Origin of the sequence: Limnohabitans sp. 2KL-17 (assembly GCF_003063415.1) — a bacterium.
In the GTDB taxonomy this organism is placed as follows: Bacteria; Pseudomonadota; Gammaproteobacteria; order Burkholderiales; family Burkholderiaceae_C; genus Limnohabitans_A.
Genome location: NZ_NESK01000009.1, coordinates 55,879 through 113,549, shown reverse-complemented (window position 1 = coordinate 113,549; position 57,671 = coordinate 55,879). Strand labels below are relative to the sequence as shown.

The 57,671-nt window shown below is 59.2% G+C and carries 50 protein-coding genes (2 of these 50 only partly in view); 18 read left to right on the top strand and 32 right to left on the bottom strand.

Features of this window, described 5'->3' with window-relative positions; genetic code table 11:
- The 3 genes from B9Z45_RS06135 to B9Z45_RS06125 all read left to right on the top strand — a co-directional run.
- A protein-coding gene (locus B9Z45_RS06135) for an NYN domain-containing protein (protein WP_108406363.1) crosses the window boundary here: on the top strand, positions 1-35 show its 3' portion. The gene continues 655 nt to the left of window position 1, outside the view; the window shows 35 of its 690 coding nt (coding positions 656-690); the start codon falls outside the window, past its left edge; the stop codon is at positions 33-35.
- A 163-nt stretch (positions 36-198) separates the two neighbouring features.
- The gene (gene dapD / locus B9Z45_RS06130) at positions 199-1,176 is read left to right on the top strand and encodes a 2,3,4,5-tetrahydropyridine-2,6-dicarboxylate N-succinyltransferase (protein ID WP_108406339.1); all 978 of its coding nucleotides are present in this window, start codon (positions 199-201) and stop codon (positions 1,174-1,176) included.
- Positions 1,177-1,180: 4 nt separating this feature from the next.
- Positions 1,181-1,525 carry a hypothetical protein gene (locus B9Z45_RS06125; protein WP_108406338.1) on the top strand — a complete coding sequence of 115 codons (345 nt, stop codon included), beginning with the start codon at positions 1,181-1,183 and terminating at the stop codon, positions 1,523-1,525.
- Between the two features lie 17 nt (positions 1,526-1,542).
- Here B9Z45_RS06125 and B9Z45_RS06120 read toward each other — a convergent pair whose 3' ends face one another.
- The 3 genes from B9Z45_RS06120 to B9Z45_RS06110 form a co-directional block, all read right to left on the bottom strand.
- Complete coding sequence (locus B9Z45_RS06120) at positions 1,543-3,639, bottom strand: acetoacetate--CoA ligase (RefSeq protein ID WP_108406337.1); 2,097 nt, start codon at positions 3,637-3,639, stop codon at positions 1,543-1,545.
- Between the two features lie 74 nt (positions 3,640-3,713).
- Complete coding sequence (locus B9Z45_RS06115; protein WP_108406336.1) at positions 3,714-4,043, bottom strand: hypothetical protein; 330 nt, start codon at positions 4,041-4,043, stop codon at positions 3,714-3,716.
- Positions 4,040-4,609 (bottom strand): cob(I)yrinic acid a,c-diamide adenosyltransferase, encoded by a 570-nt coding sequence (locus B9Z45_RS06110; protein ID WP_108406362.1) that lies wholly within the window; start codon positions 4,607-4,609, stop codon positions 4,040-4,042. Before B9Z45_RS06110 ends, B9Z45_RS06115 begins: the two co-directional genes overlap by 4 nt.
- Positions 4,610-4,764: 155 nt before the next feature.
- On the opposite strand from B9Z45_RS06110, the gene B9Z45_RS06105 reads away from it, so the two are divergent.
- Positions 4,765-6,192, top strand: a complete 1,428-nt coding sequence (locus B9Z45_RS06105) for an FAD-binding oxidoreductase (protein ID WP_108406361.1) — start codon at positions 4,765-4,767, stop codon at positions 6,190-6,192.
- A gap of 24 nt (positions 6,193-6,216) precedes the next feature.
- On the opposite strand, the gene B9Z45_RS06100 is transcribed toward B9Z45_RS06105, so the two are convergent.
- From B9Z45_RS06100 to mnmG, 9 genes are all read right to left on the bottom strand, one after another.
- A complete protein-coding gene (locus B9Z45_RS06100) occupies positions 6,217-7,959 on the bottom strand; it encodes an ATP-binding protein (protein ID WP_108406335.1) in 1,743 nt (580 codons plus the stop codon).
- Positions 7,956-9,710: an ATP-binding protein gene (locus B9Z45_RS06095; RefSeq protein ID WP_158270385.1), complete on the bottom strand. Its 1,755-nt coding sequence runs from the start codon at positions 9,708-9,710 to the stop codon at positions 7,956-7,958. Before B9Z45_RS06095 ends, B9Z45_RS06100 begins: the two co-directional genes overlap by 4 nt.
- 100 nt (positions 9,711-9,810) lie before the next feature.
- A complete protein-coding gene (locus B9Z45_RS06090) occupies positions 9,811-11,559 on the bottom strand; it encodes an ATP-binding protein (protein WP_108406333.1) in 1,749 nt (582 codons plus the stop codon).
- Between the two features lie 35 nt (positions 11,560-11,594).
- On the bottom strand, positions 11,595-12,512 hold the full coding sequence (locus B9Z45_RS06085) for a ParB/RepB/Spo0J family partition protein (protein WP_108406332.1): 918 nt from the start codon (positions 12,510-12,512) through the stop codon (positions 11,595-11,597).
- 2 nt (positions 12,513-12,514) lie between these two features.
- The gene (locus B9Z45_RS06080; RefSeq protein WP_108406360.1) at positions 12,515-13,060 is read right to left on the bottom strand and encodes an alpha/beta hydrolase; all 546 of its coding nucleotides are present in this window, start codon (positions 13,058-13,060) and stop codon (positions 12,515-12,517) included.
- A gap of 22 nt (positions 13,061-13,082) precedes the next feature.
- A complete protein-coding gene (locus B9Z45_RS06075) occupies positions 13,083-13,853 on the bottom strand; it encodes a ParA family protein (RefSeq protein WP_108406331.1) in 771 nt (256 codons plus the stop codon).
- 17 nt (positions 13,854-13,870) lie between these two features.
- Positions 13,871-14,485, bottom strand: a complete 615-nt coding sequence (locus tag B9Z45_RS06070) for a LysE family transporter (RefSeq protein WP_108406330.1) — start codon at positions 14,483-14,485, stop codon at positions 13,871-13,873.
- A gap of 204 nt (positions 14,486-14,689) precedes the next feature.
- Positions 14,690-15,349 (bottom strand): 16S rRNA (guanine(527)-N(7))-methyltransferase RsmG, encoded by a 660-nt coding sequence (rsmG, locus tag B9Z45_RS06065; protein ID WP_108406329.1) that lies wholly within the window; start codon positions 15,347-15,349, stop codon positions 14,690-14,692.
- Complete coding sequence (gene mnmG / locus B9Z45_RS06060) at positions 15,346-17,319, bottom strand: tRNA uridine-5-carboxymethylaminomethyl(34) synthesis enzyme MnmG (protein WP_108406328.1); 1,974 nt, start codon at positions 17,317-17,319, stop codon at positions 15,346-15,348. The genes rsmG and mnmG overlap by 4 nt, the downstream gene beginning before the upstream one ends.
- Positions 17,320-17,602: 283 nt before the next feature.
- Between mnmG and B9Z45_RS06055 the strand changes: the two genes are divergently transcribed.
- The gene (locus B9Z45_RS06055; protein ID WP_108406327.1) at positions 17,603-18,925 is read left to right on the top strand and encodes a Glu/Leu/Phe/Val dehydrogenase; all 1,323 of its coding nucleotides are present in this window, start codon (positions 17,603-17,605) and stop codon (positions 18,923-18,925) included.
- Positions 18,926-18,967: 42 nt separating this feature from the next.
- On the opposite strand, the gene B9Z45_RS06050 is transcribed toward B9Z45_RS06055, so the two are convergent.
- Entirely contained in the window at positions 18,968-19,435 is a 468-nt protein-coding gene (locus B9Z45_RS06050) for an Lrp/AsnC family transcriptional regulator (protein WP_108406326.1), read from the bottom strand.
- A 119-nt stretch (positions 19,436-19,554) separates the two neighbouring features.
- Here B9Z45_RS06050 and B9Z45_RS06045 point away from each other — a divergent pair, with 119 nt between their 5' ends.
- A complete protein-coding gene (locus tag B9Z45_RS06045) occupies positions 19,555-23,094 on the top strand; it encodes an indolepyruvate ferredoxin oxidoreductase family protein (RefSeq protein ID WP_108406325.1) in 3,540 nt (1,179 codons plus the stop codon).
- Positions 23,095-23,165: 71 nt separating this feature from the next.
- Here B9Z45_RS06045 and minE read toward each other — a convergent pair whose 3' ends face one another.
- From minE to B9Z45_RS06015, 6 genes are all read right to left on the bottom strand, one after another.
- Complete coding sequence (gene minE / locus B9Z45_RS06040) at positions 23,166-23,426, bottom strand: cell division topological specificity factor MinE (RefSeq protein WP_108406324.1); 261 nt, start codon at positions 23,424-23,426, stop codon at positions 23,166-23,168.
- 3 nt (positions 23,427-23,429) lie between these two features.
- The gene (gene minD / locus B9Z45_RS06035) at positions 23,430-24,245 is read right to left on the bottom strand and encodes a septum site-determining protein MinD (protein WP_108406323.1); all 816 of its coding nucleotides are present in this window, start codon (positions 24,243-24,245) and stop codon (positions 23,430-23,432) included.
- A gap of 43 nt (positions 24,246-24,288) precedes the next feature.
- Positions 24,289-25,059, bottom strand: coding sequence for a septum site-determining protein MinC (gene minC, locus B9Z45_RS06030; protein ID WP_108406322.1), 771 nt, complete (start codon positions 25,057-25,059; stop codon positions 24,289-24,291).
- Positions 25,060-25,345: 286 nt separating this feature from the next.
- A complete protein-coding gene (locus B9Z45_RS06025; protein ID WP_108406321.1) occupies positions 25,346-25,558 on the bottom strand; it encodes a DUF2788 domain-containing protein in 213 nt (70 codons plus the stop codon).
- Complete coding sequence (locus tag B9Z45_RS06020) at positions 25,555-26,316, bottom strand: DUF2189 domain-containing protein (protein WP_233252094.1); 762 nt, start codon at positions 26,314-26,316, stop codon at positions 25,555-25,557. Before B9Z45_RS06020 ends, B9Z45_RS06025 begins: the two co-directional genes overlap by 4 nt.
- 293 nt (positions 26,317-26,609) lie before the next feature.
- Positions 26,610-26,807 (bottom strand): heavy-metal-associated domain-containing protein, encoded by a 198-nt coding sequence (locus B9Z45_RS06015; protein ID WP_108406359.1) that lies wholly within the window; start codon positions 26,805-26,807, stop codon positions 26,610-26,612.
- Between the two features lie 65 nt (positions 26,808-26,872).
- Here B9Z45_RS06015 and B9Z45_RS06010 point away from each other — a divergent pair, with 65 nt between their 5' ends.
- Both B9Z45_RS06010 and B9Z45_RS06005 read left to right on the top strand, forming a co-directional pair.
- Positions 26,873-29,098: a cation-translocating P-type ATPase gene (locus B9Z45_RS06010; RefSeq protein ID WP_108406319.1), complete on the top strand. Its 2,226-nt coding sequence runs from the start codon at positions 26,873-26,875 to the stop codon at positions 29,096-29,098.
- A gap of 89 nt (positions 29,099-29,187) precedes the next feature.
- A complete protein-coding gene (locus B9Z45_RS06005) occupies positions 29,188-29,769 on the top strand; it encodes a hemerythrin domain-containing protein (protein ID WP_108406318.1) in 582 nt (193 codons plus the stop codon).
- Between the two features lie 16 nt (positions 29,770-29,785).
- Here B9Z45_RS06005 and B9Z45_RS06000 read toward each other — a convergent pair whose 3' ends face one another.
- From B9Z45_RS06000 to B9Z45_RS05980, 5 genes are all read right to left on the bottom strand, one after another.
- Positions 29,786-30,439, bottom strand: a complete 654-nt coding sequence (locus B9Z45_RS06000; protein WP_108406317.1) for a hypothetical protein — start codon at positions 30,437-30,439, stop codon at positions 29,786-29,788.
- A gap of 16 nt (positions 30,440-30,455) precedes the next feature.
- A complete protein-coding gene (locus tag B9Z45_RS05995) occupies positions 30,456-31,574 on the bottom strand; it encodes an alkene reductase (RefSeq protein WP_108406316.1) in 1,119 nt (372 codons plus the stop codon).
- A 34-nt stretch (positions 31,575-31,608) separates the two neighbouring features.
- Entirely contained in the window at positions 31,609-32,394 is a 786-nt protein-coding gene (locus B9Z45_RS05990; protein WP_108406315.1) for a class II aldolase/adducin family protein, read from the bottom strand.
- Between the two features lie 93 nt (positions 32,395-32,487).
- Positions 32,488-32,778, bottom strand: a complete 291-nt coding sequence (locus B9Z45_RS05985; protein ID WP_108406314.1) for a YkgJ family cysteine cluster protein — start codon at positions 32,776-32,778, stop codon at positions 32,488-32,490.
- Positions 32,775-33,911 (bottom strand): murein transglycosylase A, encoded by a 1,137-nt coding sequence (locus B9Z45_RS05980; protein ID WP_370445813.1) that lies wholly within the window; start codon positions 33,909-33,911, stop codon positions 32,775-32,777. The genes B9Z45_RS05985 and B9Z45_RS05980 overlap by 4 nt, the downstream gene beginning before the upstream one ends.
- Between B9Z45_RS05980 and B9Z45_RS17595 the strand changes: the two genes are divergently transcribed.
- Positions 33,865-34,098, top strand: coding sequence for a hypothetical protein (locus B9Z45_RS17595; protein ID WP_370445814.1), 234 nt, complete (start codon positions 33,865-33,867; stop codon positions 34,096-34,098). The genes B9Z45_RS05980 and B9Z45_RS17595 overlap by 47 nt on opposite strands.
- A 20-nt stretch (positions 34,099-34,118) precedes the next feature.
- On the opposite strand, the gene B9Z45_RS05975 is transcribed toward B9Z45_RS17595, so the two are convergent.
- From B9Z45_RS05975 to B9Z45_RS05960, 4 genes are read right to left on the bottom strand one after another with little or no spacing between them, the layout of a single operon-like run.
- Complete coding sequence (locus B9Z45_RS05975; RefSeq protein WP_108406313.1) at positions 34,119-34,691, bottom strand: C40 family peptidase; 573 nt, start codon at positions 34,689-34,691, stop codon at positions 34,119-34,121.
- Positions 34,688-35,326, bottom strand: coding sequence for a response regulator transcription factor (locus tag B9Z45_RS05970; protein ID WP_108406312.1), 639 nt, complete (start codon positions 35,324-35,326; stop codon positions 34,688-34,690). The genes B9Z45_RS05975 and B9Z45_RS05970 overlap by 4 nt, the downstream gene beginning before the upstream one ends.
- 9 nt (positions 35,327-35,335) lie before the next feature.
- Complete coding sequence (locus tag B9Z45_RS05965; RefSeq protein ID WP_108406311.1) at positions 35,336-37,438, bottom strand: sensor histidine kinase; 2,103 nt, start codon at positions 37,436-37,438, stop codon at positions 35,336-35,338.
- A 4-nt stretch (positions 37,439-37,442) separates the two neighbouring features.
- Positions 37,443-41,399 carry a YhdP family protein gene (locus B9Z45_RS05960; protein ID WP_233252092.1) on the bottom strand — a complete coding sequence of 1,319 codons (3,957 nt, stop codon included), beginning with the start codon at positions 41,397-41,399 and terminating at the stop codon, positions 37,443-37,445.
- Positions 41,400-41,616: 217 nt separating this feature from the next.
- Between B9Z45_RS05960 and glnE the strand changes: the two genes are divergently transcribed.
- From glnE to B9Z45_RS05940, 4 genes are all read left to right on the top strand, one after another.
- Positions 41,617-44,337, top strand: coding sequence for a bifunctional [glutamate--ammonia ligase]-adenylyl-L-tyrosine phosphorylase/[glutamate--ammonia-ligase] adenylyltransferase (gene glnE / locus B9Z45_RS05955; protein ID WP_233252091.1), 2,721 nt, complete (start codon positions 41,617-41,619; stop codon positions 44,335-44,337).
- Between the two features lie 151 nt (positions 44,338-44,488).
- On the top strand, positions 44,489-45,598 hold the full coding sequence (locus tag B9Z45_RS05950) for an efflux RND transporter periplasmic adaptor subunit (protein WP_108406308.1): 1,110 nt from the start codon (positions 44,489-44,491) through the stop codon (positions 45,596-45,598).
- A gap of 10 nt (positions 45,599-45,608) precedes the next feature.
- Positions 45,609-48,728: an efflux RND transporter permease subunit gene (locus B9Z45_RS05945; RefSeq protein WP_108406357.1), complete on the top strand. Its 3,120-nt coding sequence runs from the start codon at positions 45,609-45,611 to the stop codon at positions 48,726-48,728.
- A gap of 74 nt (positions 48,729-48,802) precedes the next feature.
- Entirely contained in the window at positions 48,803-49,504 is a 702-nt protein-coding gene (locus B9Z45_RS05940) for an SDR family oxidoreductase (RefSeq protein WP_108406356.1), read from the top strand.
- Between the two features lie 31 nt (positions 49,505-49,535).
- Here the strand turns inward: B9Z45_RS05940 and B9Z45_RS05935 are convergent, their stop codons facing one another.
- Entirely contained in the window at positions 49,536-50,393 is an 858-nt protein-coding gene (locus B9Z45_RS05935) for a DUF6671 family protein (protein ID WP_108406307.1), read from the bottom strand.
- A 7-nt stretch (positions 50,394-50,400) separates the two neighbouring features.
- Positions 50,401-51,420, bottom strand: a complete 1,020-nt coding sequence (locus tag B9Z45_RS05930; RefSeq protein ID WP_108406306.1) for a sodium-dependent bicarbonate transport family permease — start codon at positions 51,418-51,420, stop codon at positions 50,401-50,403.
- Positions 51,421-51,506: 86 nt separating this feature from the next.
- On the opposite strand from B9Z45_RS05930, the gene B9Z45_RS05925 reads away from it, so the two are divergent.
- Positions 51,507-52,403, top strand: a complete 897-nt coding sequence (locus B9Z45_RS05925) for a LysR family transcriptional regulator (protein ID WP_108406305.1) — start codon at positions 51,507-51,509, stop codon at positions 52,401-52,403.
- 11 nt (positions 52,404-52,414) lie between these two features.
- Here the strand turns inward: B9Z45_RS05925 and B9Z45_RS05920 are convergent, their stop codons facing one another.
- Positions 52,415-54,007 carry a cryptochrome/photolyase family protein gene (locus B9Z45_RS05920; protein ID WP_108406304.1) on the bottom strand — a complete coding sequence of 531 codons (1,593 nt, stop codon included), beginning with the start codon at positions 54,005-54,007 and terminating at the stop codon, positions 52,415-52,417.
- Positions 54,008-54,015: 8 nt separating this feature from the next.
- A complete protein-coding gene (locus tag B9Z45_RS05915; RefSeq protein ID WP_108406303.1) occupies positions 54,016-54,204 on the bottom strand; it encodes a DUF2256 domain-containing protein in 189 nt (62 codons plus the stop codon).
- A gap of 87 nt (positions 54,205-54,291) precedes the next feature.
- Between B9Z45_RS05915 and B9Z45_RS05910 the strand changes: the two genes are divergently transcribed.
- The 4 genes in view from B9Z45_RS05910 to B9Z45_RS05895 are tightly spaced (at most 20 nt apart) and all read left to right on the top strand, a layout consistent with a single transcriptional unit that may run on beyond the window.
- Positions 54,292-54,891, top strand: a complete 600-nt coding sequence (locus B9Z45_RS05910) for a glutathione peroxidase (RefSeq protein WP_108406302.1) — start codon at positions 54,292-54,294, stop codon at positions 54,889-54,891.
- Positions 54,892-54,911: 20 nt separating this feature from the next.
- Entirely contained in the window at positions 54,912-56,231 is a 1,320-nt protein-coding gene (locus tag B9Z45_RS05905; protein ID WP_108406355.1) for an NAD(P)/FAD-dependent oxidoreductase, read from the top strand.
- The gene (locus tag B9Z45_RS05900; protein ID WP_108406301.1) at positions 56,228-57,004 is read left to right on the top strand and encodes a DUF1365 domain-containing protein; all 777 of its coding nucleotides are present in this window, start codon (positions 56,228-56,230) and stop codon (positions 57,002-57,004) included. Before B9Z45_RS05905 ends, B9Z45_RS05900 begins: the two co-directional genes overlap by 4 nt.
- Positions 57,005-57,021: 17 nt before the next feature.
- Positions 57,022-57,671: the 5' portion of a cyclopropane-fatty-acyl-phospholipid synthase family protein gene (locus tag B9Z45_RS05895; RefSeq protein WP_108406300.1), read on the top strand. Its footprint extends 610 nt past the window's final position; 650 of the gene's 1,260 nt are visible here — the first part of the coding sequence; its start codon is at positions 57,022-57,024; the stop codon falls past the right edge of the window.

Here is a 57,671-nt window from a genome sequence, read left to right as displayed (position 1 = left end):
AGAGAAAGCCAGCCAGCAAGCCTGCACATTGGTGATCAAACTCCGGATGCCAGCCGTAGTGCCCACACATTCCGTCTTTTTCGATGAACTCATGGCATTCATTGAACCAGGTCGTGCCGACCCTCGCCATCCCCGATAATCTCGCCATCAGATTTACCAGCCCTCATTCCCTGAGGGCTTTCATTTTCGGAGCACCCCATGAGCACCTACCAAACCACCGGCGCACGCGCCACCGGCCTCGCGACCCTCGCCGCTGACGGCACCGTGCTGGACACCTGGTTCCCCGCCCCTGAACTGGCGGGCGACGTGGCCGCCAGCGGCAGCACCCGCCTGACCGAAGCCGAGGCTGTGGCCGCTCTGGGCGCTGATGCCGCCAAAGCACTGACCGCCTGCAGCGTGCGCGGCACCACCGTGGTGGCCGTGCGCACCGAGATCAAAAGCCTGGCCGACGCGCCCGCTGACACACACGACGCTTACCTGCGCCTGCACCTGCTGAGCCACCGTCTGGTGTTGCCGCATGGCGCCAACATGACCGGTATTTTTGGCCTGCTGGCCAACGTGGCCTGGACCAACTTTGGCCCCTGCGCCGTGAGCGAAGTGCCTGCCGCCCGCATGAAGGCGCGTGCCACCGGTCGCCTGCTGGAGATCAAAGGCGTGGACAAGTTCCCGCAGATGACCGACTACGTTGTGCCGTCGGGCGTGCGCATCGCCAACGCCGACCGCGTGCGCCTGGGCGCGCACCTGGCCAGCGGCACCACGGTCATGCACGAAGGTTTTTGCAACTTCAACGCCGGCACCCTGGGTGCCAGCATGGTCGAAGGCCGCATCAGTGCCGGTGTGGTGGTGGACGACGCCAGCGACATCGGCGGCAGCGCGTCCATCATGGGCACCCTGTCTGGGGGTGGCAAAGAAGTGATCCAAGTGGGCAAGCGTTGCCTGCTGGGTGCGAACGCCGGCATCGGCATCTCGCTGGGCGACGACTGCATCGTCGAGGCCGGTTGCTACATCACCGGCGGCAGCCGCGTGCAACTGCCCGACGGCAGCGTGATCAAGGCCAAAGAGCTGTCCGGCAAAAACGGCATCTTGTTCCGCCGCGATTCACAGTCTGGCGCTTTGCACGCCATCCCGCGCAACAAGAGCTGGGGCGAGTTGAACGCCGAGTTGCACAAGAACTGAAGCCATGGCAAAGCGTCCAGCACTCAACTTGAAGTGGGCCGTCATCGCCGTTTTGGGCCTGCCCTTGGTGATGGCGCTTTTGCGCCTGCTGTGGCCGGACATTTCCTGGGGTTTCCTGTTTCTGTTTGGCCTGCAGGTGATGTTGTTGTTAGCCACGCTGCAATTGGTGGCGACCAGCATTTGGCAACCCACAAGCCGCTGGAAGTTGCCCGGCAAGGGGGCTGATGCACCCCGCCGCATCTTTGTCAAAAAAGGGGCGTTGGTGAGGGCTTTGAGCGCTGTGCCGCAACGTGTCAAAGCGGTGGTTCAAGCCCCCGTTTTGCGGCTGTTGAAACGCAAAGCGCCCTGAGTTGTTGACCGGGGCCTTCAGGCCCTGGCCAAATGCCGTTGGGCCAAATCCACATACCAATCCAGACACCCCGGATTGGCCATCGCGTCCTTATTGACCACTTTTTCGAGCGGTTGGCCGAGCATGAGTTTCTTGATCGGCAACTCCTGCTTTTTGCCGGACAAGGTGCGTGGAATCTCGGCCACCAAAAAGATTTCATTGGGAATAAAGCGCGGGCTGAGCGCCACTTTGATGGCATTGTTCAGTCGGGCCTTGAGGGCGTCGTCAAACACCGTGCCGGGGCGCAGCACCACAAACAGCGGCATGTAGCTTTCGCGGCCCAAGTACTCCAGATCGACCACCATCGAGTCCATGACTTCGGGCAGCGCTTCAACGGCGCTGTACAGCTCGCTGGTGCCCATGCGCAAGCCATGGCGGTTGATGGTGGCGTCACTGCGCCCAAAGATCACGCAGCCTTCGCCTTGGCCTTGTTCGTTGCCAATGCGCAGCCAGTCACCATGTCGCCAGACGCCGCCCATGCTGGCCGGGCCATCGCCGCCGCCAGGCTTTCGGCCGTGGCCTGCCGGGTACATCTCGAAATAGCTGCTGAGGTAACGGGCGTTGCCCTGGTCGCCCCAAAAGAACAAGGGCATGGACGGAATCGGTTGTGTGCAGACCAGCTCACCCACCTCGCCCTGGACGGGCTCGCCCGCTTCGTTCCATGACTCGACAGCGGCGCCCAACATGCGGCACTGCATGACGCCCGCCTCTTGCGGCAGCTCGCGGTGTCCGCCCACAAAGGCGCCCGCAAAGTCGGTGCCGCCCGAAAGATTGCACCACCAGATGTCGGTGCCGATGTTTTTGAATTGTTCAGTGCCCCAGATTTGCGTTTCGGGTGACAAGGGCGAGCCGGTGGTGCCCAGTGCACGCACCCCCGACAGGTCGCCGCAGCGGGCAATGTCCAGTCCGGCTTTTTGGCAATTGGCGAAAAAGGCGGCGCCAGCACCAAAAAAGGTGACCTTTTCTTCGGCCGCCATGCGCCACAGGATGCCCCAGTCGGGGTTGTCTTTGCTGCCGCCGGGGTTGCCGTCGTAGATCACGCAGGTCACGCCATTGAGCAGGCCCGCCACCTGCGCGTTCCACATGACCCAGCCGGTGGAGCTGTACCAATGAAAGCGTTCGCCCCAGCTGTTGGGCTGGTAGCTGCAGCCCACGTCGTTGTGCAGGATCTTGTTGGCCAGGGCCACGATGACGGTGCCGCCATGGCCGTGCACGATGGGCTTGGGCAGGCCGGTGGTGCCGCTGGAATAAACGATCCACAAAGGGTGGTCAAACGGCAACCACATGGGCTCGAAGGCCTCTACGTCTGCATCGTTGCGTGCCGTGATGGTGGCCATTTGCACGCTGGCTGCCACGTCGCAGTTGGCCAGGTCGAGTGTCCCCAGGTTCTCGTGGACGATGACGTGTTGCACGGTGGGCAGCGCGTCTTTCAGTTCCTGCACCACGCTCATGCGGTCGAAGTCACGGCCACCATAGCTCACGCCGTCGACTGCAATCAGCACCTTGGGCTCGATCTGCCTGAACCGGTCGAGCACGGCATGCGTGCCCATATCGGGCGCGCAAATGCTCCAGACGCCACCAATGCTGACCGTGGCCAGAAAAGCCACCATGGCTTCAGGAATGTTGGGCAAATAGGCCGCTACGCGGTCACCGGGCTGCACGCCCTGGGCTTGCAAGTGCAAGGCCATGGCAGCGACTTGGCGGCGCAACTCGGGCCAGCTCATTTCTCGGCGCAGGCCTTTTTCATTCAGGCTGATGACCGCTAAAAACCCGGCCTCGTGCGCGGGTTTGGCGTGGCGCAGCACCTGGTGCGCGTAATTGGTCTTGGCACCCGGAAACCACTTGGCACCCGGCATGACGTTGTTGGCCAGCACGGCGGTGTAAGGCGTGATGGACTCGAACTGGAAATAATCCCAAATGCTTTGCCAAAATGCGTCCAGGTCGGTCACCGACCATCGCCACAGCTCGTCGTAGGTGGCGAAACTCAGGCCACGCTGGTCACGCAGCCAGTTTTGGTACAGCCGGATTTGCGGCACGTAGGGGGCGGTCGTACGGGTCAAGGTTTCGGTGTTCATCTGGGACAGCGTAGCAGTGGGCGCACACCGGTGTCACGCCGAAAACCCTCAAAACATGCACCTACGCGACAGCCTCAGGGTGCAACGACTTCACAGCGCCCCTGGCCAGAAGCCAGCCCACGAAAGTCGCTGGTCCACTGCGCCTGGCGCAGGTCAATCTGGATGCGTTCGTTGTCCAGCGCCGTGGAAACGCCCAGGGGGTTGACGGAAAAGCTGTATGGCGACACGCCATCAATGCGCAGAGCACGAATGGTTTTTCGATCCCAGTCCACCTGCACCTCACGCACCCATGTGCTGCGTGCGGGCATGTAGGACACGGCGCACGACAAAGTCACCGTCTGGGTGGCTGCATGTGTCTGGCCAACCCACAAAGCCGCCATCGCGATGAGGCGCAGGCAGCTCATGCTGGCTTGGGGTCTTTGTTCATGCGCGCGCTCTTCCAGTACACGTCGTCGCCGCCATTCATGCGGTTGAGCACGCGGGCCAGCACGAACATCAGGTCGGACAGGCGGTTGAGGTATTGGCGCGGTGTTTCGTTGATGGCTTCTTCATTGCCCAAGGCGACGCAAGCGCGCTCGGCACGGCGTGCCACGGTACGGCACACGTGGGCTTGCGATGCGCCGCGTGTGCCGGCGGGCAAGATGAATTCTTCGAGTTTGGGCAGCTGCTCGTTGTAGGTGGCCAGGGCGGCATCCAGTGCCACTACGGCTTCATTTTTGAGCAACTCAAAGCCGGGAATGGACAGCTCACCGCCCAGGTTGAACAACTGGTGCTGCACTTCAACCAGCACATCGCGGACGCCCTGCGGCATGTCTTCGCAAAGCAGCAGGCCAATGTGCGAGTTCAGTTCGTCCACTTCGCCCATGGCGTGCACGCGCAAGCTGTTTTTCGACACGCGCTGGTTGTTGCCCAGGCCGGTGGTGCCGTTGTCACCGGTGCGGGTGGCGATTTGTGTGAGTCGGTTGCCCATGGAGATGTCCTTGTTTTGCAGCGCACATTGTGTCTTCAGATTGTCGGCCAAGTCCCGCTGACTTGTCTGACACCGGACAGCAAGCCCCGGATTTGGGGCGTAAACTGCGATTTCTAATGCTTGGCGGGCTCGACCTGTCACCACCGGAGACACCCATGAACGCCCCCACCGCCGCCGCCCACCTGGCCCCCGCCGTCGCTCAGCGCGAAGTGCCCGAGGCCTTTTTGGCCGCCCTCAAGGCCCGCTTCAAAGACAACTGCTCCACCGCCCTGGTCGTGCGCGAGCAACATGGCCGCGACGAATCGGCCTTCACGCATGTGCCACCACCCGCTGCCGTGGTGTTTGCAGAATCCACACAAGATGTGGCCGATGCGGTCAAGTTGTGCGCCCAATACAAAGTGCCTGTGATTCCCTTTGGCGTGGGCTCATCGCTTGAAGGCCATCTGCTGGCCGTGCAAGGCGGTATCAGCATCGACCTGATGCGCATGAACAAGGTCGTGTCCATCAACGCCGAAGACCTGACCGTGACTGTGCAGCCCGGCGTGACACGCAAACAACTGAACGAAGAGATCAAGTCGACCGGCCTGTTCTTTCCGATCGACCCGGGTGCCGATGCCACGATCGGCGGCATGAGCGCCACCCGCGCCAGTGGCACCAACGCCGTGCGCTACGGCACCATGCGAGAAAACGTGCTGGCCATGGAGGTGGTGACCGCCGCTGGCGAAATCATCCGCACCGGCACCCGTGCCAAAAAATCCAGCGCCGGCTACGACCTGACGCGCCTGATGGTGGGCAGCGAGGGCACCCTGGGGGTGATCACAGAAATCACGGTCCGCCTGTACCCCTTGCCCGAGGCCGTTTCTGCCGCCATCTGCTCCTTTCCGAGCATCGAAGCGGCGGTGCGCAGCGTCATCCAGACCATTCAGCTGGGCGTGCCAATCGCGCGTGTCGAGTTGATCGACCACAACGCCGTTCGCATGGTCAACGCCTACGCCAAGCTGGGCCTGCGCGAAGAACCCTTGCTGTTGATGGAGTTTCACGGCTCGCCTGCGGGCGTGAAAGAGCAAGCCGAAACGGTACAAGAGATCGCCAGCGACATGGGTGGCAACGCTTTCGAGTGGGCCACGACCCCGGAAGAACGCACGCGCCTGTGGACTGCACGGCACAACGCCTACTTTGCCGCCATTCAAAGCAAGCCTGGCTGCCGCGCCATCAGCACCGACACCTGCGTGCCCATCAGCAAGTTGGCCGACTGCCTGCTCGACTCGATCACCGAGACCGATGCCAGTGGCTTGCCCTACTTTTTAGTGGGCCATGTGGGAGATGGCAATTTCCACTTCGGCTACCTGATCGACCCGAACAACCCCGAAGAGATTGCCAAGGCAGAAGGACTGAACCACAAGCTGGTGTCTCGCGCCCTGCGTCTGGGCGGCACCTGCACTGGCGAGCACGGCATTGGCCTGCACAAGATGGACTTTTTGCGCACCGAAACGGGCGAAGGCGCCATTGACATGATGCGCACCATCAAGCGCGCACTGGACCCGGACAACATCATGAACCCGGGCAAAATCTTCGCGATGTGAGTGACGATTTGCGTGGCGATGTGCTCAGGTCGGCAGGACCAACAGCCGCCGTACCTCGCTGTGCAGCTGCGCCAGATCGAAGGGCTTGAGCAATAGCCCATTCAAGCCTGATTGTTTGAATCGTGCCAAGTCTTGCGCATTGACGTTGGCCGTCAAACCCAACACCGGCGTTGCGCGGACCCCAGGCAGGTGGCTTTGCCGGATAAGGCGTGTGGCCTCGATCCCGTCCATCACCGGCATCACCATGTCCATCAGCACCAGGTCATAACGCGTCCCTGCCTGCAGGGCTTGCACAGCTTTTGAGCCGTCATCGCATTCGTCCACCACACTGCCAGGCCATTGCCGCATCAACACCTGACTGGCCAGCAGCCTGTTGACCCGATGGTCATCCACCACCAAGAACTTCAGCGCCCGTTCGGTCAGCTGCTGCGCCAGGCCTGGCGGAGACATCGCTGGTGTCGGGGCCTGTTCACCCTGCATGGGCAACCAGAACCAAAACCGCGAACCCGCACCCTCGTCGCTTTCCAGCTGCAACTGCCCGCCCAGCATCTGCACCAGCCGCTGACTGATCGTCAGGCCCAGTCCACTGCCCCCGTACCGGCTTTGTATGCTCGCATCCGCCTGGCTGAAACGCTCAAAAATCTTTTGCTGCTGGTCACTCGCAATGCCAATGCCCGTGTCCTGGATCGCAAACTCCACCCCCCCGTTCAGCGCCCGCACCTGCAGCGTCACCCCGCCCTGGTGTGTGAACTTGATCGCGTTGCCCAGCAAGTTCACCAGCACCTGCATCAGCCGGTGCCGGTCCGTGCTTACCCACTCGGGCACATCCGCCCCGATCTCACACGTGTAGCGCAAGGTCGTGTTTTCTATCTTGGGCTGAAACAGCTCGAACGCCGATCGCACCGTCTGCCGCAACGCAAACCTCTCCACACGCGCACTGATCTGACCCGTGTTGAACTGCGAGTAATCGAGCACGTCGTTGATCACCGTCATCAGGTGATCCGCCGACTGGCGCGTGTAGGCCAGCACCTTGCTCGCCTGCGGTTTGTCTTTGACACGCTCGAGCAAAACGCTGTTCAGGCCCAAAATCGCATTCATGGGCGTTCGCAACTCATGGCTCACCGAAGCGATGAAATGCTCTTGCATCTGCTGTGCATGTTCGAGTTGCACTTGCTTGGCTTGCAGGCTGACTGTCTTTTGGTGTTTGAGCCTCAACTGCTGTGCGCTCATCAGTTCGTACAACCAGGGCACCATCATCAAGATGACTGTGGCCAGCGCATAACTCAAAACAGATGCTGTGGCATAGCTTTGTGCAAAAACAAATGGGGCATTAAAAATATGCGAGATGGTCCAAACGGCCATGGCACACACCGCCAGCAGTGTCACGGCCAGCCAATACAAGGCTACTTTCAGACCAAAATTGTAAAAAACGGCAATGGGCAACAAGGACAGCCAGACCATTCTGGGCGAGTAGATACCGCCCGAAGCCATGCTGACAATCACAATGTGTGCAACCGCAACAGTTGCACCCACACTCAGGCCCAGAAAAACAGACATCCCCAGATAAATGCAGGTCAGCATCGCCAGGGAAACAGCGCCAAAGACCATCAGACTGTTGATGGAGTGCTGATAAGGGTTCGCGATGGCAATGGTAAAAATCACACCCAGCGTGATCAAGCCAAGCAGCAAAACAAACATCGGCTTTCCCTGCTGGTGCCGCTGACTCATCCGCTCCTGGATGCCTGTAATGAGCTTGTGCAGCTTCATGTCTGGCCTCGTGGCTTTATCGGTAAATGCGCCACCAGGGCCTGGACATTTTGGTACAAACGCGCCACTTCGAAGGGTTTGAGCAGCAGTCCGTTCAGTCCGGCTTGCTCAAATCGCACCAAGTCGCCCGCGTTCACATTGGCCGTGAGGCCCAGCACCGGGGTCTGGCGAGTGCGCGCATCAGCGCTTGCCCGCATCGCCGCTGTGGCCTCGATCCCGTCCATTACCGGCATCACCATGTCCATCAGCACCAGGTCAAAGCCTTGTCGCGCCAAGCACGCCAGCGCCTGCTGCCCGTCTCCCGCCTCCTGTATGTCCGCCATGGGCCAATGCTGTTGCAGTAACTGCCGAGCCAGCAAGCGGTTGACCGGGTGGTCGTCCACCACCAACATGCTCAGCGCCCGGTCCTGATGCTGGCGGTCAACGCCAGCATCCACAACCACCCGTTCCGGCTCAGGCTCTGAGCCCAGCGGCAACCAGAACCAAAACCGCGAACCAGCCCCCTCATGGCTTTCCAGCTGCAACTGCCCGCCCAGCATCTGCACCAGCCGCTGACTGATCGTCAGGCCCAGTCCACTGCCCCCGTACCGGCTTTGTATGCTCGCATCCGCCTGGCTGAAACGCTCAAAAATCTTTTGCTGCTGGTCACTCGCAATGCCAATGCCCGTGTCCTGGATCGCAAACTCCACCCCCCCGTTCAGCGCCCGCACCTGCAGCGTCACCCCGCCCTGGTGTGTGAACTTGATCGCGTTGCCCAGCAAGTTCACCAGCACCTGCATCAGCCGGTGCCGGTCCGTGCTTACCCACTCGGGCACATCCGCCCCGATCTCACACGTGTAGCGCAAGGTCGTGTTTTCTATCTTGGGCTGAAACAGCTCGAACGCCGATCGCACCGTCTGCCGCAACGCAAACCTCTCCACACGCGCACTGATCTGACCCGTGTTGAACTGCGAGTAATCGAGCACGTCGTTGATCACCGTCATCAGGTGATCCGCCGACTGGCGCGTGTAGGCCAGCACCTTGCTCGCCTGCGGTTTGTCCTTGACCCGGTCCAGCAACAAGTTGTTCAAGCCCAAAATGGCGTTCATAGGCGTGCGCAACTCGTGGCTGACCGAGGCAATGAAGTGCTCCTGCCCCTGCTGCGCGTGCTCCAGCTCCACCTGCTTGGCTTGCAAATCGAGCTGGTGCTGCCGGCTCTGGGTCAGGGCCTCTTCGTAGCTCTTGCTGTAAATCCAGGGCACCACAGTGATGCCGATTGCAGCGAGAAAATATTCCGACAACGAGGTGGGTGCCTGCAAAACGCCGAATGCTCTGAATGCCTCTGCACCTTGCCCCGCGCTAAAAAGCACCACAACCCCCATGCTGGCGACCGCAACCAGTGTCCAACGCAGTGCTGCAGCGCGGCCATGGATATGAAATTGCGACAATGGCATGAGCGCCAACCAAGCCAGTGAACTGGCGTAAATATGATTGCTCAGAAAGGCCCCCCCCGTCAAATGGACCAGCGCCAACATACAGCCTATGCGCACGGTCTGTTCTGCGGACGCCCCCTTTAGGAAGCGCCAAAAAAGCACCAGCAGAACCAGTGTCGTGACCAGGCATTGCACACGTACGCTCTGATGCGGGCTTGAGATAGAGGAGGCCACTGTGGCCATACCACACAATACGATCACCCCGCCCAGATAAAGGCGCCGGTCATCCTGCAGGTGTACTGGTAGCAAGGCTTGTAGCCTTTTGAAGGTCATGTCCATTGGGACGTCCTTGCGTTTGCCCGATAGGCCATCTTGCCCCGAGGCCGTACTAGGCGGCGCCCGCTCACTGTCCATCCGCCATTCAGGTGTGTGGCCATGTTCAACCCCTTGGGTTTTGGCCGGTGTGCGGGATCAGTCGGTCCACGGTTTCCTTGACCGTCTTGCTGTCGATGGGTTTGGCCAGCACCTCGTTCATGCCCGCATGCAGGCACCGCTCACGGTCACGCGCGTTTGTGTTGGCCGTCAGGCCAATCACCGGCAGGCTGGCCACCTCGGCCCGCGCATGCGCACGCAAACGGCGCGTGGCCTCCATGCCGTCCAGCTCCGGCATGATCATGTCCATCAGCACCAGGTCAAAGCTCTGGCTGTCGAGCAAGGCCAAGGCTTCTTCTCCCCCGGCGGCGCTGGTCACACTGGCGTCAGGCCAGCATTTGTTGAGCACCAGACGCGCCACCATGAGGTTAACGGCGTTGTCATCCACCAGCAAGAAGCGCAAAGCGGCGTTCGACGTGCGCGTGGAAATACTCTCGTTGGCTAGCTTGGGCGCATCGCTTGTCTTAAGGGGCAGCTCAAACCAGAAAAGCGCGCCTTGACCTGGCGTACTGTTAACGCCAATTCGGCCCCCCTGCAAAAACGCCAGCTGTTCGCAAATGGCCAGGCCCAGGCCGGTGCCTCCATACGCACGCTTGGTCTGAATATCGGCATGCTCGAAGCGCTTGAACACCTGCTCTTGGCGTTCAAGCGGGATACCGCGCCCCGTGTCCTCTACCTCAAAGCGAACCCAGCCTTCCTGATGTTTTGCCCGAACATGAATCTGTCCCTGGTGGGTGAACTTGACCGCATTGTCAAGCAGGTTGCTCAGCATTTGCCTCAGTCGCTGCCCGTCTGCCATCACCCAGTCGGGCAACGCCGGATCGACATTCCAGTGGAGCACCACGGATTTTTCCTGTGCTTTTTGTGCAAAGGGTTCGATCACATGGTGCAGGGCTTCCTTAAGGTGCACAGGCTGCTCAAGCAATTTCAGTTGTCCCGCCTCGAGTTGCGAAAAATCCAAGATGTCGCTGACGAGGCGAAGCAATTGCTCGGTGGACTCGCGGATGTGCTCTGCAATTTCCAAGTTTTCCGGCTGATCCGCCAACTCGGCCTGCAGCACGCCGTTCAAGCCAAGGATGGCGTTCATGGGTGTTCTCAATTCATGGCCCACGGAGGCAATGAATTCGTCTTTGTGGGACTGGGCCAGGATGAGGGCCTTTTGCGTGGCCTCCAAGTCGGCGTTGCCCTGCTCAACCTCGTCCATCTGGCGCTGGTGCATGCGGTCATAGAAGTTCACGATCAGCATCAGGCTCACGATCACCAACACCTTGTCCAGCAAGGCCCACAGAATGGTGTCGGGCGATTGGTCGACCTCGCCACTGATCCAGCCCTGCATGACGGCCACGAACTGCAGCAAAATGACCAGCAAAACAACGCCCACCCACCCCAGGGCCCAGCGGCGACCCAGCAGCAGCAAGGCTGGCACGGCCAGAATGGTCATCCAGACCATGGCGGGAGAATTGATACCCCCCGTATTGGCGGCGATGTAGCTCATCAGGAGGACCGCAGTGAGCAGCGCCAGATTGCTCAGCAGCGTATAGGCCCTGTGATATGGCACAAAAAGGCCTAGAGCAAAATAAAAACCCGCGGCCACCAGGTTGGCCATGTGGTTGTACCCCGGCTGAGGTACGAAGTAAAACAACAGTGAGTTGGCACCAGCCCCCAGCAGGCAACACAGCAAAAGCCAATGACGTTGGGAGTAAACCGAAACGACGGCAAAATTCAAAAAGGACAATGGCCCGCGGCTTGTATTCATACACTGCTTTCTCCCGAGTTAGCACCCGGGCGGGTTCAGGACCGCAATTTTTCGATCAGGCCATTGAGTTCTTCTAAAGAACCAAACTGTATGCTGATTTCACCCATTTCTTCTACTCTTCCGTTTCTTTTGACACGTTTTTTTATTCTTACTTCGACTTCGGCGGTCAACAAATCGGACAGCTCTTCTTCCACCCGCCGGATGTCCCGCGACTTGTCTTTTTTGGTTTTTTGGGTGACCAGGTTGAACTCTGCACCCAGCTTTTTGGCCAGGCTTTCGGCCTCTCGCACCGACAGCTTTTTGGCCGCTATCTGGTTGGCCGCGGTGATTTGCGCCGCCTTGTCCAAAGACAGCAAGGCCCGGGCATGGCCCATGTCCAGATCGCCCGCCATCAACATGGTTTGCACCGGCTCGGCCAGGTTCAGCAAGCGCAACAGGTTGCTGGCCGCACTGCGCGAACGGCCCACGGCCTGTGCTGCGGTTTCATGCGTGAGGCCGAACTCGCGAATCAGGCGTTGCAAGCCCTGGGCTTCTTCGAGGGGATTGAGGTCTTCGCGCTGAATGTTCTCAATCAAGGCCATGGCTGCGGCCGCTTCGTTGGGCACGTCGCGCACCAGTACAGGCACGCTTTCCAGACCCGCCAACCTGGAGGCCCGGAACCGGCGTTCGCCCGCAATGATCTCGTATTTGCCAGCGTTTTCTCCCTCGTTCAGGCGGCGCACCAAGATGGGCTGCATGATGCCCTGCGCCTTGATGGACTCGGCCAGCTCGTACAAAGCGCCTTCGTCCATGCGGGTGCGTGGCTGGTACACGCCTGGCACCATCTGGTCGAGCCGAAGCTGAGTGGGCACCCCTGTTTCAGCCACCACAACTGCGGCGGGTGCGTCTTGCACTTTGGGGCCCAGCAGGGCTTCGAGTCCGCGGCCAAGGCCTTTGGGTTTTTTGGTGACCATGGTCAATCCTTCCAGAGAGTTTGCAAAAGCGCATGGCCTGCAGGCCAGCCGCCCAGAGATGATTGCGCGTTGATGTGCCCGGCAGCGCCCAAATCAACCCACTGGGCGCCCCAGTCTTTGGCCAAATCATGGGCCACCTTGGCCGAGCAATACGGGTCATTTTGGCTGCCCACCAGAATGCTTTTAAACGGCAAGGCTTGGCGCACGATGGGTGACCAGCCAGGCAGTCGGTCATTCAGCTCGAGGTCTTCGGTGTTGCCTGGCGCGACCAGCAAAGCCCCGCGCACCCGGGCGGTGTGCCGAGATACCGCGGCCCAGGCCGCCACCAGCACACAACCCAAGCTGTGTGCGGCCAAAACCACCGGGCCAGGCGCATCGATGATGGCTTCGTCCAGGCGCGCCAGCCAGTCGCCCCGCAACGGTCGCATCCAGTCGCTTTGCTCGACCACGGCATGGCCATGCAACCGGGCCCAATGCCATTGCCAATGGCCCGGGCCGCTGCCTTGCCAGCCCGGCAAAATCAGCACAGTGGGCTCAGGGTGACGCATCAGTTGAATGTCCTTGAGGGGCTCAAAGTGTGGGTGCACGCAGCACCAGTTCTCGCGCAAACTCGACATAGGCCTGGCTGCCCTTGGCCGAGGCGTCGAACACCACGCCGGGCAAGCCATAGCTGGGGGCCTCGGCCAAACGAACGTTGCGCGGGATCACGGTGTCGAACACTTTGTCGCCAAAGTGGGCCTTGAGCTGGTCGCTGACCTGCATCTGCAGGGTGATGCGGGGGTCAAACATGACACGCAGCAAGCCAATGATCTTGAGGTCTTTGTTCAGGTTGGCGTGCACCTGTTTGATGGTGTTGACCAGATCGGTCAGGCCTTCGAGCGCGAAGTATTCGCACTGCATGGGCACGATCACGCCATGGGCCGAGCACAGTCCGTTCAGGGTCAGCATCGACAAGGACGGCGGGCAATCGATCAGGACAAAGTCATAATCGGCGTCGACCACCGCCAAGGCATTTTTCAGGCGCTGATCGCGGTGTTCGAGTTGCACCAACTCGACCTCGGCGCCCGCCAGTTCGCGGTTGGCGCTCAGCACGTCATACCCGCACGCGTCGGCCTTGACCAGGGCTTCGGCGATGGTAGCGGACTCCAGCAAGACGTCGTACACGCTCAGCTCCACGTTGCGTTTGTCGATGCCCGAACCCATGGTGGCGTTGCCTTGGGGGTCCAGGTCCACCAGCAGTACGCGCTGCCCGACTTTGGCCAAACCTGCCGCCAGGTTCACGCTGGTGGTGGTTTTACCCACCCCGCCCTTTTGGTTTGCAATGCAGAAAATTTTGGCCATGGTGCGGACTCGGAGGGTTATTTGGACAAGGCCATCTTGAGGCCGAAACCGATCAGGCACAGACCCGCCAGTTTTTGCAGAAAGCCTGAAAACCGGGGGTTGGCGCGGATGCGCTCGGCCATGGTGTGGGTGATCAAGACCACGCCAAAACAGTAGGTGAAGCCCAGCACAGCAATCGTCAAGGCCATCACCGCAAAAGTGATCCAGCCCTGGTGGTTCACCGGGTCAATGAATTGCGGAAAGAACGCAAAGTAAAACATGATCGCCTTGGGGTTCAGCAAGGTGATGAACATGGTTTCGCGAAAATAGTGTCCGGGCGTGATCTCGATGCTGGGGCCCTCGCCCGGCTTGGCCATGACCATCTTGTAACCCAGCCAGGCCAAGTAGGCGGCGCCCAGCCACTGCAAACCCATGAACAATGGCGGATAGGTTTTGAGCAAGGCAGCCACACCGGCCACCGTGAGCCACAACAAAATCTGGTCCCCTAAAAGCAAGCCCAGCACCGAAGCCAAGCCGCCAGCCAGCCCCCCTTTGCTGGCAGAACTGATCAAGGCCAAGTTGCCGGGCCCTGGCAAAAACAACAACAGGACAAAGGCCGCAGCGAATGCGCCGTAATCCGAGATTCCAAACATGTGTGCCCTTTCTGGGGAATGGGGCGAGTGTACGTGAAGGGCTTTGCCTTGAGCGCTCGCGACGCCCCATGTTTCACGTGAAACAGCTTCGCGATGCTGGCATTTCACCCGTCACCGAGCAATACAAACACACCCTTCAGGCTGCAGACTGTTGGGTGTCGGGCTTGAAAAGCACCCTGCGTTCGCACCAACCCTGCAGGTGACTCAAGACTGGGCGGCGCTGTCAGTGGGCTTCATCCAGACCATGCAACGCTCCACATCCAGCCCCGGCACCGTCAATGGTTCCACGTGAAACACGTTCACATCGGCAGGCAAGGCGTCGATTTCATCTTGAGGGTACTTGCCCTTCATGGCCATCCAGACCCCGTCATCTGCCAAGGCCGACCGTGACCAGGTCACAAAATCCGGCAGCGAGGCAAAGGCCCGCGAACAAATCACCGCATAAGGATCGGTCAAGGACTCGACCCGGGCGTGAAGCCCTCGCAAGTTGGGCAACTTGAGGCTGACCGCAACCTGCTGCACGAACGCGGCTTTTTTGGCCACGGTGTCCACGCAGGTCACATCCAACTCGGGCATACAGATGGCCAACACCACACCCGGCAAGCCCCCACCCGACCCGACATCCAGCAGCCTAACAGCACGTCCTTGGGTGTGACGGGTTAATGGCGCCACCGCCGTCAAGCTGTCCAGCAAGTGGTGCGTCAGCATGTCTGCCGGGTCGCGCAAAGCTGTCAGGTTGTAGACCTTGTTCCATTTTTGAATCAAGGCCACGTAGTCAAGCAGGCGCTTTTGTTGATCCGGTCCCAAGCCCAGACCCAAAGCACGAATGCCCGCATCCAAGCCGTCAGCAAGATTCACACTCATGCAGACTGGCTTTCCTGGGCAACGGCCCCCATAAACCCTTTGAAGCCACCCTTTTTCAGGTGGATCAAGAGCAAGGAAACGCTGGCCGGCGTGATGCCCGAAATCCGCGATGCCTGACCCAGCGTTTCGGGGCGGTGTTTGGACAACTTTTGGCGCGCTTCAATCGATAAAGCCGAGACTTGCATGTAATCCAGCTGTTCGGGTAAGCGCAGGTGCTCATAAAAAGCAGCACGCTCAACCTCACCTTTTTGGCGATCAATGTAGCCAGAATACTTGGCGGCAATCTCCACCTGCTCAATGACCGATGCGCTCAGCTCGCCCAGCGTTTCACGTGAAACATTGGCGCTGGCCATACGCCCACCATCCAGAGACATCAAGTCGCCATAAGACACATTGGGTCGTCGCAGCAAATCAAAGAGCTTGTGCTCGTGCTCAATGGCCTTGCCCAGCACCCGCTCGGATTCTGCTGCGGACAAGTTTTTCGGATTCACCCAGGTGGACTTCAGCCGCTCTGTTTCACGTGAAACAGCATCGCGCTTGCGGCTGAAAGCATCCCAGCGCGCATCGTCCACCAGGCCCATCTGGCGCCCCACTTCGGTCAAACGGGCATCGGCGTTGTCTTCACGCAGTTGCAGCCGAAACTCGGCCCGGCTGGTGAACATGCGGTAAGGCTCGGTCACGCCCTGGGTTACCAGGTCATCAACCAGCACACCCAGATAAGCTTGGTCGCGTGCGGGCGTCCAAGAGGCTTCGCCCCGGCATTGCAACGCAGCATTGATGCCAGCGAACAAGCCTTGGGCCGCGGCCTCTTCGTAACCGGTGGTACCGTTGATCTGCCCGGCAAAAAACAGACCGTTGATCTGGCGTGTTTCAAAGCTGTTCTTCAAGGAGCGCGGGTCAAAGAAGTCGTATTCGATGGCGTAGCCGGGCCGCAGAATATGGCAGTTTTCCAAGCCTTTCATCGAGCGGACCAAGTCGTACTGGATGTCGAATGGCAAGCTGGTCGAGATGCCGTTGGGGTAATACTCGTTCGTGGTCAGGCCTTCGGGCTCCAAAAAAATCTGGTGGCTGTCCTTGTCGGCAAAACGGTTGACCTTGTCCTCCACGCTCGGGCAATAGCGTGGCCCCACGCCTTCAATCTTGCCGGTGAACATCGGGCTGCGGTCAAAGCCGGAGCGGATGATTTCGTGGGTGCGTTCGTTGGTGTGGGTGATCCAGCACGGCACTTGCTGCGGGTGCATCGCAGCACGGCCCATGAAGCTGAACACCGGCACACCGGCGTCCGGGTTCATGCCGCCGGGAACGCCATCGCCGGGTTGTTCGGCGCATTGGCTGAAGTCAATGGTGCGGCCATCCAGTCGCGGCGGCGTGCCTGTTTTCAGGCGCCCTTGTGGCAGTTTGAGTTCTTTCAGACGTGCCGACAAGCTCACGGCTGGCGGGTCGCCTGCCCTGCCGGCAGCATAGTTTTGCAAGCCCACATGGATCTTGCCATCGAGAAAAGTACCCGCCGTCAACACCACGGTGCGCGCCTTGAAACGAATGCCCACCTGTGTCACGGCGCCCACCACCCGGTCACCTTCAACCATCAAATCGTCCACGGCTTGTTGGAACAGCCACAAGTTCGGCTGGTTTTCGAGCATGCGGCGAATCGCCGCTTTGTACAAAATCCGGTCTGCCTGCGCCCGCGTGGCACGCACGGCCGGGCCTTTGGAACTGTTCAAGATGCGGAACTGGATGCCGCCTTCGTCGGTGGCCAAAGCCATGGCACCGCCCAGGGCGTCGACTTCTTTGACCAAGTGGCCTTTGCCAATGCCGCCAATGGAAGGGTTGCAGCTCATCTGGCCCAGGGTCTCGATGTTGTGCGAGAGCAGCAAGGTTTTGCAACCCATGCGCGCAGCCGCCAGCGCAGCTTCTGTTCCGGCATGGCCGCCGCCAACCACGATCACATCGAATTCTTGAGGGTAAAGCATGAAGAGTCCGCCTCGAATGAAGGCCAAAAATGGGCGCAACGTGCACCACAGCGCCGCCCTGCCACGGGGTCGGCTGAAGCTGCTTATTTTACAGGCAGGGTGTGCTGCCTGCTCCCCGCACTAAATTAGTCCTCGCTATAGGCGATGCATCACCAGCTCCAGCACGATGTGGTTATGCGTAAAACGCATGGATTTCAAGCCAAGCGGCCTTGGACGAAGCAATACGGAGGTATTACCATCGACACCGCTGACAATTCGTCAGTTACAAGAAAGGAGACACACAATGTCCAATGCAACCGCCAGTGCACCCGCCAAAAGCAGCAACGCACTGCCCTCTTATTTGAACGCCGATCACCTCGGGCCCTGGGGCATTTACCTGCAACAGGTCGACCGAGTCACCCCCTATCTGGGCGGACTGTCACGCTGGGTCGAGACCCTCAAACGACCCAAGCGCGCCTTGATCGTAGACGTGCCCATCGAGTTGGACAACGGCACCATGGGGCACTTTGAGGGCTACCGCGTACAACACAACACCAGCCGCGGCCCCGGCAAAGGCGGCGTTCGCTTTCACCAGGACGTCACGCTGTCAGAGGTCATGGCCCTGTCGGCTTGGATGTCGGTCAAAAATGCCGCAGTCAACCTGCCCTTTGGCGGCGCCAAGGGCGGCATCCGGGTCGACCCCAAGACCTTGTCGCGCGGCGAGCTGGAGCGGCTGACACGCCGCTACACCAGCGAAATCGGCATCATCATCGGGCCCAATAAAGATATTCCAGCGCCTGACGTGAACACCAACGAGCAAATCATGGCCTGGATGATGGACACGTACTCCATGAACGAAGGCGCCACCGCCTCGGGCGTGGTCACCGGCAAACCCCTGGCTTTGGGCGGCTCATTGGGCCGGCGCGAAGCCACCGGGCGAGGCGTCTTCACCGTTGGCCAAGAAGCCGCGCAGCACATTGGTCTGGACATTGGCAAGGCCAAAGTGGCCGTACAAGGCTTTGGAAACGTGGGCGGCATTGCGGCCAAACTGTTTGCGCAAGCCGGCGCAACGGTGGTCGCCGTGCAAGACCACGGAGACACGATTTACAAAGCCTCTGGCCTCGATGTGCCAGCCCTGCTGCTACATGTCAGTGAACATGGCAGCGTGAAGGGGTTTGAACAGGCCGATGGCCAAGTTGAAACCTTGCCCGATGCCGCATTTTGGGCGGTGGATTGCGACATCCTCATCCCAGCGGCCCTGGAGCAACAGATCACCACCGCCAACGCCGACGAGATCAGGGCGCGCATGGTGATCGAAGGTGCCAACGGCCCTACCACACCCGAAGCCGATGACATCCTGCACGAGAAGGGCATCCTGGTCGTACCCGATGTGATTGCCAACGCAGGCGGTGTCACGGTCAGCTACTTTGAATGGGTGCAGGATTTCTCCAGCTTCTTCTGGACCGAAGACGACATCAACACCCGCTTGGTGCGGATTCTGCGCGAGGCATTTGCCGGCATCTGGCAAGTGGCCGCCGAGCACCAGGTGAGCTTGCGCACAGCCACGTTCATCGTGGCGTGCTCGCGCATTTTGCAAGCGCGTGAGTTGCGGGGTCTCTACCCCTGATCAGCGTGTAAGGCACCCGAAAAGGCACCAGAAAACGCAACGTCAAGGCCGCAGCGGCAAAGCCCCTGCGGCCTTGACCTCACCCAAAGAAAAACTGGTGTGCAGGTCTTTCACATTCGGCAGGTTGATCAAGACGTCACGCGCAAATTGGCTGAAGGTGTTCAAGTCTTTGCTGACCACCTGCAACTCAAACGTGCCGGTGCCACTGATGTAATGGCATGAAACCACCTCGGGGATTTTGAGGATGGCCTCTTCGAGTTGGCGCGTCACATCACCCCGGTTGCGTTCGGCATCCAGCCGGACAAAAGCAAACACATCCAGGCCCACTTTCTGGCGATCGATTTCAGCGCGGTAGCCTTTGATGACACCCGACTCTTCCAGCGCCCGCACGCGGCGCCAACAAGGAGCCGCCGACAAGCCCACACGCTGCGCCAACTCGGCATTGGTCAATCGGCCGTCTTTTTGCAGTTCATTCAGTATTGCCCAGTCAAATTTATCAAGTGTTTCCAAAACGGGCCCCTTTGAGCAAGATTCTTTCAAATCATAGGGCAAATCCTGTCACCGAAAGCAAGCACCTGTCGGCCTGGGCGTCCTACACTGTCCATTCCATTTCAGCAGCAGGACAGACCATGAACGCCCCCTTGCCCGAATCGATTCGCCAGGCCTTAGAAACCGTGACACTGGACGACAAATACAGCCTGGATGTCGGTCGCGCCTTCATGAGTGGCGTGCAGGCCTTGGTGAAGCTGCCCATGCTGCAGCGCCAACGCGATGCCCTGCAAGGCAAAAACACCGCGGGCTTCATCAGTGGCTACCGGGGTTCTCCGCTGGGCAGTTACGACCAGTCACTGTGGAAAGCCAAAGACCACCTGAAGGCACAGCACATCGTCTTTCAGCCCGGCGTCAACGAGGAGTTGGCTGCCACGGCTTTGTGGGGCACGCAGCAACTCGGGTTTGCACCACCCGGCACCAACAAGTACGACGGGGTGTTCGGCATCTGGTATGGCAAGGGGCCCGGGGTTGACCGTTGCTCGGACGTGTTCAAGCACGCCAACATGGCGGGCACCACGCCCTGGGGCGGCGTGCTGGCGATCGCAGGCGATGACCACGTGGCCAAAAGCTCGACAGCGGCACACCAGAGCGACCACATTTTCAAGGCTTGCGGGTTGCCCGTCTTTTTCCCGGCCAGTGTGCAAGACATTCTCGACCAGGGCCTGCACGCCTTGGCCATGAGCCGTTTTGCCGGCATCTGGTCGGGCATGAAAACGATCCAGGAAATCGTCGAATCCAGTGCCACGGCGCACATCGACCCCGAGCGCGTGCAAATCGTTTTGCCCGAATTCGTCATGCCCCCTGGCGGCTTGCACATCCGCTGGCCCGATACCGCGCTGGAGCAAGAAGCCCGTTTGTTCGATTACAAATGGTACGCAGCTCTGGCCTACATCCGCGCCAACAAACTCAACCACAACGTGATTGAAGGCCCGAACGACCGCTTTGGCCTGATCGCCAGCGGCAAAGCCTACAACGACACGCGCCAGGCCTTGATCGATTTGGGGCTGGATGATGCACGCTGCCGTCAATTGGGCATCCGTTTGCACAAAGTGGCCGTGGTCTGGCCGCTCGAAGCGCAGTCGACACGCGAATTCGCCACCGGTTTGCGTGAAATTTTGGTCATCGAAGAAAAGCGGCAGATTATCGAATACCAACTCAAAGAAGCGCTGTACAACTGGCGCGACGATGTGCGCCCCAACATCTTGGGCAAGTTCGACGAAGCCGATGGCGATCTGTCCGGCGGCGAATGGTCCATCCCCAACCCTACCGAGCGCACATTGCTGCGGGCCAATGCCGATTTGTCACCCGCCATCATTGCACGGGCCATTGCCAAGCGCCTGAAAAAACTCGGCGTCGATGCCGATACGGCGGCACAGATGGACGCGCATCTGGCCATGCTCGATGCCAAAGAAAAGGCGATGCAAACCCTGACCTTGGGCACAGCGTCCGAACGCCAACCCTGGTTTTGCTCGGGCTGTCCGCACAACACCTCCACCAAGGTGCCCGAAGGCTCGCGCGCCATGGCCGGCATTGGCTGCCACTTCATGACCATCTGGATGGACCGCAGCACCATCGGCTTCACCCAAATGGGGGGCGAGGGTGTACCTTGGACAGGGCAACAACCGTTCAGCCACGAACAGCACATGTTTGCCAACCTGGGTGATGGGACTTATTTCCACAGCGGGATTTTGGCCATTCGCCAAAGCGTGGTGTCGGGCGTGAACATCACCTACAAGATTTTGTACAACGATGCCGTGGCCATGACCGGTGGCCAGCCAGTGGGCGAACGCCCCGAGGGCCACAGTGTGGTGCAAATCGCGCAAAGCATGCGCGCGGAAGGGGCGCAACGCATTGATGTGGTGACCGACGAGCCCGAAAAATACGAAGGCGTGGCTCTGGCTGAAGGCGTGCGCGTTTTCCACCGCGACGAGCTCGACCGCATTCAGCGCGAAATGCGCGAGATCAAAGGCACCACGGTCATCATTTACGACCAGACCTGCGCGACCGAAAAGCGCCGCCGTCGCAAGCGGGGCACCATGGTTGACCCAGCTGTGCGCGTGATGATCAACGAAGAAGTCTGCGAAGGCTGTGGTGACTGCGGCGTTCAATCGAATTGTCTTTCTGTCGAGCCGCTGGAAACGCCGCTGGGCCGCAAACGCACCATCAACCAAAGCACTTGCAACAAGGACACCAGCTGTCTCAAAGGCTTTTGCCCGAGCTTTGTCACCGTAGAAGGTGGCACCTTCAAGAAAAAATCAAAGACCGCATCGGTCAACACTTTGAGCCCTGCCAGCCTGGGCGCATTGCCTGAACCCGAACTGCCTTTGATCACCCGGCCCTGGGGCATGGTGGTGGCAGGCGTTGGCGGCACCGGGGTCATCACCATCGGGCAGTTGCTGGGCATGGCCGCACACATGGAAGGCAAGGGCATCGTCACGCAAGACTCGGCGGGGCTGGCGCAAAAAGGCGGCGCCACCTGGAGCCACGTGTTGGTGGCCAACACGCAAGACGAGATCCGGACTACTCGCGTCAGCATGGCCGCAGCGGATCTCATCATGGGCTGTGACCCGATTGTCAGCGCATCCAAAGAAACCACGTTGCGCATGCGTGCGGGCCGCACCCATGTGGCCCTGAACAGCAACAGCACACCAACCGCAGCCTTTGTGAAAAACGGCAACTGGCAAAACCCGGCCGAACAGTGTGTGGCCGACATCACGGCACAGGTGCGTGCCGACTCGGTGGGCTGCTTCGACGCCGACGCCTTGGCTAAACAGCTCATGGGTGACACGATTTACGTGAATCCCATGATCCTCGGCTATGCCTGGCAAAAAGGCTGGGTGCCCCTGCGCCATGAGTCTTTGGTGCGTGCGATCGAGCTCAACGATGTGCAAGTCAAGAACAATCTGACCGCCTTTGAGTGGGGTCGGCATGCGGCGCACCAGCCGGAAGTGCTGTCGCAAAAAATCCAGCCCGCACAAACCATCCAGTTCAAAAAGCGCGAAAGCGTGGCTGACCTGATCGCTGACCGCGTGAGCCGTTTGACCGATTACCAAAATGCTGCCTATGCCGAGCGCTACCAGGCGTTCGTACAGCGTGTGCAGCTGGCCGAAGCCCCTTTGGGTAAAACCTTGCTCACCGAGACAGTGGCGCGTTATTTGTACAAGCTGATGGCCTACAAGGACGAGTACGAGGTCGCCCGGTTACACTCACAGTCAGCTTTCCTGGACCGCATCCGTGACAGCTTTGAAGGCGACTTCAAAGTGCACTATCACCTGGCGCCACCCCTGATTTCAAAACGCAACAACAAAGGTGAATTGGTCAAACAAAAATTTGGCCCCTTCATGCTGACGGGCTTCAAGATGCTGGCCAAACTCAAGGGTTTGCGAGGCACTGCTTTCGATGTGCTGGGGCAATCTGAAGAACGACGCACCGAACGCGCCTTGGTGGGTGAATACATGCAACACATCGACGATGCCCTACAGGACTTGAATGCCAGTAAGCACGCACATGCCTTGGATGTGGCCAAAGTGCCCGAAAACATCAAGGGTTTTGGTCACGTCAAGGAACGAAACATCAAGGCTGCGCGCTCGATGTGGGCATCGCTCAGCGCCAAGTGATGTGAAAGCATGAATGCCTGCTCAAACGCAGCAGGCATTCATGAACCGATGCGTCGCCCTGGCGGGCAAGCTCAGCGTGCGTCAGGCAACTCGATTTTGACTTCGAGAACTTCCAGGTTATCCTGACGCTCAAGGTTGACCTTGATGTCGGCCGGATTGATCTTGATGTACTTGCTGATCACGGCGACCAGTTCGCGTTGTAAGTCAGGCAAATAATCGGGCTCAGCGGCGTTGCGGCCACTGCGTTCGTGCGCCAAAATAATTTGCAAGCGTTCTTTGGCGACACTGGCGGTTTTCTTCTTTTCGCCCAGCAGGAAGGAAAGAAACGACATGGTTCACTTGCCTCCAAACAAACGTTTGAAGAAACCAGGCTTGTCTGCTTCGGTGAAGCGCATGGGTTTGTCTTCTCCCAAAAAGCGATCGATCACGTCCTTGTAGGCTTCAGAGACATCGCTCTCGTCCATGTGGATGGCTGGCGTGCCCTGGTTGGACGCCTGCAGAACATTGTCACTTTCAGGAATCACACCTAACAATTGGATGCGCAAAATGTCCTGAATGTCCTGGAGCGAAAGCATTTGCCCATCTTCAACCCGATTGGGGTTGTAACGCGTAATCAACAAATGTTCTTTGATCGGCTCACCTCCTTCGATGGCCCGTTTGGTCTTGCTGCCCAACATGCCAAGAATGCGGTCTGAATCTCGCACGGAAGACACTTCAGGGTTGGTCACCACCAAGGCTTCATCTGCAAAGTGCATGGCCATCAAGGCCCCTGTTTCAATGCCAGCGGGTGAATCACAAACGATGTATTCAAAACCCATGGCCGAAAGGTCATTGAGCACTTTTTCAACGCCTTCCTGAGACAAGGCATCTTTGTCGCGCGTCTGCGACGCTGCCAACACAAATAAATTCGGGCACTGCTTGTCCTTGATCAGTGCCTGGTTCAAGTTGGCTTCACCTTGAATCACATTGATCAAATCATAAACAACACGGCGCTCGCAGCCCATGATCAGGTCCAGGTTGCGCAAGCCCACGTCAAAATCAATAACGGCTGTCTTGAAGCCTCTGAGCGCGAGGCCGGTGGCGAAACTGGCGCTGGTTGTGGTTTTGCCCACACCCCCTTTGCCGGAAGTCACAACGACGATTTTTGCCATGGGATTTTCTTTCTTGGACAAGGTATCAATGAATTTCAAGGGTTCAGGGCTTGATTGCCAAGACCCGTAATTTGTCGCCATCAGGGCTTGATTGCAGACAGACCTGTGCGGCTTGACCCAAAACATCCTTGGGCAAAGCATTTTCACTGATGCGGTAAATACCAGCGATGGAAATCAGTTCTGGTTCCATGACCAGCGCAAAGATGCGTGCCTGTGTATTGCCACGGGCACCAGCAATGGCTTTGCCACGCAGGGCAGCATAAATATGAATATGTCCATCGGCAATGACTTCGGCACCGGCATTCACTATGGCCAGAACAATGAGGTCACGGCCTTTTGCGTAGACCTGTTGGCCTGAGCGCAAAGGCTTGTCGATCACCATGGGCCCTAAAGGGGTCGGCTGTGGAGGCGGTGAAAGCACAGGCACGGGTACTTCTTCAACAGACGCAGCAACCGCCACAGAACGGCGAATGCGGGCATCGCTGGCGTCCACCAAGCCCAATGCCTTGGCATGGGACAAAAGCTCTCCTTGGGCACCTTTGACAGCAACAGGCATCAAAGCGTGTTCGCGAAGCACAGATAACAAATTGACAAGGTCTATCGAAAGCGACGAATGTTGTTCAGTATCGATAAAACTGATATCGACGATCACCGGATCTTGCTCAAAAAAACCTGGGCTCTCTGCCATTTGCTGGCGCAAAGCACGAGAAATGGCTTGGATATCTGTGGTTTTGAGAACCAAAGCCACCAATGACAAGTCAGCGCCTTTGATGTCGTAACAGTTCGATATGGCGGCTTCTGAATCAATCGTCATGAGGTCATTTGAGGTGCAAAAGGCTAAATCTTAACAGTGCACTTGTTCCTTGCTCTTTCTCTATAGATCTATATCTTTAAATAGCAATAGTAGGTAAAGGAAGCCTTAATGTGTGGACAAGCCTTGATTTCTGAACACTGTCAGGTACTTAGCGCATGGGTGAAGGTGTGCACCAGTGCGTTTTGAGCTGTCGCCGAAAAATGAACAACTTTGAGTGCTGACAGAAAACTGTGGATAACCTGCCAGTTGTCCTGTTTTTATCCACAAGCTTGTCCTTGGGCCGTCTTCATGAGTCCATCCACCACTGGATGACAGCTTTGGCGACAAAACCCAACATGCCAATGGCCAGTCCGATAAAAATGACAAATGTTCCAAATTTTCCAGCTTTTGACTCCCAAGCCAATTGTCCAATGATGAAGAGCATATAAAGCATGAAAGCGCCAATGCCGATGGTCAGTCCAAACCAAGCAAACTGAGCTTCGGTAAACCCCCAAATCATGGGGCACCTTCGTCAGACAAACGTTCTTCCAGAGCAGAAGTGTCAATCAAATCGCGATAAGCGTGCCAACTGCCGTGGCCCAGCATGGGCACGATCAAAATCAAGCCCAGAAAAAGGGAAAAAATACCCAATAAACAAAACCCAATGATGAGGAAGGCCCAGAAAGCCATGGTCAAAGGGTGCGTTAAAACAGCTTTCCAACTGGTCAGTACCGCTTGCAAAACACTCACCCGTCGATCAAGCAAAAGAGGCATGGACACCACACTGGATGCAAATACCGGTGCAGCCATGAGACCACCCAGGCCCAACCACAGTTCAAACAAAAAATGGTCTCTATCCAACACCACATGCTGGATGAAATCCATGGGGGTGTGAATGGGAACAGGGGCCAACAAAGTGATCAGGGCAGACGAGGTGATCACCCAGCCCGAGCCAGCAAAAGCCAACAACAAGCCAAAACGGATCAAGCCTGCAGAATGCTTGGAGGGCTTGATCAATGGCCACTGCGTCCAGGTCCTGAAGAGCAGTTGAAAATTAACTGCTTGACCACGCTCAATGGCTCTGCTCATGGCATAAAGACTGGTGGCCAGTACAGGCGCTACAACCAAAAACCCTGATACACAACCGGCCAACAACCAGAATCTGTCGTGTGCAATCCAAGTGATCAGGCCACCGAACAATGCCAACACCAAGCCGTGAAGTATGCTCAGCAAGGGCGCACGGGCCATGTCTTTGAAGCCTAATGCCAACCAATGCATAGGTTGGTCATAAGTGATGGGCAAAACATCGGGCAAAAAAAGGGCAGAACGTCTGTGATCAGGGGTTAAATCGGGAGGTTTGGGCATGCAACAAGCTTAACCAGGCTTGTTGACCAAGCCTTGACGCACATCAAGGCGTCACAAACGGCAAAAAGAACAATCAGGCGAAGAAACAGCGACGTGGTTTCATAAACAAGCGGTCAGTGAAGGAATGCTGCAAAGCGCAATGAGTTGTATTGCTGCCATGTGCAGGGAATGACGTGATTTGTACAGTTGAATGATCGTGTCAAAACTCAAGAAGCAACCTCGTAGCCATCGTCGCTTATAGCATGCGCCAAGGCCTCCCTGGGTTGATCAGAATCAACTTGCACCTTGTTGTTTGTCCGATCAATCAAGACCTTGGCTTGCGGGTCCAAAGCCAACAAAGCTTTGATCACTGATTTCTCACAATGGCCACAGGTCATGCCTTCAACAATAAAAATATGGTTCATGATCATGCTTTCATATCAACCCAAATGGGCATGCTCAAAGCATAGTCCTAAAACCCCGCCTGAACATGACACAGACCAAGACCGAATCGGAGACCCTTGATATCGGGATTGGCGGGATGACCTGTGCCTCTTGTGTCGCGAGGGTCGAAAAAGCATTGAAGAAATTGCCCGGCGTTGACATGGTGACGGTCAATTTGGCGACCGAATCAGCGCGCATCGTTTTGCAAGCAGATGGCGCTCTGGATGGCACGATGGATAGACGATTGCGCAGGACCATACGCGATGCCGGCTACGAACCACGAAAGGCCTATGCTGCGCTCGTGATCGACAACACCTCGGCCTGGGCCGGTTTTGCCCCAGTGGCTTGGGGTTTGCTGTTGTCAACACCACTGATCGTGCCCATGCTGGGCGATTTCTGGGGGCGGCATTGGATGCTGCCTGCATGGGCACAGTTCGCGTTGGCCACCCCGGTGCAATTTATTTTAGGAGCGCGTTTTTACAAGGCTGGCTGGCACGCGCTCAGGGCATTGACGGGCAACATGGATTTATTGGTGGCCTTGGGCACCACCTCAGGATGGTTGCTGTCAGTCTGGCTTTGGCTGACGGCACATGAATCACATGCACCCCACCTTTACTTTGAAGGATCTGCGGTTGTCATTACCTTGGTGTTGTTGGGCAAATGGCTGGAAGCACGGGCCAAGCGGCAAACGACCGAGGCCATTTGGGCTTTGCACGCCCTTCGGCCCGACAAAGCACACTGGTTGAGTGATGAGGGTGAAGTGGATGTGCCTGTGGACGAAATTCTGGTGGATGACCACATTCTTGTTCGACCTGGAGAACGTTTTCCAGTCGACGGTGTCTTGGTCGATGGGCAAACACAGGTCGATGAATCCATGTTGACCGGAGAGCCATTGCCGGTGTTCAAAACCGACGGCACGGCATTGACCGGCGGCTCCATCAATGGTGATGGCCGGGTTGTCATGCGGGTCACTGCCGTGGGCCACGAAACCGTTTTGTCGCACATCATCCGACTGGTTGAAGACGCCCAGGCGGCAAAAGCGCCCATCCAGCGCCTGGTAGACAAGGTGGCCGAAATTTTTGTGCCCGTGGTGCTGGTGGTGGCCTTGCTCACGCTGATTGTTTGGATGGTGTTGGGGGCTGGTTTTGAGTCTGCTTTGATCCATGCGGTGGCGGTGTTGGTGATCGCGTGTCCCTGCGCCTTGGGCTTGGCCACGCCCGTGGCCATCATGGCTGGGACCGGCGTGGCTGCTCAAAACGGTATTCTGATCAAAGATATACAGGCCCTGGAAATGGCGCACAGGGTTCAGACCATTGCATTTGACAAAACAGGCACCCTCACGGTCGGGCAGCCGCAGTTGACCCGGTATGTCGGCATGCCCGGACAAGATGCAGCCTCGGCATTGGCTTGGGCCGCGAGCGTGCAAAGTGGCAGTGAGCATCCCTTGGCACGTGCTGTTGTGAACGTGGCCGCAGCGCAACAATTGAAGTTGTCGACACCTCAGCACATGACCGCTGTACCCGGCCGCGGTGTACAGGCCACGCTCGAAGGGCGGAATTTTTTATTAGGCAGCATGCGCTGGTTGCAAGAAGAGGGCCTGGCGCAGAACGCATGGTCGAAAGAAGTGGCTGCACTGTACGCCGAGGGGGCCACCTTGTCGGCGTTGGCCGAGCGCACGGCATCGGGTGTTGAGGGCGTACTCTTGCTGGCTTTTGGTGATGAGCCCAAACCGGGTGCTGCCGCTGCTTTGGCCGCATTGCGCCAACGCGGTTTGAAATTGGTGATGATTTCTGGTGACAATCAGGCCGCCGCCGAAGCCATGGCTCGACGTTTGGGCTTGCGACCTGAAGAGGGTGAAGTGCTGGCCAATGTGTTGCCCGGAGAGAAAGTCGCACAGGTGCAAAAACTGCGCATGGGCGGCCGGGTGGTTGCCATGGTCGGAGATGGCGTGAACGATGCGCCGGCTTTGGCCGCCGCCGATGTGGGCTTGGCCATGGGCAACGGCACCGACGTGGCCATGCACGCAGCGGGCATCACCTTGATGCGCGGTGATGTGGCTTTGGTGGGCGCTGCACTTGATATTTCAGCACACACGGTGGCCAAAATCCGTCAAAACCTGTTTTGGGCATTTGCCTACAACGTGGCAGGCATTCCATTGGCGGCGCTGGGATATCTCAATCCGGTGATTGCGGGTGGCGCAATGGCGCTCAGCTCGGTCAGTGTGATGGCCAATGCCCTGCTCCTCAAGCGATGGAAAATCAAGACAGATTGAAGCGAAAAAAATCGCTCGCATTTGACGTTCATCAAGCCGTATTGGGCCGCTTTTCAACATACTTCCAAGGCTTGAGTCTGGAGTTTTGCATGAAAAGTGACAGCGCCCTTCAAATCATTCGCAACGAACATGCCTCACTGGCGGCCATGCTGTACGCCATGCAAATGATGGTCAAACGCGGGCCTTCTGACAATCGTCATAAATTCTTTGGCGTGGTGCGTGCCATGTTGTTTTACATCGATGAATTTCCGGAGCGCCTGCACCACCCCAAGGAATCCAACCTGCTGTTTCCCAAGCTTGCGAAACTCGCACCTGATGTCATGGGCGTTATCGACAAGCTGGAACGAGACCACATGGGCAGCGAAAAATCCGCTCGCGATATGCAGCACTTGCTGTTGGCGTGGGAGTTGCTCGGTGAAAAGAGGCGCAAGACATTTGAGGAAGCGTTAGAGCACTATGTGAACGCTTACTTGACACACATGAAACTGGAAGAGACGGCAATCTTGCCCGAAGCAGAGCGGTGCTTTTCAGTGGAAGACTGGCGTGTCGTTGACGCAGCATTTTCTGAAAATTTCGATCCCTTGTCAGGGCACTACCCGCCCACTGACGACTATGAAAAACTGTTCAGCCTGATCGTGACGCATGCACCTTCACCCGTTGGTTTGGGCTGAAGCAGGCCAAGGGCTGTCAAAACATCCACTTGCTTCCAAGAGTCACCATGTTGTGCCTCGCTTGCCTGCCCACGCTGGCATCCAGTTGTAATTTGGGAAGTATGTTGAAGCGCATGCCGGCCGCCCAAACCGGCTTGTCTTGTTGCTGGCCGTAAGCCTCGACATGGGCCGTGACTTCGCCATAAGCGCGCTCCCAGGCAAGCCCCCATGTGCCGATGCGCTGGCCACTGGCAAAATCCAGGGCGCCCAGATTGGTGTGCAGACTGCCCAGTGTGGTGTGGTTGCAGGTGAGCAGGGCATTCACATACCCTTTGGTATTTTCCCCAGTGGTGCGCGCTGTACCCACGACCGCGCCGAGGTTACAGCCGTTTTCTAGCAATGGGGTCAGGCGCAATTTGGCTTGCACATTCAGGGTTTCGAGACCTGTTCTTTGTTGTCGCGAGAGGCCTGCCCCCAGCTCCATATTCTTGACAGGGGCATAGGCCGGAGCGACAGTCCAGCTGCGTGAGCCGTCAGGTGAGCGAGTCCACCAGCCTTCTGCATGGCCTTCTCCGACCTCGTTCACATTGGCGTCGTCCACGGTCAAGGGACGGCCGGCCTGGGCGCTGGAAATGACGCACAGCCCCAGCATCAGAAAAAATGCCCTGAACGGGCGAGCGCGTGTTTTCATGGGCCAAGTTCTCTTTTTATGACAGTGCTGGGTAGTCTGTATAGCCCGCGTCGCCACCCCCGTAAAAGGTCTTGCGGTCAGGCGTGTTGAAAGGACCGCCTTTGTGCAAGCGCAGGCCCAGATCCGGGTTGGCAATGAAAGGACGACCAAAAGCCACCAGGTCGGCGCCTTGGTCAAGCGCCGCTTGTGCCAGCGACAAGTCGTAGCCATTGTTGAGCATCCAGGCGCCCTTGCCGCCAGCCAGGGCATAGGCTTTCCGAAAAGCCGGGTAGTCAAATGCGACGGGGCCTTGCTGGTGATCGCGAGGCCCACCGGTCGAGCCTTCGATCACATGCACATAAGCCAGACCCAAAGGGCCCAACACGCCGGCAACATGCTCAAACAAAGGTTGCGGCTTTTCATCGATCGCATCGTTGGCAGGTGTCACGGGCGACAACCTGATGCTTGTGCGGTCTCCGCCGATTTCAGCCACCACGGCCGTCATGACATCGTTTAAAAATCGTGCGCGGTTTTCCACCGAGCCGCCATAGGCGTCGGTGCGCTGGTTGCTGCCGGAGCGCAGGAACTGGTCAATCAGGTAGCCGTTGGCGGCGTGCACCTCCACGCCGTCAAAACCTGCGGCCATGGCGTTGGCGGCCGCTTGGCGATAGTCCGCCACGATCCCTGGCAACTCGCCGATGTCTAGGGCGCGAGGAGCGGAAGTGTCCACAAATTGGGCCTGACCATCCACCAGCAAGACAGTTTTGGTTTTGGCGGTGATGGCCGAAGGGGAGACGGGCGCGCCACCACCGGGTTGCAAGCTGGTGTGCGACACCCGGCCCACATGCCAAAGCTGCACCACGATCTTGCCGCCCTCGGCGTGCACCGCATCGGTGACCTGCTTCCAGGACGCGACTTGCGCCGCGCTCCAGATGCCCGGCACATCGGCATAGCCTTGACCCTGCTGGCTGATGGCGGTGGCTTCGGTCACGATCAGGCCGGCGCCTGTTGCTGGGTTGGCGCGTTGTCGGTAATAGGTGGCCATGCGGGCGTTGGCGAGTGCACCGGGTGCGCGGTTTCGTGTCAGCGGCGCCATCACGATGCGTGAGGCCAAAGCCATGGCACCGACTTGGCAGGGTTCAAACAAGGAGGTCATGTGGGTACTTTTAAAAAGACGCAGGAAGCGCGATTCAATTCGCGTAGTCAGGACTTTCGCGTTGCAACTTTCTCAGCAAGGACGGCCAAACAAACGCGCCCCCCAGGCCACCCGTTTGCACGCGCATGACATGGGCCAGGCCTGTCAGGATTTGAGGGTCGACGGCTGTCAGATCTTTGGGTCCGGATTGTCCGGCCAGCGCATCCACCTGAATGCGACAGGTGTTCTCGAAGGTGTACATCGACAAGAAGGCGTCGGCAATCGTTTTGCCCACGGTAAGCAAGCCATGGTTGCGCAGCATCAGGTAATTGGCTTCGCCCAAATCGGCCTGCAGGCGAAGCTTTTCGTCGTCCCGGATCGCCACGCCCTCGTAGCCGTGGTAAGCCAAAGATGCCAGCACAAAAGTGCTCTGCTGGCTGATGGGCAGCACACCGTGTGCTTGCGCGCTGACGGCGATGCCTGCACGCGTGTGGGTGTGCAGCACGCAGCCAGCATCGGGCCGTGCTTCGTGCACGGCGCTGTGGATTACAAAGCCTGCGGGGTTGACCGGGAAGGGGCTGTCATGCAGTTTGTTGCATTGCATGTCCACCTTGACCAGGCTGGACGCGGTGATTTCGTCAAACATCAGGCCATAGGGATTGATCAAAAAATGGTGTGCATCGCCAGACACCGAATGGGGCAGCTTGGCGCTAATGTGTGTGAACACCAGGTCACTCCAGCCATACAAGGCCACCAACCGGTAACAAGCCGCGAGATCGACGCGCAGTTGCCATTCGTCGGGGTGAACGCTGTCTTTCAGGGAAGGCATGTCAAGCGCCATGGCGGTGCTCCAGAAGGTGAAAAAGATGCGCCAGCTTAACCATAAGCGGCCGTCTGAAATGACGTCTTGGTGACTGGACTGTGGAGTCCGTGCTCAGTCGGGTCGTGTCAATGTTTCGAGTCGAGCCAGGAAAGTCAGCGCAAACTGACCACCGTCGTCTTCTGTTCCGCACATGTCAGCCGAGGCTTTCAGCTGGCTGCATACCGCTGGACGCTCGGGGTGGCCGAAGATCTTGCATCGCCGTTGATCGTCGAGCTGCACGCAGGCAAGCCCGGCCGGTTTGCCATTTGGCATGCCCGGAATGGGCGACGAGATGGAGGGGGCGATGCAGCAGGCGGCACAACCCGAGCGACAGGAGAACCCTTTGGCGCTTGTTCGACTCATCGTGGCCACAAAACCCAAAGCTGCAAAGTTTGTTTCATGCGACCGGCGAACTCACCTGCCGCCTGACCCGAGCCGGCGTAATAGTCTGCTCGGACTGCGCCGACAATGGCCGTGCCTGTGTCTTGGGCCAGCACCAGGCGGTCCAGCTTGCTGAGCGGCCCCGAAGAGTTAAGCCAAACCGGTGTGCCATACGGAATGCTGTTGCGGTCGACCGCAATGGAGCGTTCTGCGGTCAGTGGAACACCTTGGGCGCCTTTGGGACCGGGTGGCACAGTGCCTGCAGGCAGGGCCTCTTCCTTGAAGAAAACCACGCGCGGGTTTTGCCACAGCAACTCGTTGACACGCGAGGGGTTGCGGTCGATCCAGGCTTTGATGCCGGGCCATGAGGCATCGCGGATCAGGTTCTGGTCAAGCAGCCAGCGGCCAATGCTTTTGTAGGGCTGTTCGTTGGTTGCGGCAAATGCCAGCCGTACCATCCGTTGGTTGCCATTGGGCTCACGCACATTCACCAGGCCTGAGCCTTGAATGTGCAGCACCATGGCATCTACCGGATCGGCCAAATAAACCAGTTCTTTGCCCCGCAGGGCGGTGCGCGCTTGCGCTTGGGTTTCCATTTCTTGCCGGGTGTACCAAGGCTTGCGTTGGTTCAGGTTGGTGGGGGGCGCATAAAGCGGCACCTTGAAGCCAGGGCTTGCCAGGCGTGTCGCGTCCAGCACGGGCTCGTAGTAAGCGGTCAGCAAACCATCGCGTTGTTGCGTGTGAGACTCGACCCGATAAGCCTGCAGGTTTTCCACAATCCACTGCCGCTGTTTGGGCACAGAGGCGCTCGCCAGCTGCCGAACTTGCGGGCACAGTGTGGCCCAGGCTTTGCTTGGGCGTGTGCAGCTTTGCAGCCAGGCAGGCCAGGCCTCATTCAGGGCATCGGTTTCCAGTCCGGGAAGATCTGACCAGGGGACGGGCACCCAGCGGCTTGCTGCCTGCATGATGGTGGGCGGTAATGGCGGTAATGGCGGGAGAGGCGACAAGTGCCCTTGACGGCCCTCTGGCTGAGTGGCCGATGGGCTTGGTTTGGCCGGTTCTTCCAGCATGGGCGCGACCGAACAGCCCACCAGGCTCCCTACAATCGCAGCCAACACCCAACCGGCAGATGACCGGGCAACAGAAAGAAATGGAAGATTGCGCATGGCTCTTATTTTGCTGGAAGCTTTGCTGGCCCTGATTCTCTTTGTTGCCATTGTGTGGTGGACCATGTTTTCAGGAAGACCAAAGGGTGAGTTGCCGCCCACTGAAAAAGATGACCTGGATGACAAAGCCCCTTGATCGGGGCCTGTGGGCCCGGATCAGTCCAGCAGTGTTCCGGCCCCTTCAAAGCGTTGTGCGTAGTAGCGGTTGTTCATCTGGTCAATGCGCACCCCTGTTTTGGGGTTGCTGGCATGCACAAATCGGCCCCCACCCACATAAATGCCAACATGCGAATGGCGTGCGCCCAGCGTGTTGAAGAACACCAGATCGCCAGGCTGGATGCGGGATCTGTCTACTGGGCGTGATTTTTGGCCCAGATCGGCAGATGAGCCCTTGACGGGCAAACCGGCGGCTTCCCGGTAAACATGCGACACCAGCCCCGAGCAGTCAAATCCGGTGGCAGGGCCCCTGCCTCCCCAGGTGTAGCGGGTGTCCAGCAAGGACAGCGCAAACAAGGCCAAGTCGTTGCGTTTGGGATCGTAGGCGGTGTTGTCTGGGCTTGGGACATCCGCTGAAAGTGGCTTGGCACTGGGCACTGGCAAGGCCGTTTCATCAAGCGGCACAGTGGATGAACAGCCCGTCAGTAAAAGCGCCAACCCGAGGGTCAGCCAAAGGCAAGGGGCCCGTGTGATGGGTGCGCGCCTGCCTTGCCTGTATGCTGGCTGGCTCATGTCGATGTCCGCATCAGGTTGGCCAATTCCACGGCTGATTTGACTTCCATTTTGTCGAAGACCCGTGAGCGATGCACCTCGACGGTTCGCACGCTGATGTCCAGCTGATCGGCGATCAGCTTGTTGGGCAAACCCTCCACCACCAGGCGCATCACATCGCGTTCACGCTCTGTCAAATCGCTCAAGCGGGATTGCAAAAAGCCTTGTTGTTTGCGTTCGGTCAAGCGCTCAGATGAAAGTAGCAAGGCTTGTTCCACCCGGTCTACCAGTGCGTTGTCAGAGAAGGGCTTTTCACAAAAGTCAAAAGCCCCCCGCTTGACACTGTCGACAGCCGTTGGCACGTCTGCGTGACCGGTCAAAAAAATAACAGGCCATGCTTGGGAGATGCCGCTGGCCTGTAACTGTTCAAACAAAGCCAACCCGCTCATGCCGGGCATTCGCACATCCAGCAGGATGCAAGCGGCCTGTTGAGGCAAAGGAGAGGCGCTTGCTCTTTGCAGCATCTCCAGAAAGGCTTCGGCGCTTGCGTAAGACTCACTCAGCAAGCGTCGTGTACGCAGTAGCCAGGCCATGCCTTCGCGCACACCAATGTCATCGTCAACGATGTAGACCATGCTGTCGTAAGGGGGTTGCATGGCGGGATTTTAGGCGGTATGCGCTGCCGTACCGCTGGGTGCCGAAGGCAGCGTGAATCGAAACACGGTGCCTTTGGGTGCATGGGCCTCAAACGCCAGTTGGCCGCCGTGTTGTTCGACGACGGTGCGACACAGGCTCAGACCCAAACCCATGCCCTCGATCTTGGTCGTGAAGAAGGGGTTGTACAACTGCGCTGCTACATCCGGTGTGATGCCTGTGCCCAAATCGGTCACCGAAAATTCAACACCCGCATCGTCCTGAGGGAACTCCCCTTGTTTGATTTGCAAGACCAGTACCCTGTCTTTGCATGCTGGCAAGTCCATGGCTTGCATGCCGTTGCGCGCCAGGTTCAGCAAGACCTGCTCGACCATGGTGCGGTCACACCAAACCCGCGGCAGCCGCGCATCGACACGCAAGTGCACCCGGACCTGGAGTTTTCTTGCTTGCAGGTTGACCAGTGGTGCAATGGCATCCAGGAGTGCCTGCGGTGGCACGGCCTCACGTGTCTGGTCGCGTCGGCGCACAAAGTCGTGCACGCTGCTGATGACGCGCCCGGCCCGTTCGGCTTGTTCGGCAATTCGCCGCAGCGCCATGTGCACATCGTCCAGGGTTTGCGGCTCGGCCTGCGGGTCCTTCAGAAGGTTGAGCGAGCCATTGGCATAGCTCGCAATCGCCGCCAGGGGTTGGTTCAGTTCGTGGCTCAGCAGGGAGGCCATCTCGCCGACCGTGGTCAGGCGGGCTGTGGCCTGCAGCCGCTCCTGACTGGCGCGAGAAAGCTCTTCGATGCGGCGTTGCTCGCTGATGTCGATCACCGCACCCATCCAGCCGGTTTGCTCGCCCCTCACACTGATCAGCGGTGCTTCAATGATGAGTACCGGAAACCGTGTTCCGTCTTGCCGCATGAAGACCGATTCAAAGCCCTCTCGTGGCGGTGCGTTACCCGCCATGCGGATGGCCTGGCGTTGCTGGTATTCATCCACCATCTCAGGAGGCCAATATGGCATGGGGGCGTTTTGGCCAAGCAGAGCCTCGGCTTCCCACCCCACCATTTGGCAAAACGCCGGGTTCACATACGTGATGCGACCTTCTAAATCACGCGCTCTCAGGCCGGTGACCAGGGAGTCTTCCATGGCCTTGCGAAAAGCCAGTGCATCGGCAAGGTCACGCTCCGCCTTGAGGCGTCGCCGTGCATCTTTGGTCAGCAGCACCATCACCGTGACCAGCGCAATCGACATGCCTGTGACCAAGGCGGTGAGGACGTTGGGAAACAAGTCGGGCTCACCCCGCCTGCCGTCCATGCGCAAGAGCAAGGTGTTGCCCGGCAGGTCCATCAGTTGTTGTGAAGTGAAGACCCGGCGCTCGCGGCGCTGGGCGCCCGCGATCGCCAGCCGTGTGCCATCAGGCTCGACAAGAGACAATTCGTTTTGGCGACCAAATGTGCTGCCCAGCCGCTCTGTGAGCAGCTCTTGTAGGCTGTAAGTCACGACCGTGAAACCCACGAATTCGCCAGCCTGCGTCATGGGCAGGCACAATTCCATCACCTCTGAACCCAAGCCGTCGGGTTGAGGTAAAAAATAAGTACTTGAGTAGGCGGCGCCATTGACCCGTCTGGCCCGTTGACAGGCTTGGGCGGCTTCGTTCAAGACCTCGGTGCGGGGGACGCGCTCAAAAGCGGAGGTGCGCAAAGGGGAGTCGACAAATGTTTGCAGGCGCCATTCTTTGTCGCGCCATTCCAGGCGCAACCAGTCCCGGTTGTTGCGCAGCAATGCCTGTGCTTCTGCTGACCAGTTTGGGGCCGAAAAATGTCCTGATTGCAAAGCTTGCAAAGCTTGCAAAGCTTGCAGGGCTTGCACTTGTCTTGACAGGCTGTTTCGCAAATCGCTCACGGCATTGGCGGTGTCGCGTTCCAGTTCGGCTTGCACTTGGCTGGCTTCGTAGCGGCCAGCCAGCCAGACCAGCGTGGCCAGCACGGCCATCACCAAGGCAATCAGGGCGACCCACAGGGAGCGGCGCCCTGAACCCGAAGGCAAAAATTCATCGAGCTTTGAACGTGCGCGGGGCAGGTATTTTTGCCATGCTGCTGTGATTCGCAAGGGACCAGGCGCTCTCATTGTTTCAAGGCTTGGGGGTGCCCGGCGCAGAGGTGTTGAGCCCGTCGCTGCTGCTGTTGACTTTTGTAACCCGGGGTTCGGCCCAGCTGCCGTCGATCAGGAATTCCTGGGTGTTGGCTTTGACCAACGGGTTTTGTAAAAAGAGCTGCGCCAAAAATGCCGTCAAACCCACCACGGGATTGACAGCGATGCCAGCAACCAAAGAGGCTGTTCCTGCGTCGAGTGCGGGCAAAATCACCACGCGAAGCTTTTGGGTTTCCTGGGCAATATCGGCTGAGCCATCCAGTTGCACCAGGGCATTGACGCCTTTGATCTGAAGGTTTCGCGTGTTCGCGATGCCTTGCGTGATGGCGACATCACCGCGCACGGAGTCAAACACAAAACCTTCGTAGAACACATCCCGAAAGTCCAGCAGCAAGCGGCGCGGCAAGGCCTGCAAACTCAGCACCCCCAACAGCTTGGCAGCACCCGCATCGGCCTTGAGAAATTGGCCGCGCCCCATTTTTACCCCGAACTGCCCCGACATGCTGGGGTAGTGCAAAGCCAATGGCGACCCCCGCCAGTTGATGGTGCCTTCGAGCAGACCGGAGCCCCCACGCAAAGCATCGGGTGTGTCCAGGCGCGTGAGCAAGGCGCCTGCGTCGGTGACATCTAGCTTGAAATTGATTTCTGTTTTACGCTGGCTGCCGCCATCGGCTGCTGTCAGCCATCTACCGGTGCTGCGCAGAGTGGCTTCAGGCAGGGTGATGTTGAACTTGTTCAGCTGCCACTCGGGTGCGGTTTTGAGGCGTGTCTTTTGTTGTTCGGTGTTGACGGCTTCAATTTCAATGCGGCCGAGTTTTTTGCCGCGCAGTTCGAGTTGCTCCACCACGATGTCCAGTGCGGGCAGGTTGGCTGGGGGCGCTTCAAGCAGGCCCTCCACATCGGCTGCGCTGGAAGGTGGCAGGTTCAGGCGTGAAAGCCGGGCATACAGATGCCCCAACTGCTCTTTGGCAGGCAATCGATAAACCACATGGCCACTCAATTCGCGGGCATCCACATTGACCCTCCAGGCCTGCCCTTCACGCACGCCACCGGCCACCACCTGATTCAAGGTGCGCCCATCGGCCGTGATGGTGCTGGCTTGCAGGCCGATGCGCGAGGGCAAATAGCTGGACCAGGCTGGCAGGCCAGGGGAAGGCGTGTCAGTGCCCGAGAGCAGGTTGGCGGGAAAAAGGGCTTGCCAGTCTTCTAAAGCCAAAGTGTCCAGTGCGATGGCTGCTGACACGCCCGAGGCGGGCAAAGCGGGCGCTTGCCTGCTGGGCAAGCCCAAGCTCAGGCTGCCACGCAAAACAACCGGCTCGGGGCCGGATAAATCGCGCACATAGTTGGCGGACGCTATGTTTCCCCATTCAAACTGCAGCTGATCGCGCAACAGGCCACCGGCATTTTGCACGCGGGTCCTGAATGTCAGGGGTGTGCTGGTTTCTGCAGATTTGCCAAGGGGGGTGGGCAACTTCAGTGCCAATCCCTCCAGTTGGCTTTGCACCGACAGCTCGGGCTGGCCATATCGCCAACCCAGTTGCGCGCTGTAATTGGTGGCGCCACTGGCATGTTGAGCCCACTCATGCAGAGGCGCCAATTCTTTGGCCATGCGCAGCGCCTCGGCAGTGACCTGGCCTTGTGCGCGAAGCTTTAGCCCGCTTTCGATGGCCGCTGAACTTGGCGATGTCTGCATGCCGCCTTCTATGCGAACCGTCCCACCCAGCAGGCGGCCTTGGGCCCCATTGAGTGTGAAACCGGACTCGGTGAACTGGACCGTTCCCTGCAATTTTTCCAGCAGGGGGGCAGATGGGGTCATGCGCACATCGTTGCCGGCCAACACCACCGAGCCTTGCAATTTGGGGCTTTGAGGGGTGCGCAGGGGCAGGGCCAATTTGAAACGAGTTTGCAGCGCGCCTGTGGCTTGGGTTTCGCGCAACGCGCCGGACAGCAGCGCATCGAGCGGTGACTTTTGCACCAGTGCGAGCACCTGGGCTGCAGGGCCTTTGATTTCGGCAGACACATTCAACAGGGGCGCGGCCATGTCGGCGATCTCAGCCAGGCCCGCCGTCAGGCTCAAACCTGTGCGGGCATCCGTGGTGCGCGCAGAGGCATCGCTCAGCTTCATGCCTACGCGGTCAAAGACCAGTCGGCCTGTCAACGCGTGCAGGCGGGGCCATGGCAAGCTTTTGGGCGGTAGCATGGTTTGCGGTAAATAATCCAATTCAAGGTCGCGAACTTGACCAGAAAATCGAAGTTCACCATCTTTGGGGCTGGCAAAAGGCCATCGCGCCAAATCACCCTTGACCTTGACCTGCACATCGGAATAGGTCCCTTTGACCACTGCATCACGCACATATTGGCGCACGTTGGCGGGCAGCGTCAGGGGCAGGTAGCGGTGGGCACGCGATGCATCGAGTTGCTTGATCTGACCTTGCAGATCCAGCATGCCTGGGCCGCTGCCGTTCGCAGAGGGATGCCACTGGCCTTGCCACTCACCCTGCAAATCGGGGTTGGTCAGCTTGAGCTTCCAAGCAGGCAGGTGCCATGCCGAGGCCTCTCTTTTAAAAGTGGCTTCGGCATGCAATGACTGAACACGCACTTCAGCATCTTCCAAAATGCCAGGCAATAAAACGGCTCCGCCATTGCCGATGTCCATCTCAACTTGTCCGCCATCCTGGTTCATGACCAGCTTTGCCCGTGCACCCTGAACACCGGGCCAGCGAATGCCTGTGCGGTTGGCAGGTCCGCTTGCTGTCTCCAGGGTCAGCTCTTGCAGGGTGAGTTGGGTGTCGTATTTGTCGGGTGAATGCCAATCACCTTGCCAACGCCATTGCAAAGCATCCACTTGACCGCGGACTTCTTGTTGCTGCAAGCCTTGTCGCCAGGCCTCGGGCAATGGCGCGCGCAGCCCCATTTCGCGCAGGGCCAACAAATCCAGGTGATCGGCCTGAAGGTGGCCGCGTGCCGTGTTTTTTCCTTCAGGGTAGGTGTATGCCAAAGAAAGGTTGCCGCCAGGCCAGGCCAGGCCTTGTGCACTTTCGAATGCCAGGTTTTGGGTCGAAACCTCAAACCCAAGGGGGTCCAGCCGCGCACCCAAACGACCCGACAGATGTGCAAAAACCAAGGGGTTGGCATCAGCGCGCCAGGTGGTGCTCAGCCAGGTCAGGTTCACATCGGCGACGCCACCAGCCCACTGCCCTTGGGTGACGTCACCCCACATGCGCAAGCTGCCTTGTCCGGCCGCGATGTTGGCGTCCAGGGGCACATGCCGGCCCAGTTGTGCAACATCGACTTGAGGGAAATAGGCATAGACCTGGCCAGTCCAGTCGGCCCACTTGCTCGGCTGCATCGACAGCAGGCCTCGCTTGAAACGCCCCACGCCGACGAAACGGGTGCCCCAGTCCTCGGGCGGTGTGGCATCCAGGCGCACATCGTGGTGTCTGGCCGAGTTGCGCAGCACCAGGTCGACCTCGCGCAAGGCCAATGTCACGGGGGCCACCGGCAAATCTGCCGCTTGCGGCGGTGTGGCCGCAGAAAGGGGCGGCAACAGGTCTTTTAGTTGGGTGTTTTGCGGGTGTTCGTTGGTCCAGCGCACGGTGCCCCCGCGCACGATCACTTCGCGCTGTGCAAACAGCCAGTCTGCGGCCGCGTTGTCTCTGCTCTGGCTTTGCGTCCAGTCAAGCCCCGCTATTTGCCAGGCGCCTGCAGCGGTCAGTCGGATGTCCAGTTCGGGCGCATCCAGCACCAGCTGTTCCAGCTTGAGATCCAACACCGACCGCACACTGATGGCGATCATGACCTTGGGCAGGCGCAGTGCGGTGCGTCCTTCGGCATCGAGCAAAGCGATGTCGCGCAGCTCAAACGAGGGCGCCCACCCGGTTGATTCGCCAGAAATCTGGCCGATGCGCACCGGTACCCCGATGGTTTTTTGGGCCAAGCGTTCCAGGGTCGGGCGGTGGTCACCGATTCGCGGCACAATCCAAAAATGCAACGCTCCCCAGGCTAGACCCAGTAAAAAGCCCAGCACAAGTAAAACCCATGCCAGGAACCGCACAAGGCGGGACAGCAAAAGGCTCAGGCGGGGAAAAGTGGGCAAAGACGGCACAAACATTTGAATCAGAAAGTCAGCAGGAATTATGACCCGCAGCCAGCCCATGAATGAGCCACCGGCCGCACATCATGCCAGCCCAGCTGATTTGCCCCTGTATTCCCGCTTTGTCCAGCGATTGCACCGGCGTTATGCCGATGTGCTGCACTTGCTGCCACCTGGCCCCCCAACTCGAAACAGCCTGAACGCGGCCTATGTGGCCTTGCAGGCGACGGGCCTGGACACAGGTGCGGCCTTGCGGGTGTTGCGCCAGCTCACACTGGAGCGTCTGGCCCAGCTGGACTGCACCCGGCAGGCCTCACTGGACGTGGTGATGCAAGGCATGACCTGGTTGGCCGAAGTCGCCCTCAACATCGCCTGGCAGCAGGTCATGTCCGATCTGGATGTCCTGCATGGTGCGCCCACCAAGGCCAATGGCCAGCGCGCTGAAATGTGGATCCTCGGCATGGGCAAGCTGGGCGCCCGTGAGCTGAATGTGTCCAGTGACATTGACCTGATTTATGTGTACGACGAAGACGGGGAAACGCTCGGCAACAGCGAAGGCCGCAACAAGGTGTCGTGCCAGGAGTACTTCACCCGCGCCGTCAAGCGCATGTACGCCTTGATTGGTGAGACCACGGACCACGGCTTTGTTTTTCGGGTGGATCTGGCCCTCAGGCCAAACGGTAACTCTGGCCCCAGCGTGGTCTCGCTGGATGCTCTGGAGGAGTATTTGCTGGTGCAGGGCCGAGAGTGGGAGCGTTTTGCGTGGATGAAAAGCCGGGTGGTCGCGCCCCGCAGTGCGGTGGTCAATGGCTCTGCCCAGGCCATGCGCGGGGTGGTTTTGCCCTTTGTGTTTCGCCGCTACCTCGACTACAACGTGTTCGAGTCGTTGCGCACGTTGCATCAGCAAATTCGCGAACACGCGGCCAAGCGGAGTGCGGGCCGACCCGAGCGCGCCAATGATGTCAAGCTGTCGCGTGGCGGCATTCGCGAGATCGAATTCACCGTTCAGCTGTTGCAGGTGGTTCGTGGCGGGCAATTCCCCGAGCTGCGCACCCGCCCCACCCTGAACGCCTTGCAGCGTGTCGCCAAAGCGGGGCTCATGCCCCAGGTCACAGCCCATGCGCTGAGCGCGGCCTATGTTTTTTTGCGTCAGGTGGAACACCGTATCCAGTACCTGGACGACCAGCAAACCCATGTGCTGCCCACCCGGGACGACGACCTCAAGTGGATCGCACAGACCTTGGGTTATCCCCATGCGGGTGCATTTCTGACAGACCTGGATGCGCACCGGGAAGTGGTGGCACAGGAGTTCGACACCTTGCTGGGCGGCGACCGGGAATGCAAAGGCTGCAACGGTAAAAACGGGCAACGGGAATCGACCGATCTGGATGGCATTGCTGCTGTCTTTACAGGCCGTATCGGCGAACGCCTGGCCGAATGGCCGGGCAACCTTCGGGTCCAAGCGCTGCGCGATGATGCCCGTGGACGCCTGATGCGCTTGTTGCAACGCACGGCCCATTGGCTGGAAGAGGGGCGCATCGGCGAAGAGGCGGTGCTGCGCATGGTCGACTGGATCGAGCCCTTGCTTCGCCGGGAAAGTTACCTGGCGCTCATGCTGGAGCGGCCTTCGGTGCATGAGCGCTTGTTGCGCCTGCTGGGCGCTGCCAAGTGGCCTGCGCGTTATTTGCTGCAACACCCCGGCGTGATCGATGAGTTGGCCGGTGGCAATCTGTTCGACAGCCGGTTTGACGCCGCAGAATTCGAGGAGGAGTTGCAAGCGCGGCTTGAGGCCCTCAGGCGCACGGGCGAAGATGACGAGGAAAGCCTGCTTAATCTGCTTCGCCGAGCCCACCACGCCGAGCAGTTCCGCACGCTGGCTCGTGACGTCGAGGGCGTGCTCACGGTAGAGCAAGTGGCCGATGACCTGAGTGCCCTGGCCGATGCTGTGCTGCGCGTGACCGCCCGCTGGTGCTGGAGCCGCCTGAAAATCCGCCACCGTGAAGAACCAGCCATTGCCATCATTGGCTACGGTAAGTTGGGCGGCAAAGAGCTGGGTTATGGCAGTGACCTGGACATCGTTTTTGTCTATGAGGATGCCGATGAACGGGCACAAGAAATTTATGCCGGCTATGTTCGAAAGCTCATCAACTGGATGACTGTCAAAACAGCGGATGGCGATTTGTACGAAATTGACACGGCCTTGCGCCCCAACGGCAACTCGGGCTTGTTGGTCACCCGCTTTGAGGCCTATGCCGACTACCAGCAGCAGCGTGGCAGCAATACCGCCTGGACCTGGGAACACCAGGCCATGACACGCGCCCGATTTGTCATGGGCCTGCCCTCTTTGGCGCCGCGTTTTGATGCCGTCCGCTACGCCGTCATCAGTGCCCCCCGCGATGCCGCCAGCCTCAAGGCCGAAATTGTGGCCATGCGCGAACGGGTACGCCAGGGCCACCCGGTCAAGGCGGACCGCTTTGACGTCAAGCACAGCCCCGGCGCCATGGTCGATGCCGAATTTGCCGTGCAGTATTTGGTGCTGCTGCACACCGCCGCGCACACCGAGTTGGCGGACAACGTGGGCAACATTGCCTTGCTGCTGCGAGCAGAAAAGGCCGGATTGTTGCCCAAAGGGGTGGGCGAGTCGGCCGCCAATGCTTACCGGGAGATGCGCCGGGTGCAGCATCGGGCGCGCTTGAACGAAGAGCCCACAGACGTGCCCTTGAAGGACTTGGCCAGTGAGCGCGAAGCGGTGCTGGCCTTGTGGCGCGTGGTGATGGGCTAGCAGGCCCCCGCGACCATTGCGCTTGTGACGGCGCCTGTGCAGCAGGGCTGCTTGACAAGGCATGCAAAACTTTTCCTTCTGAAACCGCTGGAAAAACCTTCCCGCTAAACTCCTTGCTTGCTGACAGGGTGTTCATAAAAGAGAAAGCGTCATGAAAAAAAGCGGTGCATGGATTGGGGCGGGGGTATGGGTTTTCGCGGGTTTCATCAGTACGGGCTGGGCCGCTGAAGACGGCAAGTTGCCAGCCCCTGCAAAGCCTTCCTTGACAGTGACCGTGGCGCAACCCCAGACGGGCAACCTGCCCCAAAAAATCAGCGCCAATGGCAACCTGGCCGCTTGGCAAGAAGCCGTGATTGGCGCCGAAGCCAATGGTCTGAAGGTCACCGAGGTGCGTGTGAACGTGGGCGACCGTGTGCAAAAGGGCGATGTGCTGGCCACCTTGCAGGCCGATACCTTGCGTGCTGAGTTGGCGCAGGCCGATGCCAGCCTGGCCGAAGCTTCTGCCAGCGCGCAAGAAGCCAAAGTCCAGGCTGACCGTGCCCGCAGCTTGCAGCAGCAAGGCTTTTTCAGCCCTGCACAACTGAGTCAAGCCTTGGCCGCTGAAGCTTCGGCGCTGGCACGCGTGCAATCGGGGCGTGCTTTGGTGCAATTGCAAAACCTGCGCTTGTCACAAACCCAGGTGCGCGCGCCCGATGCGGGCGTGATCTCTTCACGCCAGGCCACCGTGGGCAGCGTGGTGGGCGTGGGCACCGAATTGTTCAGGCTGATCCGGCAAGGTCGCATCGAGTGGCGGGCTGAAGTGACGGCTGCTGAAATCGGTCGCATCAACCTGGGTGCGCCTGTGCAGGTCGTGGCCGCCAGCGGTCAGCAGTTGCAAGGCAAGGTGCGCATGGTGGCCCCCTCGGTCGATGCGCAAACCCGCAACGCCTTGGTGTACGTGGATTTGCCCGCGCAAACCGGCAGTGCCCGGGCGGGCATGTTTGCCAAAGGCGAAATCACCCTGGGGCAAAGCCCGGCATTGACCGTGCCGCAAACGGCGGTGGTGGTGCGCGATGGTTTCAGTTATGTGTACACGCTGGGGGCAGATCAGAAGGTCAGCCAAATCAAGGTTCAAACCGGACGCCAAAGCGGTGACCGTGTGGAGGTGCTCAGCGGTCTCAAATCCGATGCGCGCGTGGTGGCCAGTGGCGGTGCATTTTTGAACCATGGCGACACTGTGCGCGTGGTCGATGCAGCAGCCCCCGCCGCTGTCGCCAAATAAAAGGGACGCCATGCTCAACGTCTCTTCTTGGTCGATCCGCAACCCGATTCCGGCGGTCATGCTGTTTGTGCTGCTGTCGGTGGCGGGACTGATCGCCTTCGGCAGCATGAAGGTGCAAAACTTCCCTGACCTGGACTTGCCCACCATCACGGTCAATGCCAGCTTGCCGGGCGCAGCGCCCTCGCAGCTCGAAACCGATGTGGCCCGCAAGCTGGAAAATGCGCTGGCGCCGCTGCAAGGCCTGAAGCACATCACCACCAAAGTGCAAGATGGCTCTGTCTCAATCACGGCCGAGTTCCGCATGGAAAAGCCAGTGCAGGAAGCCGTCGACGATGTGCGCTCGGCCATCCAGGGCGTCCGCGCCGACTTGCCCAGTGACTTGCGCGATCCGATTGTGCAAAAGCTCAACCTGGCGGGCACGCCTGTGCTGGCCTACACCGTGCGCTCTGGCCGCATGGACGACGAAGCACTGTCCTGGCGGGTCGACAACGACATCACGCGCAAGCTCTTGTCGCTGCGCGGCGTGGGCGCCGTCAACCGCGTGGGTGGCGTGACCCGTGAGGTGCGCATCGCGCTGGACGTGAACCGCCTGCAGTCACTGGGCATCACGGCGGCCGAGGTGTCGCGGCAACTCAAGCAGGTGCAGCAAGAAGGCTCGGGTGGGCGCATGGATTTGGGCGCGGGCGAGCAGCCGGTGCGCACCATGGCCACTGTCAAGACGGCGCAAGAAGTCGGCCAGATCGAGCTGGCCACATCGCGTGGTGGGCGTGTTCGCCTGGACCAGGTGGCCACTGTCAGCGACACGCTGGCCGACGCGCGCTCGGCGGCCAGCTTGAACGGCACACCGGTGGTGGGTTTTGAGGTGGTACGCAGCAAGGGCGAAAGCGAAGTGGCCGTGGGCCATCTGGTGCGCCAAGCGTTGGCCGACTTCAAGGCACAAAACCCCGACATCGAGATCACCGAGGCTTTTGATTTTGTGACCCCGGTGGAAGAGGAATACAAAGGCTCTTTGGTGCTGCTGTACGAAGGGGCCCTCTTGGCCGTGCTGGTGGTGTGGCTGTTTTTGCGCGACTGGCGCGCCACGTTCGTGTCGGCTGTGGCTTTGCCGCTGTCGGTCATTCCGGCCTTCATTGGCATGGCTTACCTGGGCTTTTCGATCAACGTGGTGACCTTGCTGGCGCTGTCTTTGGTGATTGGCGTGCTGGTCGATGACGCGATTGTCGAGGTGGAAAACATCGTGCGCCATTTGCGCATGGGCAAGTCGCCGTACCAGGCTGCCATGGAAGCCGCCGACGAGATCGGGCTGGCCGTGATCGCTACCACGTTCACCCTGATCGCGGTGTTTTTGCCCACGGCTTTTATGGCTGGTATTCCTGGCAAGTTCTTCAAGCAGTTTGGCTGGACAGCATCGCTGGCGGTGTTTGCCTCGCTGGTGGTGGCCCGTGTGCTCACGCCCATGATGGCGGCCTACATCCTCAAGCCCATTGTGACTGCCGCGCACGAGCCGGGCTGGCTGACTCGCTACATGGTCTGGGCCACTTGGTGCATGAAGCATCGGCTGGCCACGATGGTCATGGCCACGCTGTTTTTCATCGGCTCCATCATGCTGGTGCCTTTGCTGCCCAAGGGCTTTATCCCGCCCGATGACAACTCGCAGACCCAGGTTTATGTGGAGTTGCCCCCAGGCGCTACTTTGGCGCAAACCCAGGCCAGCGCCGAACAGGCCCGCACTTTGCTGGCGCAGGTGCAGCACGTGCAAAGTGTCTACACCACCATCGGTGGGGGCAGTGCAGGCGCCGACCCCTTTGCCGGGGGTGGCGCGGCCGAGGTGCGCAAAGCCACCCTGACCATTCAGCTGACAGAGCGCGGCACCCGCCCGCGCAAGCAGGACATTGAAAACAAAATCCGCACCGCCTTGCAGCAGCTGCCGGGTGTGCGCAGCAAGGTGGGCCTGGGCGGCTCGGGTGAAAAATACATTCTGGTGCTCACGGGCGAAGACGCGCAGGCCCTGCAAACTGCAGCCATGTCGGTTGAGCGTGACTTGCGCACCATCAGCGGCCTGGGCTCGATCGCCTCGACCGCCAGCCTGGTGCGCCCCGAAATTGCGGTGCGCCCCGACTTTGCCAAAGCAGCGGACCTGGGCGTGACCAGCGCGGCCATCAGCGACACCTTGCGCGTGGCCACGCTGGGCGACTACGACGCTGCCCTGCCCAAGCTGAACTTGTCGCAGCGTCAGGTGCCCATCGTCGTCAAGCTGGACGACGAGGCGCGCAAGGACCTCGCCACGCTGGAGCGCCTGATGGTGCCCGGTAGCCGTGGCCCTGTCATGCTGGGCCAGGTGGCCAGCATTGAGGTGGCAGGCGGGCCGGCCGTGATCGACCGTTACGACCGCCAGCGCAACATCAACTTCGAGATCGAGTTGTCGGGCATGCCTTTGGGCGACGTGACGCAAGCGGTGCAAAAACTGCCTGCGCTGCAAAGCCTGCCGCCGGGGGTGAAAGTGGTTGAAGTGGGCGATGCCGAAGTCATGGGCGAACTCTTTGCCAGCTTTGGTTTGGCCATGATGGTTGGCGTGCTGTGCATCTACATCGTGCTGGTGCTGCTGTTCAAGGGCTTCTTGCACCCCGTCACCATTCTGGCGGCGCTGCCCTTGTCGCTGGGCGGCGCGTTTGTGGGCTTGCTGATCGCGCAAAAAAGCTTTTCCATGCCCTCGCTCATCGGCCTGATCATGCTCATGGGCATCGCCACCAAAAATTCGATTTTGTTGGTCGAATACGCCATCGAAGCGCGGCGCGGCAAACCCGCTGAAGGCGAACACCCCGCTGTGCCCGGCATGAGCCGCTGGGATGCCATGCTGGATGCCTGCCACAAGCGCGCCCGACCCATCGTGATGACCACCATCGCCATGGGCGCAGGCATGCTGCCCATTGCCGTGGGTTGGGGCGCCGCAGACACGAGCTTTCGCTCACCCATGGCAATTGCCGTGATTGGTGGTTTGCTCACCAGCACGGTGCTGAGCTTGCTGGTGATTCCGGTGGTGTTCACTTATCTGGACGACCTGGGGCAGTGGGCGGGCCGGGTGTATGGCCGATGGACAGGGTCTGCCCGGCAGGCGCCAGCAAAACGGTGATGCCAGGCGGACTGGCTGAAATGGCTCTTTGGTAAATGGTGAGCAAACAGCAAAAGAAGGCAAAGGACAAGCACATGACAACGAAAGTAGCGATGGTGATGGGTGGCGGCAGTGGCATGGGTGCTGCAGCGGCGCGCAAACTGGCGCAGGACGGCTATCAGTTGGCCGTGCTGTCTTCTTCCGGCAAAGGCGAGGCCCTTGGCAACGAGCTTGGCGGTATCGGCATGACCGGCTCGAACCAGTCGGTTGAAGACATCCAGAAACTGACAGATTTGGTCATGGCGCGCTGGGGCCGAATCGATGTGCTGGTCAACAGTGCAGGTCATGGCCCTAAAGGCCCGGTGCTGGAACTCACCGATGCACAGTGGCACCTGGGTATGGACATGTATTTGATGAACGTGGTGCGCGTTGCACGCGTGGTGGCACCCATCATGGTTCAGCAAAATGCGGGCGCCATCGTCAACATTTCCAGTGCTTGGGTGGTCGAGCCCAGCCCCATGTTTCCGACATCGGCGGTGTTTCGCGCCGGGCTGGCCGCTTTCACCAAGTTGTTTGCCGACGAACACGCCACGCACAACGTGCGCATGAACAATGTGCTGCCGGGCTGGATCGACAGCTTGCCTGCCAAAGAAGAGCGCCGTGAGAGCGTGCCCATGCAGCGCTATGGCACCAGCGAAGAAGTGGCTGCGACCATCGCCTTTTTGGCCTCAGACGCTGCGGCTTACATCACCGGTCAAAACATACGCATCGATGGCGGCTTGATGCGGTCGGTTTGAGCGCCCGCTGGCACGTTCACCACCTTCTGCTTTAAGGGTTGCAGGAATCACACCGGGCGGGATCGGCCCAGGACTGGGTGTGGACTTTCCGTTGCTCTTCGTGGGCGCATTTTTTGCAGCCCCAGATTTCTGCTTTGGGCAATCGGGTCAAGCTGCCGCAGCCACGGCAGGGCAGACCAGGGATTTGCTGACTTAACCAGAAGCCCGGCGTGTCACAACTTGGGCATTCCGAACGCAGTTTTTGGATCAGTTCCTCGGTTGCCTTGATGATCATTTTCTGCCGTGTGGGATTGGCAAAGGCCCGCAGATCATTCTCGGCAAATACCTCACCGCTTGGAGTTTGCTGGCGGGCCAGATGGAAGGCGCGTTCCAGCGCCGCTGCATCGCTCAGGTTCTTGAAAACATCCGGATGGTTCTGGTGTCCGGGCCGCAGCACAAGATGGTGTTCGGGAAAGCGTGCATCGGCGGCAAAGCGTTGCAGCTCTTTTGTTGTTCGCACCGTTCGGTGCAGGCTTTGGGCGGGTCCGTGGGCAAAACCGGTCACCTCAATGCCCGCCACTTGATCAACCCAAAGCACCACCTCGGTGTTCCAGGGAATGAAGGCTCCGAAGGGGTCGGTTCCAAAAGAGCCTTCACTCGCCAGGCCGAGGTGGGCCCCAGTCAGCGCCATGCCGAGCTCGGCCTTTTTGCGTGCGGCCTCGATTTGGGAGCCGGGCCTGGCTTGTTCACGCGTAAAGGCCCCCAATTGGTCGGTGTCAAAACCGTCGGTGTGCACCAGCTGGCATCTCAGCGCCGTTTCGAGTGATCCTCGCACCAGGTCCTGCTTGCCGTGTTGCGTCAGGAAAGCCACCTGACGTCCGGCGTAGAAAGTGGGGTGGGATGCAGTCATGCGCCACTCACGCTAACAGCGCCTGTGCCAGTGACACGTAGGCGGGAATGCCAAACACGATGTTCAGCGGAAAAGTCAGTCCCAGACTCAGGCCAAAGTAGAGCGAGGGGGCGGCTTCGGGCAGCGCATTTCTAAGCACAGCGGGCACGGCAATGTAAGAGGCACTTGCCGCCAGCACCATCAGCAAAGCACCATCACCAGCGGTCAACTGCAGCAGATAAGCAAGGCCCAAAGCGATGCTCGCATGGACCATGGGCCCCAGCACGGCATAAGCCACCAACACAGGAGACTTGCCTTTGACCTGGGGCAGGTTGCGTGCGGCCATCAAGCCCATGTCAAGCAGGAAAAACGAAAGCATGCCCTTGAACAGGTCGCCGGAGAACGGTTGCATGGCGGCCTTGCCGGTGTCGCCAGTGATCATGCCGATGACCATGGCCCCCAGCAACAGCAACTGGGCGCCATCTGTGAAGGACTCGTGCAGGATCTTACCTACAGAGCCCTGGGTCTTGGTGGGTGGCCCTCCCAGGGTGGCTGCGCCACCGGCTTGCTCCCCCACGTTCACCCCTTCATTCAAGGCAGCTTTTTGACGCAAAGAATTGGCAAACACGACCGCCAGGATGATGGCGGGCGACTCCATTAGGGCCATCGCCGCGGCCATGTGCCCACCGTAAGCAACGCCCTGGTTTTCAAGGTACTGCACGGCGGTGACGAAGGTCACCGCGCTGACTGAGCCATAGGTTGCGGCAATCGCTGCAGCGTCAAAGCTCGAGACAAAGCGGCGCAAAAGGGTGTAACCGATCAGAGGAATGGTGACCGCCAGCGCAATTGCCGCCGCTAGGCTAACGCCGACTTGGGCGGTCAGGCCGGACTGCGACAGCGCGAAGCCGCCCTTCAGGCCCAGGGCCATCAACAGGTACAACGACAAGAAGCGGGAGATGGCGGTCGGTATTTCCAGGTTCGATTTGACTGTGCCGGCTAGAACGCCAAAGATGAAAAAAAGAATCGCGGGATCGATGAGGTTCTGCATGGAGGGGCTTTCTTTGCCGAAATCATAAAAACTTCAATCCATCTTGTAAAATCGATTCTTATACAGTTGTGCATAGATAAAAACCTATGAATGTCACCTTTCGGCAATTGCGACTTTTTTTGGCTCTGGCCGAAACAGGCAGCGTGAGTGCAGCGGCCAAAGCGATGCATGTGACACAACCCACGGCGTCCATGCAGCTCAAAGAGGTCAGCCAGTCGGTCGGGTTGCCGATCTATGAGTTGGTGGGTAAAAAAATTTACCTGACCGATGTGGGCAAAGAGCTGGCCGTGACGGCGCGCTCAATGGCCCAGGCCTGGGACGCCTTCCAGCAAAACGTTGACGCTGCCAAGGGCTTGTCGCGCGGCAAACTGCGGGTGGCGGTGGTCAGCACCGCTAAGTATTTCATGCCGCACTTGATCGGCAGCTTTTGCAACAAGCATCCTGCGATCGATGTTTCATTGGAAATCCTGAACCGCGATGGCGTGGTGCAGCGTTTGCGTGAGAACCTTGATGACTTTTACATCATGTCCATGCCGCCCTCGGACATGGACCTCGGGGATGAAGCCTTTATGCCGAATCCAATTGTGGTGATTGCCCCTGCGTCTGACCCGCTGGCCAAACGGCGTGCTGTGCCCTTGAACGAGTTGGCCCAACGTCGTTTTATATTTCGGGAAAAGGGTTCGGGCACACGCATGGCCGCGGATCATTTCTTCAAGACGTTGAAGTTCCGCCCGGACGTTCGGCTGGAGCTGGGCAGCAACGAAGCCATCAAGGAGTCGGTGGCTGGCGGTTTGGGTGTGGGCGTGGTTTCGCTCAACGCTTTGCATGGACATCAAAAGGAAAACGGTGTCAGCGTCATTGACGTGGTGGGCTTTCCCCTGCCCTCAACTTGGCACATTGTCCATCCTGCTGCGAAGAAATTGTCGCCACTGGCCTTGGCATTTAAGCAGCATGTGCTCAAGGAAATCAGCCGCCGCAAGTGAGGGCGTGCTTGTTAAACGCTGTCCAGTCCCTGTCTGCAGTCTTTCGCCTGCTGACGGATCAGTGCCTTGTCTTCGTCGCCCATCTTCGCCACATGCTTGACCATCAATGCCGTGCGCGGGTTGCCTGCAAAGTCTTCTTCATGGCGGATCAGAAAATCCCAGTACAGCGTGGTCATGGGGCAGGCGGTGGGGCCGCTGCGCACTTCGGGCTGGTAGCGGCAGCCTTTGCAGTAATTGCTCATGCGGCTGATGTATTGGCCGCTGGCCACATAGGGCTTGCTGGTAAAGCGCCCGCCGTTGGCGTGCAGCGCCATGCCCAGGGTGTTGGGCGTTTCCACCCATTCCACGGCATCAACATACATGGCGCGGTACCAGGCGCTGACCTCTTGCGGAGCCAGGCCGGCCAGCACGGCAAACTGCCCGGTGACCATGAGGCGCTGGATATGGTGTGCGTAGCCGTGTTGCAGGCTCTGGCCGATGGTGGCTTGCATGCAGGCCATGTGGGTTTTGCCCGTCCAGTACCAAACAGGCAAGGGGCGGGTGTGGCCGTAGAAATTGGCGTTGGCCATGTGTGGCATGTCGAGCCAGTACACACCGCGAATGAATTCGCGCCAGCCCAGCACCTGGCGAATGAAACCTTCCACACTGGCCAGTGGCAAACCGCGGGCATGGTAGGCCTGCTCGGCGGCCACGATCACCTCGCGTGGGTTGAGCAAATGCAGGTTGAGGCTGCTGCCCACCAGCGCGTGCCAGCCAAAGGGCAGCGTGGTCCACATGGCATCCTGCCAGACCCCGAAACTTTCTAGGCGTTGGTCGATGAAGTGCTGTAGCGCCACCAGGGCCTCTTCGCGGGTGACGGGCCAGGCAAAATGGTCGAGCGTGCCGGGGTGTTGGGCGTAGCGTTCGCGCACCATGTCGATCACGTCTTGCGTGACGTGGTCGGGCGCAAAGCGTGCCGGCGGGGGCACGGCGCCCGGGCCTTTGGCACCAAAGCCTTTGCGGTTCTCGGCGTCGAAGTTCCACTGGCCCCCAATGGGCGTTTTGCCTTCCATCAAGATGCCGTGGCGTTTTCGCATCTCGCGGTAAAAAAATTCAAGGCGCAGCTCTTTTTTGTCACCTGCCCACTTGGCAAATTCGGCGCGGCTGCATAAAGAGTGGGTGTCGCCCACCCAGCGCAACAGCACTTGGGCAAGTTGAGCGGACTCTTCGATCAGCTTTTCCATGCGCCAAGCCCCGGCTTCCATCACCACCAGTGCTTTGGGGGTGTGGCTTTTCAGCGCGTGGGCCAGTCGCCCGGAAAAGTCGGTGGGCAGGCTCAGGTCGTCCACTTTCATGTAGGTACAAGGCCAGCGGCGTTGGTGTGCCTCGTTGGCAAAGTGCCGCATGCCCGACAAAAATAGCGCAATACGGGCCTGGTGGTTCCATACTTCCGTGGCCTCGCTGTCGGCCTCGATCAGCAGCAGCCGGTCTTTTTCCGGGTCAAATCCATCCAGCGCCGGGTTGTCCCAGCCCAGTTGGTCTCCCAGCACCAAAATCAGGTTGCGGCAATCAGGCCCCCTGGTGGGGGTCGTGTTGGGGGTGCTTGCGGGTTTGGGGTGTGCCATGCTCAATTTCAGGTGTGTGGGACGCTTTGCGGCGGGCGTGCGGAGGACTTGTCGGCTCGGCAGCGGTCGCTGCAATACAACACGCTGTCCCAGTTTTTCGCCCAGCTTTTGCGCCAACTCATGGGTCGACCACAAACGGCACAAGGTTTTTGGGGCAAATCTTGTTTGTTCCCTTTAAAACCCGGGGGTTTGGGCATGGTCTTCTCCAGTGAAAATGAGCTGGTGTGACAAACTTAACAAAGAAGTTTAAACTGATCAGTCGCAAAATGAATTTTAAAGTGCAAATGAATTACGCGTGGGTAAATAAACTCTTGAATCGGTTGATGTTGGCCTTGTGGGTGGTCGGCATGGTGCTGGGCATCGGGGCGGCGCATGCCAGTTCAGCATTGACCCCAGCGGCCTGCCCGCCCATCCTGAACCACAGCTTTGACCGACTGCAAGACGAAAAGCCCCAGTCGCTGTGCCAGTACGCGGGCAAGGTGGTGCTGGTGGTCAACACGGCCAGTTTTTGTGGATTCACCTCGCAATACAAAGGCCTGGAAGCGCTGAACACCCAGTACAAAAACCAAGGCTTGGTGGTGTTGGGCTTCCCATCCAATGACTTCTCGCAAGAAAGCGGCAGCAACAAACAGATCGCCGATTTTTGTGACAGCACCTTTGGCGTTAAATTTCCGATGTTCACCAAAACCCAGGTCACGGGCGATGGCGCTGTGCCCTTGTTCAAACAACTGACCGCTCAAACCGGCCAAAAGCCGCGCTGGAACTTTCACAAATACCTGATTGGCCGCGATGGCAAGGTCATTGACCAATACAGCAGCATGACAGGGCCCGACAGCAAAAGCCTGTTGGGAGCGATCGACAAAGCTCTCAAGGCCAAACCATGAACCAGAACACGATTCGCCGCATGAAACTGGCCATCGTGGGTTCGGGCATTTCGGGTCTTGCGGTGGCTCACACCCTGAAGGGCTATGCCGACATCACCGTGTTCGAGGCGGGTGATTATTTTGGCGGGCACACCCACACGGTGGACGTGACCCTGCCCACACCGCAGGGCTTAGTGACACATGGGGTGGATACGGGTTTTCTGGTGTTCAACGAACGCACCTACCCCAACCTGATCAACCTGTTTGCCGAACTGGGCGTCGAGACGGCGCCCTCGGACATGTCTTTTTCCGTCAAGGTGCCAGGTGCACTGAAGGGAAAAACCCTGGAGTGGAGCGGCACCGACCTGAGCAGTGTGTTTGCCCAGCGCGACAATCTGGTCAACCCGCGCTTTTGGCGCATGCTGGCCGATGTGATGCGCTTCAATGCGCTGTGCACCCGCATTGCCAAAGAGCAGCGCGAAAAAGAAATGCAACAGCCGCTCAGCGATTTCTTGCGCGTGAACCGATTCAGCGAAGCTTTTCGGGACTGGTATTTTCTGCCCATGATGGGTTGCATTTGGAGTTGCCCGACCGACCAGATGCTGCAGTTTCCCGTAGCGACCATGATCCGGTTTTGCCACAACCATGGCCTGATTCAAGTGACCAACCGCCCCCAGTGGTTCAGCGTGGTGGGGGGCGCGCGCACCTATGTCGAGAAAATTTTGGTGGATGTGCGCGACAAGCGCCTGAACACCCCCGTGCGCCTGATCGAGCGCGACGCGCAAGGTGTGCGCATCATCACCGACGGTCATGCCGAGCGCTTTGACCAGGTCGTGATCGCCACGCACACCGACCAGGCGTTGGGCCTGTTGCGTGAACCGAGCAACTTCGAGCGCAGCTTGCTGGGGGCCATTCGCTATCAGGACAACCATGCGGTGTTGCATACCGACGCCAGCGTGCTGCCTGCCAACCAGAAAACCTGGGCGGCCTGGAATTACGAACGCGCAGCCAGCAGCGAGCGCGAGTCATCCAGGGTCTGCCTGCACTATTTGCTTAACCGCTTGCAGCGCATTCCGTTTGAGCAGCCGGTGGTGGTTTCGCTCAATCCTCTGCAAGCCATTGACCCGTCCACCATCGTGGGTGAATACGATTACGCGCATCCGGTGTTTGACCTGGCCGCCATTGAAGCGCAAAAGCGCCTGCCTTTGCTGCAAGGCCAGCAACACACCTGGTATGTCGGGGCCTGGACAGGTTACGGCTTTCATGAAGATGGCCTCAAATCAGGCCTTCAAGCAGGCCGCGCATTGCTCCAGCAAATCCACGGGCAAGGCAACAGCAACCCTGAAAAGCTGGCGGCATGAAAACGGTCACCGCACTCATGGGCTGGGGCCAGGTGAGGCATACGCGCCATCGTCCGGCGCACCATGCATTCGCCTACCCCACGGCATTCCTGATGTTGCCCATGCGCAGTCTGCAAGCGGGGCAGTGCAAGGCAGCGCTGGCCATCAACCGCCCTGCGTGGTTTGCGTTTCATGACGCTGACCATGGTGACGGACGAAGTGCAGACCAGGGCGGCGCACTGGCCTGGTTGGACGAGTTGCTGCTCAAGGAAGGCATCACGGACGCGAGCGGTGAGGTCTGGCTGCAGGCCTTCCCCCGAGTCTTGGGGCACGCCTTCAAGCCCGTGAGCTTTTGGTACGCGCATCGGACCAATGGCACGTTGGCCGCCATCGTTGCCGAGGTGAACAACACCTTTGGCGAACGGCATTGCTACCTGCTGCCAGAGCCGCAATATGGTCACACGATATTGGCCAACAAAGTTTTCCATGTATCCCCTTTTTGCGATGTGCAGGGCGAATACCGTTTTCGTTTCATGCGCGTTAGCCATTCGGGCATCGAGCGAATTGTGGCGCGGGTCGACCACGCCGATGCAGACGGTCCCCTGATTGACACCAGCTGGAGCGGAGAGCTTCAGTCCCTCAACGCGGCTGCCTTGCGCCGCGTCATGTGGCGCTACCCGCTGCTGACCTTGGGTGTGGTGGCACGCATCCACTGGCATGCATTGCTGCTGTGGCTTAAAAAAGTACCGTTTTGGCGCAAGCCCGAACTGCCTCGCGAATTTGTGACCCGTTGAACACTGGAACCCACCGGATGCCCCCCACGATGAAGACCGCAGATACAGCCACAATTGCTGGCACCCAGTCCGCAGCCGCGCGGATTCCGCACATCAGTTTGCCCAGAGCGGCAACGCGCTTGCTGGGCTTGCTGGCTCGCCTGAAAATCGGCACGCTCACCCTGCATGCCCCCGACGGCAACTACCAGGTTTTTGGCACGCATGAGGCCCCCTTTGCTGCGCTGCACATTCACCATTGGGAGATGTGCGCCGAGGTGCTCAAGTCGGGCGATATCGGTTTCGCCGAAGGCTATATGGCCGGCGAATGGACCACGCCTGATTTGGCCGCGCTGCTGCGTCTTTTGATCGCCAACCGCAACCACATTGAAGGTGCGATTTATGGCCACTGGCTGGGGCGTTTGGCGTACCGCATCAAGCACTTGCTCAACCGCAACAACCGCAGTAACAGCCGCAAGAACATCCACGCACATTACGACCTGGGCAATGCGTTTTACGAGTTGTGGCTGGATGGCACGATGAATTACTCGTCAGCCTGGTTTGAAGGCGACAAGACGCAGCCCATGGCGGATGCGCAAAAAGCCAAAGTGCGCCGTGCCTTGCGCATGGTGAACGCCAAGCCTGGTGACCGCGTGCTTGAAATCGGATGCGGGTGGGGGGCTCTGGCCGA

Coding starts and splice junctions, on each gene's coding strand:
- dapD (WP_108406339.1), top strand. CDS start 199: ATGAGCACCTACCAAACCACCGGCGCACGCGCCACCGGCCTCGCGACC.
- B9Z45_RS06125 (WP_108406338.1), top strand. CDS start 1,181: ATGGCAAAGCGTCCAGCACTCAACTTGAAGTGGGCCGTCATCGCCGTT.
- B9Z45_RS06120 (WP_108406337.1), bottom strand. CDS start 3,639: ATGAACACCGAAACCTTGACCCGTACGACCGCCCCCTACGTGCCGCAA.
- B9Z45_RS06115 (WP_108406336.1), bottom strand. CDS start 4,043: ATGAGCTGCCTGCGCCTCATCGCGATGGCGGCTTTGTGGGTTGGCCAG.
- B9Z45_RS06110 (WP_108406362.1), bottom strand. CDS start 4,609: ATGGGCAACCGACTCACACAAATCGCCACCCGCACCGGTGACAACGGC.
- B9Z45_RS06105 (WP_108406361.1), top strand. CDS start 4,765: ATGAACGCCCCCACCGCCGCCGCCCACCTGGCCCCCGCCGTCGCTCAG.
- B9Z45_RS06100 (WP_108406335.1), bottom strand. CDS start 7,959: ATGAAGCTGCACAAGCTCATTACAGGCATCCAGGAGCGGATGAGTCAG.
- B9Z45_RS06095 (WP_158270385.1), bottom strand. CDS start 9,710: ATGGACATGACCTTCAAAAGGCTACAAGCCTTGCTACCAGTACACCTG.
- B9Z45_RS06090 (WP_108406333.1), bottom strand. CDS start 11,559: ATGAATACAAGCCGCGGGCCATTGTCCTTTTTGAATTTTGCCGTCGTT.
- B9Z45_RS06085 (WP_108406332.1), bottom strand. CDS start 12,512: ATGGTCACCAAAAAACCCAAAGGCCTTGGCCGCGGACTCGAAGCCCTG.
- B9Z45_RS06080 (WP_108406360.1), bottom strand. CDS start 13,060: ATGCGTCACCCTGAGCCCACTGTGCTGATTTTGCCGGGCTGGCAAGGC.
- B9Z45_RS06075 (WP_108406331.1), bottom strand. CDS start 13,853: ATGGCCAAAATTTTCTGCATTGCAAACCAAAAGGGCGGGGTGGGTAAA.
- B9Z45_RS06070 (WP_108406330.1), bottom strand. CDS start 14,485: ATGTTTGGAATCTCGGATTACGGCGCATTCGCTGCGGCCTTTGTCCTG.
- rsmG (WP_108406329.1), bottom strand. CDS start 15,349: ATGAGTGTGAATCTTGCTGACGGCTTGGATGCGGGCATTCGTGCTTTG.
- mnmG (WP_108406328.1), bottom strand. CDS start 17,319: ATGCTTTACCCTCAAGAATTCGATGTGATCGTGGTTGGCGGCGGCCAT.
- B9Z45_RS06055 (WP_108406327.1), top strand. CDS start 17,603: ATGTCCAATGCAACCGCCAGTGCACCCGCCAAAAGCAGCAACGCACTG.
- B9Z45_RS06045 (WP_108406325.1), top strand. CDS start 19,555: ATGAACGCCCCCTTGCCCGAATCGATTCGCCAGGCCTTAGAAACCGTG.
- minE (WP_108406324.1), bottom strand. CDS start 23,426: ATGTCGTTTCTTTCCTTCCTGCTGGGCGAAAAGAAGAAAACCGCCAGT.
- minD (WP_108406323.1), bottom strand. CDS start 24,245: ATGGCAAAAATCGTCGTTGTGACTTCCGGCAAAGGGGGTGTGGGCAAA.
- minC (WP_108406322.1), bottom strand. CDS start 25,059: ATGACGATTGATTCAGAAGCCGCCATATCGAACTGTTACGACATCAAA.
- B9Z45_RS06025 (WP_108406321.1), bottom strand. CDS start 25,558: ATGATTTGGGGGTTTACCGAAGCTCAGTTTGCTTGGTTTGGACTGACC.
- B9Z45_RS06020 (WP_233252094.1), bottom strand. CDS start 26,316: ATGCATTGGTTGGCATTAGGCTTCAAAGACATGGCCCGTGCGCCCTTG.
- B9Z45_RS06015 (WP_108406359.1), bottom strand. CDS start 26,807: ATGAACCATATTTTTATTGTTGAAGGCATGACCTGTGGCCATTGTGAG.
- B9Z45_RS06010 (WP_108406319.1), top strand. CDS start 26,873: ATGACACAGACCAAGACCGAATCGGAGACCCTTGATATCGGGATTGGC.
- B9Z45_RS06005 (WP_108406318.1), top strand. CDS start 29,188: ATGAAAAGTGACAGCGCCCTTCAAATCATTCGCAACGAACATGCCTCA.
- B9Z45_RS06000 (WP_108406317.1), bottom strand. CDS start 30,439: ATGAAAACACGCGCTCGCCCGTTCAGGGCATTTTTTCTGATGCTGGGG.
- B9Z45_RS05995 (WP_108406316.1), bottom strand. CDS start 31,574: ATGACCTCCTTGTTTGAACCCTGCCAAGTCGGTGCCATGGCTTTGGCC.
- B9Z45_RS05990 (WP_108406315.1), bottom strand. CDS start 32,394: ATGGCGCTTGACATGCCTTCCCTGAAAGACAGCGTTCACCCCGACGAA.
- B9Z45_RS05985 (WP_108406314.1), bottom strand. CDS start 32,778: ATGAGTCGAACAAGCGCCAAAGGGTTCTCCTGTCGCTCGGGTTGTGCC.
- B9Z45_RS17595 (WP_370445814.1), top strand. CDS start 33,865: ATGGGCGCGACCGAACAGCCCACCAGGCTCCCTACAATCGCAGCCAAC.
- B9Z45_RS05975 (WP_108406313.1), bottom strand. CDS start 34,691: ATGAGCCAGCCAGCATACAGGCAAGGCAGGCGCGCACCCATCACACGG.
- B9Z45_RS05970 (WP_108406312.1), bottom strand. CDS start 35,326: ATGCAACCCCCTTACGACAGCATGGTCTACATCGTTGACGATGACATT.
- B9Z45_RS05965 (WP_108406311.1), bottom strand. CDS start 37,438: ATGAGAGCGCCTGGTCCCTTGCGAATCACAGCAGCATGGCAAAAATAC.
- glnE (WP_233252091.1), top strand. CDS start 41,617: ATGAATGAGCCACCGGCCGCACATCATGCCAGCCCAGCTGATTTGCCC.
- B9Z45_RS05950 (WP_108406308.1), top strand. CDS start 44,489: ATGAAAAAAAGCGGTGCATGGATTGGGGCGGGGGTATGGGTTTTCGCG.
- B9Z45_RS05945 (WP_108406357.1), top strand. CDS start 45,609: ATGCTCAACGTCTCTTCTTGGTCGATCCGCAACCCGATTCCGGCGGTC.
- B9Z45_RS05940 (WP_108406356.1), top strand. CDS start 48,803: ATGACAACGAAAGTAGCGATGGTGATGGGTGGCGGCAGTGGCATGGGT.
- B9Z45_RS05935 (WP_108406307.1), bottom strand. CDS start 50,393: ATGACTGCATCCCACCCCACTTTCTACGCCGGACGTCAGGTGGCTTTC.
- B9Z45_RS05930 (WP_108406306.1), bottom strand. CDS start 51,420: ATGCAGAACCTCATCGATCCCGCGATTCTTTTTTTCATCTTTGGCGTT.
- B9Z45_RS05925 (WP_108406305.1), top strand. CDS start 51,507: ATGAATGTCACCTTTCGGCAATTGCGACTTTTTTTGGCTCTGGCCGAA.
- B9Z45_RS05920 (WP_108406304.1), bottom strand. CDS start 54,007: ATGGCACACCCCAAACCCGCAAGCACCCCCAACACGACCCCCACCAGG.
- B9Z45_RS05915 (WP_108406303.1), bottom strand. CDS start 54,204: ATGCCCAAACCCCCGGGTTTTAAAGGGAACAAACAAGATTTGCCCCAA.
- B9Z45_RS05910 (WP_108406302.1), top strand. CDS start 54,292: ATGAATTACGCGTGGGTAAATAAACTCTTGAATCGGTTGATGTTGGCC.
- B9Z45_RS05905 (WP_108406355.1), top strand. CDS start 54,912: ATGAAACTGGCCATCGTGGGTTCGGGCATTTCGGGTCTTGCGGTGGCT.
- B9Z45_RS05900 (WP_108406301.1), top strand. CDS start 56,228: ATGAAAACGGTCACCGCACTCATGGGCTGGGGCCAGGTGAGGCATACG.